Below are 55,989 nucleotides of genomic sequence, written 5' to 3'. Positions count from 1 at the left end.
TACGCCCCTGCTCGGCGTCGACCAGATCGGCAAGATCCAGGCCTCGCGCAACACGCCGCCCTTCGACGTCGTGCTGTTCGACGAGGGACCGCTGATCCCGGCGATCGCGAGCGGCGTGCTGGAGAAGTTTCCTGTCGAGCAGTCGAAGTCATATGCCGGCATCCCCAGCGTGTTCCGCCATCCCGACGGCTACGCGCCTGTCATCACAGTGCAATTGATCGGCATCGCCTACAATCCGAAGAAGATCACGACGCCGCCGACCTCGTGGGAGGATCTCTGGAAACCGGAATACAAGGGGCGCGTCGGCATCACCGGGCTCGGCTCGAGCCTCGGCACCGCCTTCATGGTCGAGATCGCGAAGCTGAACGGCGGCTCCGAGACCAACATCGAGCCGGCCTTCGAGGCCATCAAGAAGCTGCTGCCCAACGTTGGTGCGATCGCGGCCTCGCCCGGCGCGCTGGCTGCGCTGTTCCAGCAGGGCGAGATCGATATCGCCTTCAATTTCTGGAACAACGTGGCGCTGCTCGCCGCCAAGGGCGTCGACATCGCCTTCGCGAAGCCGAAATCCGGCGCCGTCGTGATCCGCACCAGCGCCCAGATCGTCAAGAACAACCAGGATCCGAAGGCGGTGCTGGACTATCTCGACACGGTGATGTCGGTCGAAACGCAGAAAGGCCTCGAGGCGGCGCCCTGGGTGATGATGCCGACCAACAGCAAGGTGGCGCTGACCGGCGCCAATCTCACCGTCGCCAAGAGCGTCGACGACCTCGTTGCCAACAATGTGCTGCTTGACTGGACCAAGTTCCAGCCGCTGCGCGGCGAATGGATCACCCGCTTCAGCAAGGAAGTGAAGATCTAAATGACGCCGGCAAGCACGACTGCATCACGACAAATGCTGCCGGTGATCCCACTGGCGGCGTTGTTTCTGGCCGCATTCGTGTTGCCACTGATTGCGCTTGTCGCGATCAGTCTGTTCCGCACGCCACAATTCGCGGAGCTGTCGCCGGCGCAGTATCTGCGCTTCTTCTCGGACCCGTTCAGCATCAAGGTGCTGACGGACACGATCTGGCTGGGGGCGGAGGTCGCACTGGCGACCCTGATCCTCGCCTATCCGCTCGCACTTGTTTACGCCGCGAGCGGCCAGTTCATGCGTACCTTGATCACGTTCCTGATCATGCTGCCGCTCCTGACCAGCACGGTGGTGCGCACCTTCGCCTGGATCGTCCTGCTCGGCCGCGACGGCATCATCAACACGGCGATGCTGTCGCTCGGGCTCTGGCAGGCCCCAGCCCGCTTGCTGTACACTTGGGAGGGCATGGTTCTGGCGCTGACCCAGATCCAGCTTCCTCTGATGGCGCTGCCTGTCATCAACAGCCTGCTGCGGCTCGACGGCAATCTGACGCGCGCGGCTGAAGGGTTGGGCGCAAGCCGCGCCCGCATCTTCATCACCGTCATCCTGCCACTGACGCTGCCGGGCGCCATCGCCGGCTGGCTGCTCGTCTTCGCTGCCGCTGCAACCGCCTTCATCACGCAGACACTGGTCGGCGGCGGGCGCATTATCCTGATGCCATCCTATATTTACCAACAGGCGGTCGGCGTGCAGGACTGGCCGTTCTCGGCGGCGCTGTCGCTGATTTTCACGCTGGCCGTGACCGGCATCGTCTTTGCCATCGGCGCGCTGTCGCGCCGCTGCGTGCGAGGCGTCGATGCAGCGTAGCCTCATTGATCGCGCCTATTCCGCCATCATTGGTGCCATCACCGCATTCGGGATGCTGCTGCTGCTGGCACCGACGCTGGTCGTGCTGATCATTTCCTTCACCGGCGGCATCACGCTGAAATTCCCACCGCCGAGCTGGTCGCTGCGCTGGTATGTCGAGCTGCTGCAATCGCAGGAAATCGTCGAGCCCGCGTTAACGAGTCTCAAGGTCGCAGTGGCGGCGACGATTCTCTCCGCAGTGCTGGGCGGCGCGGCGGCACTCGGGCTGGCACGGAGCCGGTTGAAGATCGCGCGCGTCCTTGACGCTCTGTTCATGTCGCCGATGGTGCTGCCGGCGATGGCTTTCGGCCTGTCGCTGCTGCTGGTCTTCAACCTGCTCGGCATCCGCCTGTCGGCGGCGACGCTGGTGCTCGGCCACACCATCATCTGCGTACCCTTCGTCATCCGGATGGTCGGCGCCTCGGTGCAGCAGCTCAATCCGGTGCTGATCACCTGCTCGCTGAGCCTGGGTGCCAGCCGCTGGTATACCTTCCGGCGCGTCACGCTGCCGCTGATCCGCCGCGGCATCGTCGCGAGCTGCTTCGTCGCGTTCCTCACTTCGTTCGACAATGTTCCGGTGTCGCTGTTCCTCGCCGACGCGCGCACCGAGGTCCTGCCGATCAAGCTCTGGGCAATCCTCGAAGGCAGCCTCGACGTGCGCGTCGCCGCCGTCTCCGGCGTGATCGTGCTGCTGACGCTGGCGGGCCTCGTCTGCGCCGAAATCTTCGGCGGCGTCAGCCGCCAGATCGGGAGCCGCTGATCATGCCGATCGAACGCGATCTTCGCGGATATGGCCGGGCGCAGCCCGATATCGTCTGGCCCAACGGCGCCCGCGTCGCGGTGTCGCTGGTGGTGAACTTCGAGGAGGGTGCCGAGCTCGCGGTCGAGCAAGGCGATGCGGAGACGGAGCACTATGGCGAGGTCGCCTCGACATCGCCGCCGGGCGTGCGCGATCTCGTGCAGGAGCAGGTGTTCGACTATGGCATGCGCGCCGGCCTTTGGCGATTCCTCGACGCCTTCACCGAGGCCAAGATCCGTTCCACCTTCATGATGTGCGGCCGCGCCGTCGAGCGCGTACCGGACCTTGCCCGCGCCGTGGTCGAGGCCGGGCACGAGCCGGCGGTGCATGGCTGGCGCTGGCTGCCGCACGCGCTCTATGGGCATGCCGAGACGGAACGTCGTGACATTGAGAAGACGCGCGACGTCATCGCCCGCGCGACCGGTCTCACGCCGGTCGGATTCATGTCGCGCGGCAGTCAGAGCGCATGGACGCGCGATATCCTGATCGGGCTCGGCTTCGCCTACGATTCCAACGCGCTCGACGACGATTTGCCCTATTGGAGCCGGTCGCCACAGGGAGCGATGCTGGTCCTGCCCTATGGCTTCGATACCAACGACATGAAGTTCTTCCATCCGAACGGCTTTGTGCAGCCGGAGGATTTTTCAAACTATGTCAGCGCCGCACTCGCCACACTGGTCGAGGAGGCAGAGCGCGGCCGCTCCGCGATGCTGTCGGTCGGATTTCATCTGCGCATTTGCGGCCGGCCCGCGCGCTTCCGCGCGGTGAAGACCATTCTGGCCGAGCTGGCGCGGCTGGAGGGCCGGGTCTGGATCGCAACACGCGCCGACATCGCGGCGCACTTTCGTGAAGTCGCGCGCTAGGTCGCTCGCACGCCCGCAACGAGCGTGCTGACCTCGTCCTGCAGCGATTGCAGCTTCCGCGTCGGCCGGCCGCTCAATTGCAGCACGAAGCCTGGCCGGTCTCCGCGGTGACGCCGCAGATGCCTAGCCCCGCAATTCCGCGGGAGAGCTGCCGGCATGCAGCATCCGAGATACGAATTCTTCCAATCTAGAACACGTCGACATCGCCTCTCCGAGCGTTGACTTGGAGAGGTCTCTGGCGGAACGATCGGCGCAGATCATCCGCACCAGCTCTGCCGTGAGCGTAGCCAAAGGCCAGAAGCCCAATGCATCAACATACTGGACCCCTCGGTCTTCCTGCGTTGAGCGCAGCGGAGCGGCTCTTCATCTGGGGATTTAGGGCGAAGGCACGCAGCGGTGGCGCCGTTCCGACCGCAGCCGATATCAAGGAGGTGTACGACCATTTCCGCGTAGGCGACGCCGTGCCCTCGCTGGAATCCATCATCGAGATCTTCGCCTGCACCGCCCATACGGCCATCGAGGTGCACTGCCCGACTTGTCCGCGCATGTCGGACAGCGAGCGCGAAATTCTGTCCGCCATCGCCGCAGCACAGCAGGATCGCGTCGATCTCGCCCGCGAGCAGTTCGAGCGCTGGCTGCCGCCTGTCGGCGCCGACTGGGCGCTTGCGCCGGTCCAGGGGCTTGCAACGATCTTCCGCATGGCCGGTCTCATCCTGCCCGACCGGCACGTGCGGTCTTTCGACCACGATCGGATGATGGCGATGAAGAGCTGGCTGGTCGGAAGCCCCACGCTGCACTGACGAGAACATTCATGATGCAGGATCCATGCGATTCCGTGGCAGCCCCGGACGCCGTCCGGCCGCAGCTCTGTCCGCTCCGGGCCGCGCTTGCGGCGCCACGAAGCGTCGAAAGCTACGATGACTTCTGCCGCGTCGCGCTGTCGCTGTTCCGGTTCATCGGAGCGGCCTACGCGACCGGCACATCCGATTGCTGGGAAGCAGCCTATCGCTTCGCGGACGAGGCACCCGGCGTTGCCGACAGCCCGCTGCTGGTCGCACGGGCTGCCGCACTCGTCAGGATCCTGCGCAGCGGCCGGCCGTGCGAGCTGTGCTTCATGCCGCCGTCCTGCCGGCGCCTGTCGAAGGACGAAACCGAGTTGATGCGGCTGCTGGCGGCAGCGCGCCGCAAGCAGCCGGGCGAGCTCGAATCCGCCGTCTGCCAATTCGTCGGCAATGAGAACGAGATTGCGACCACGCGGGCAGTCAACGCGCTGGCGTTCTGCTGATGCTTTGACGGGTTCCAATCGCATCAGGAGCGGCCTTGCGCTATCATATCGCCATGGAGGCGCAGTGCTCGATGCCCTCCATGAAACCTCCAGGCGGTCCCCCTCTTGAGAATTGACCGCCGGAAAGGTCTGATGGGGTGCGGGAGAGGACTCCCGCCAACGCAACCCGTGACCTGAGCGGCATGACCATGTCGGTCGAACAAAGGGGTCGCCCGATTTGAGCTGATGCGCGTGCGATCGGTGCGAACCGCGCTACCCGCCCGCAACGCACGCCTCCATGATGCCGTCGAGTTCCGCCTTCGAGAGCACCCCAAGCTCGGCGATGAAGACGATCCGCGTCCGTGCCGCGCCCGCTGCAGGCGCATCGCCCGGTGCAAGCGTGGCGCGACCGCCGGCGAACTGAAACACCATCGGGCGTCCGGGCTGCTCGATGCTCTCGAACAGTCCCTTGGCGCGCGCCAGCTTCGGCGCCAGTCGGTTGATGGCCTGCTGCAAGCGGGGCAGCGAGACCGGCTTGTCCGAGGTCCAGCTCAGCGTCTCGAAGCGCTCCTCTGCCGGTCGCCGCGGGCCCACTTCGCGCGGCACGGGCGGGCGATCGACGTCCGCGGGAAACAGCAGCGCGGCAGGAATCTCGCCATGCTGCGCATCGACCACGACGGCGGGAATACGCAGCGCGCGGATGGCCGCGCGCATGCGCGCTCCCGCGCCTGCGTCGGCCAGATCCACCTTGCTGAGCGCCACGATATCGGCGACCCGCAATTGCGAACGCTGGAGCGCATCGTCGAGGGCCGCGGGCGGTGCCGTCGCATCCATCACGCAGAGCACCGTCTCCAGCCGCGCCTCGCGCAGGATCACCGGATCCATCAGATTGCGGACGATGTCGGCGGGATCGGCGACGCCGCTGGTCTCGATGACGATATACTCAGGCTTGGGATCACGCCGCAGCAGCGTCGAGAGCGTGCGTAACAGATCACCCTCGAGCGAGCAGCAGATGCAGCCATTGGCAAGGCTGACCACGCCGTCGCTGGCGCCCGCGATCAGCTCCGCATCGATGTTGATCGCGCCGAAATCGTTGACCACGGCGGCGATCCGCCGCCCCTCCGCATGCGCCAGCAGATGGTTGACGACCGTGGTCTTGCCCGCCCCCAAAAAGCCCGTCACCAGGAGAAGGGGGACCGGCATGGGTCAGCCCTCGACGACGGGGCGGCGCACCGGCTTACCGGGCCGTGCGGCCACGTCCAGCACGCCGTCGGAGATCAGCGGCTGGCCGCTGACCACGAGATGCCGCACGCCTTCCGACGGTCGGTTCATCGCGGTGAAGGTCGCACGGTCCGAGAGCTTCTCGTAATCGAACACGACGATGTCGGCATCCGCGTCTTTCGCGAGCCGGCCCTTGGCGCGCATCGCGGGCGTGCTCTGCGACAGGATTTCCGCCGGGATCAGCGCGCATTTGCGCACGCCGTCCAGCAGCGACACGGTTTTGCGCTCGCGCACCCATTCGCGGATGAATTTCGTGAAGCAGCCGGCCGAGCGCGGATGCGAGGTGGCATCATCCGGCAGCGGCCAGGCATCGCCGGTGTAGGTGGTGCCGTCGGAGAGCGTCCACGGCATCGCATCGGAGGCGATGGCGCCGCCGGGATACAGTACCGACATGTCGAGCAGGTCGCGATGATGCGCATTGTTCTCGGTGTCGAGGATGTGCCAGAGCACCAGCGACGACGGCTCCTCGGCCTGCGCCTTGAGCAGCTCCTCGCGGTCGTGGAAGCGATAGCCGTCGGTGACACGCTGCACGGAATCATAGCCGGTGCCGTTGCGCTCGACGAACTCGGGATCGCTGAAGAAGGCGGCGGCCAGCACGGTGGAGCCGGTGCCGTAAGGATAGGCCTCGACCGTGATCGGCAGACCCTGCGCCTGCGCCTTCTCGATCAGCACGCGGCAGCGCTCGACGTCGGTCTTGCTCGACGAGTTGAAATGGCAGATGTGCATGTGCGCGCCGGTGGCGCCGGCGTAGCCGATCAGGCGGATATAGGCTTCCGCCGCGCTCTCGGGGTCGATGCGCGACATGAAGGCGACGTGGGTGAAGGTCGGCACGTCCTTGGCGGCAGCCAACTGGCACACCGCGGTCAATTCCTGCACGCCGGCGCCCGGCGCGTAGGCGTTCAAGATGCCGATACCGATGCCGCCTTCGTCGAGGCCGCGGGCGAGGCGCTCGAGAACACCGGCGACCTCCGCATCGGTCGCGACGTTGTCGATCCAGCGGCGATCGCGCATGGCGTTGCCGAATGCCTCCAGCGAGCTCTCCGCATTGGAGCCCGTCATCGCGCCGATGCGGGCAAAGGCCCAGTTGGTGGCGGCGCCGTAGTTCAGCACGCGGCCTTTCCGCGCCTGGCGCTCGTACCACGACCCGACCGGCAGCACGCCGGCCTCGAGATCGAGCGTCGTCGTCACGCCGTCGAACGCCTGCATGCGGTCGGCCGGGATCGATTGGCCGTGGGCGTGCAGATCGATGAAGCCGGGCGCGACCACGAGCCCGGTCGCGTCGATCACCCGCTCGGCTCCGCCGAGGCCCGTGCCGACGGCGGCGATCTTGCCATCCACCACCGCCACATCCCCAACGGCGTCCATCCCGCTCGCGGGATCCACCACCCGGCCGCCGCCGATCACCAAACCGCTCATATTGTCACTCCGAAAAGCTATTGCCAGAGCTTCCAAAGGCCCGGCGGCCGCTTCGGAGGCTCGAGACCGGCCGCATCGCGCACCGTCTCGGCCGGCATAGATGCAGATTTTTCGATGAACGACCACCTCCGTCGATGCCGACGCAGCATGCGTGACAGTCTGAGGCGTCCACGCGTCGGGTCGGCTTATACCGGCATGACGGCCTCTCAGAGACCGTCGAACCAGGACTTCCACTTTGGCACCGCCGTCGCGAACGTGCCGCGATGGCTGGTGCTGCCGGTCGAGACCGCCTCTACAGCCTGGTTGCCGCTGCCGATCGCGCGCTGATAGGTCATGGGCAGCTGGCCGAGGCCGATGCTGATGACTTCGTCGCTCTCGCCATAGTAGTTGCGAACCTTGCTCTTGATGATCCAGCGATACGCCGTGGCCTGCGCAGCGAGCCGCCCGTAGGCTGATGCGGCAAAGAATTGCGGATCGAATAGTCGGCGCGGATCAGCTTGTGCAGATCGGCCGGCACCTGCGTAGGATCATAGGGTTCGCGCAGATAGGCCTTGCGCGAGACGTCGTAATACGCGTCCGAGATCAGCGAGCGGGCAAGCCCGGGGACGCCGTAATAGTTCTCGAACGAGAAGGCCGAGAGGATGAACAGCGACGTCACCCAGCTCGCGTCATTCTTGCGCGGAAAGTTGAGAAAGCCGTTCAGCGCGACGAACACGTCAGCCGGCGCGCTGGCGGTGGCGGCTGCATCGACCTTGACGCCGACCTGCTCGAGCTTCTCGAGCATGGCCATGGTCACGAAGCCGCCTTGCGACCAGCCGGCGAGAAACAGCTTCGTCGTGGTGAGCTTGAGATGATCGAGCACGGCACGGCTCGCGACCAGCATGTCGTAGGTCGCCTGCTGGTGGCTCGCCTTCACCATGTAGCCTTCCGGCTCCGACGACGTTCCCAGCCCGAAATAGTCGGCGCCGACCACGACATATCCCTGTCCCGCGAACTGGGCGATCATCAGTTGGGTTTCGGGTGACTGCTGCGGAAACGAGGGAACCTCCTGCTTCCCATAAACGGTGCCGTGCTGATACGACACCATCGGGAACGAGGTGCCGCTGTCCTCTGGGATCGCGAGCAGACCAGACGCGATCGTCGGCTTGTTGCCGCGCTCGGGCACGACGGACGAATAGGTCACGCGATAGAGGCGGACGGCATTGCGCGCCGGGCTATAGACTGTCGTGATCCCGGTGAAGGCGGGCGTATCGACCTGCAGGATCCTGTTGAGCTGATCGGCATCCCAGCGCGCGATGCGCTGATACGCGATGCTGGCTGATAATTTGACGACTTGGCCCTCCTGCGCCTGGGCGGAAACCCCCACGAGGAGTTGGAGGAGAAGCAGGAGAGAAAAACGCCAAGCCGGCTTCATGCAAGAGACCCGTGGAACGAGAAGGTGACAGGCCTACAGAGGTTCGGTTGAGATTGTGTTGCGCCGGGCCTCGCGCAATTCGGAAACCAGCCTGTCCGTGCGCTATTGTCGCAGCTCGGTCGCGACACGCGTTCGCAATCTCGCGACATGTCTGCCCGAGTTTTGCCTTTCGCCTCACCCTTTCGGAAGAGGGCGCAGGGAAGACCGGGCGCCGGCTGGCACCCATAAGACCCCCGTGCTGAACGAATGCACGCGCAATGCACAGGGGAGACACAGGGCAGCCGAAACCCGGCCTTCCCTGCGCGATGGTTTGACGGCCTATGCCGCGCTCTCCCGGGAGCCGAGTTCCTTCTGGCCTCCCTCGCCTCGACGAAATTCACGGCATCGCGCCGGTTGACGCGAGTGACGCCTTCGCCAGGGCTTGACCGTAGCAACGACGGCCAGGACCACACGGTTTCGCCGTACGCAGGCCATCCGGCTTCGCCAAGAGGCTCCGCCGGACATGGGCGCCGTCCGTCTTCGCGGTCCGCGCCATGCTCACGAGGTTCATCCCGCCCTGCACGCAACAAACCGCCTTTAACGCCGCCCGCGTCCACCGCAACCCAGCCCGCGTTCGTGACGACGTACGACCGCCCCTCTGGTGGGCTGGGATGGCCGGCACATACGACAAATCCGAATTTCGGTAAAGTGGAATATTTTCGAGGAGAGGGGTTGACAGCGGATTGGTGTTTCGCCCGACGCCGCCCGGTGGACGATCGGCGCGTCGCCGATGACGGTGCGACGCGCTGAACTGTCTCGGGGCAGCCAGTTGACAGCCCTTCGCAAATAAAACTAGGGTGACTGCGACGGTTCTCCTTCGGGAGATCAATAGGGAATACGGTGCGGGGATCCCCCAACGCCGTGGCTGCCCCCGCAACTGTAAGCGGTGAGCCTTTCGCCAAACGCCACTGGGCCTGCGAGCTTGGGAAGGCGGCGACAGGCAACGACCCGCGAGCCAGGAGACCTGCCGTCAGTCGTGGTCACACGCGAGCACATTGGGCGGGGTGTCCTGGTGGGTGTTGAGCTGTCTTCCTCTTGAGGCAGCGGCCAAACTGCGTTCGCGGTGACGTGCCACGTTATCGCGAGTCTATTGATGACCTCCCGTACAATCTTCGCGCCACAGCATCGCCGCGCGTTGCTCCGTTCAGTTGCATTCTCCTGCCTCGTATTCTCCTGCCTCGTGTTGTCGACGGATGGCTGGGCACAGTCCGAAAGGCCGGCCCAGACGCTCGATCCTGTGGTGGTGCAACCGCCAGCGAGGCCACCGAATGCTCGCAGCACCCGACGTAGCGATGCAACGCGCCTCGCGCGCTCACGCCAGCAGCGAGGCGTAGCTGCCGACACGCGTGCTCCGACTGCCAACCCGACGGGTCCCGAGTTCGCCGCACCGACGCTCAACCTAACCGGCGCTAGCACGGCCGGTAGCCGACTCGGCTTGACGCGACTGCAGACGCCGGCCAGCGTGGAGGTGATCTCGGCCGAAACCATTTCTGAACGCGGCCAGCAGAACATCCTCGACGCGGTGACGCAAAACGCCACCGGCTTCACGGCGAGCCCGGCACCGGGCAATGGCGGAGTCTCGTTCAATACCCGCGGCTTCACGGGCCTTGGATCCGTCATGACGCTATACGACGGCACCCAGCTCTATATCGGCGCCGGGACGGTGACGTTTCCGTTCGACACGTGGTCGACCGAGCGCATCGAGGTGCTGCGCGGCCCTGCATCGATGATGTATGGCGCGGGTGCGGTCGGCGGCGCCATCAACATTGTTTCGAAACTGCCGCTGTGGATCCCTCGCAACCAGGCCGAGATGTCGCTGGACAGCAACATGACGCGGCGAATCGCGGTGGACAGCGGCGGTCCGGTGAGTAAGGACGTCGCCTATCGTATCACCGCCACCGGCAACATGTCGGACGGCTGGGTCGATCGCGATAATACCTCCAATGCCGCACTTCATGCCGTGGTTCAGGTTAAGCAGAACGAAGACGTCATCTGGACGCTGTCTACAGATTACGGTGACCGCAACCCGTCGCGCTACTTCGGCACGCCGCTGATCAACGGCAGGCTGGATGAATCCCTGCGCTTCAAAAACTACAACGTCAGCGACAGCCACATCCGCTACCAGGATAGCTGGAACCAGGTGAAGACCGATTGGCAGATCACCGATGGAATCTCGGTCCGGAACACTCTTTACTATTTGAACTCCAAGCGACACTGGAAAGACGTCGAAAGCTACGCCTACAATCCTGCCACCGGGCTCATCAACCGAACCAGCTATATCGAGATTTTTCACGATCAGCAGCAGCTCGGCAACCGCATGGACGCGAAGTTCCGTGGGCATGTCCTTGGCATGGCCGATGAGTTCGTGGCGGGCTTCGACGTCAACCGCATCAATTTTACTCACACCAACAATTCACCCTACGGCGGCTCGTCGTCCGTCGATCCATTCGATTTCGTTCCAGGCGTATTCAACAGCCCGAACGCCACAGTTCCCGGTTACGGCAGCGTAACCAACCAGTACGCGCTATTTGCCGAAAACAGGCTGTCGGTCACCGAGCAACTGTCGTTCATTGCCGGTATCCGACAGGATGAACCGACAATCACGCGCACTGACTACGTCACGCCCGCAAACAGCTTCGAAAAATCGTTCTCCTCGACAACTTGGCGCGCCGGCGCGGTCTATACACCCCTCAAGGACCTCGCTTTCTATGGCCAGTATGCCACTGCGGTCGATCCGGTCGGAGGGCTGATCTCACTGTCCTCCGCAAACAAGAACTTCGACCTCGCCACCGGCAAACAGATCGAGATCGGCGTCAAACAATCGTTCTGGGGCGGCCGCGGCGAATGGACCTTGGCCGGTTATGAGATCGTGAAGAACAACCTGCTGGCACGCGATCCCAACATTCCTTCACTGACCGTCCAGGTCGGCCAGCAATCATCACGCGGTGTCGAAGCCTCGGTCGGCTTCCTGCTCGATTATGGTTGGCGAATCGATGCCAACACCGCCTTCCTGCGCGCGAAATATGATGACTTCGTGCAGGCGGTCGGCGGCGGAAGCGTGAACTATGCCGGCAACGTACCTGTCAATGTACCGCAGAACGTCTCCAATATCTGGGCGACCTGGGCGTTTGCACCGAACTGGTCGGCCAATGCGGGCGTCCAGATCGTCGGCAAGACCTACGCCGACAACGCCAACACGGTGACACGCCCGGCCTACAACATCGTCAATGCAGGCGTGCAGTGGAAGCCTGATCTCAACACCACCGTGTCGTTCCGCGTCTACAATCTTTTCGACGAGGTGTATGCGACCTCGGGCGGAACCACTCAGTGGCTACTCGGCATGCCGCGCACGGCGCAGATCGCCGTCAACGTGAAATTCTAACCGTGGCACGCACCATGAGACGCGCGCTCCGGCGGTGGCTGTACATCGGCCATAGGTGGGTCGGCATCGTCACCTGCCTGTTCTTCGCCATGTGGTTCATTTCCGGCGTCGTGATGATGTACGTCGCCTTTCCCGGCCTTTCCGACAAGGAAAGGCTGGCAGCCCTTCCCGACATTCAATGGGAGAAGGTGGCGCTGTCGCCGGACGAGGCGATGAAGGCGGCAGGCGCCACGCGGTATCCGCGCGATCTCCGGCTTTCCATGCTGGCCGACGAGCCGGTGTATCGGATCACCGGCTGGGACGGCAAGCGGCAGGCGATCTCCGCAGCCGACGGCCGCGTCATCACGGACGTTTCCGAACGGCAGGCGCTCGCGGTCGCGCAACATCATCCCGCCAGTAGATCACCGCAACTCGAAGCCATCGTCGATCGCGATCAATGGAGCGTAACGGCCCGATACGATCCGCTGCGACCGCTTTACCTCATCGGGCTAGGCGACAATGCCGGCACCAGGCTCTATATCTCCTCGCGTTCCGGCGAGATCGCGCTCGACACCAATCACACCGAACGCGTCTGGAACTGGCTCGGCTCGATTCCGCACTGGATCTACCCGACCGTATTGCGCAAGGACGGGCCGTTGTGGCGGCTCGTCGTGCTTTGGATCTCCGGTATCTGCCTGATCATCGGCGTCACCGGGATCTGGATCGGCGTCCTTCGCGTGCGGCTGAAGCGGCGCTATGCGAGCGACAGGATCACGCCCTATCGTGGCTGGATGGCGTGGCACCACGTCACGGGCCTGATCGCGGGCATCTTCGTGCTGACCTGGACGTTCTCCGGTTGGCTTTCGCTCAATCCCGGCGAATATTTCGCAAGCCGCAACACGACGCGCGAGGTGCTGCAGCGCTATGCCGGCCATGAGGCGCCGACGATTGCGACGAAGCTGCCAGCGCCGCGATCCGCCGCGGTCGAAGCGCGCTTGATCTGGCTTGATGGCAGCCCGATGATTGTCGCCGCATCGCGGGATGGCACGCAGAGGCCGCTGGATGTGACGTCGGGCCAGACTACGGCAATCCCGCAGGATCGCCTTTGGACTGCCGCAGCGAAACTGCTGCCGCAAGCCCGCGTGGTAGAGCGGATGGTCCTCGAAGTATACGACTCTTACTGGTATGCGCATCATCACGACCGCGAGTTGCCGGTGCTGCGCGCTGTGTTTGATGATGACGCGAAAACATGGTTTCACATCAGCCCTGTCACCGGCGACATCATTGGCCGCGCGGACAGCAGCCGTCGCACATATCGCTGGCTGTTCAACGCGCTGCACAGTTTCGATTTCCGCTTGCTGCTGATGCATCGCCCGGCCTGGGACATAGTGGTGTGGCTGCTGTCGATCCTTGGCACCATCGTCTCGGTGAGCGGCATCGTCGTCGGCTGGCGCTATCTACGCCGTTGAAGCAAACCCACTTCGAACGAGTATGAGAGCGACGCGGTCCGATTGACCGTTCGCCGCAGGTTCCGGACGGCGAACGCCGGCGCCGTGATCATGCAACCGACCGCGATGCTGCTCCGCCGTCTTATCGCCCCCATTGTCATTCAGGGAGGCGTCGGGGCGGCGTTATGGTGGGCAAAGTTCCCAAAGGTTCCATGTGATCGACCGACGTCTCCTGTTATGCGACTCCCGTCGTTCCTTATCTCGCCGCGCTTTGCTCGGCGGTCTTGCGGCGACCGGGAGTGCCCTCGCGCTCGGCGGATGCGCCGGCCTGGGTGCGACCGGCGCACGCTTCGACGCGTCCTCGCTCTCCGCTGACCCAACATTGCTCGTCATCACCACGCGCAAGCCCGTGAGCGGCGGTCGCACCAAACCCTGGTTCGGGCCGGAGCGCGCGACGAGCATGACGGTCGCGCGGGCCAGGCTGGTCGCCCCGGACGAAAGCCGTCTTTCCCTCGCCTCCGTCGGACTCGGGAATTGGCGTCTCGATCGGATCGAACCTGTGTCGGCCGACGCCGGCGATCTCGCTGCGCAGGCCGGCGGAGGAGACGTGCTGATCTATGTGCACGGCTTCAAGCAGACGTTCGAGACCGCGGTGCTGGATGCCGCCCATCTCTCCGACGGGATCAGGTTCCGCGGCCGGACCATGGCGTTCTCCTGGCCCTCCAAGGCAGGATTGTTCGACTATGCCTATGACCGCGACAGCGCGATGTGGTCGCGCGACGATTTCGAGCGCGTGCTCTCGGCGCTCGTGTCGGCGCCGGGCGGCGGCCGCGTGCACATCGTTGCGCACAGCATGGGAACCATGCTGACGCTCGAAAGCCTGCGTCAGCTCTATGGGCGATACGGCGATACGGTCACGAGCAAGATCGGCGCGGTGGTGTTTGCCGCGCCCGACATCGACATGGACGTGTTTTCGTCGGCGATCCAGCGCATCGGCCCGCTGGCCGGCAAGATCACCGTGATCGCCGCGACGAACGATCGCGCTTTGGCGCTGTCGGGACAGATCGCAGGCGGAATGACGAGAGTCGGCGCGGCCGAAAAGGCCGCCATCGCGCGGCTCGGCGTGCGCGTGGTCGATGCCTCACAGGAAGGCTGGGGCATCATCAACCACGACCTGTTCCTGTCGAATGCGGAAGTGCAGCGGGTGATCCGCCGCTCGATCGACGGCACGACGGCGTGAGAGAGCGGCTGTGCCGCATGAGATTGATGCCTTGCAATCGATGACGCCCAAGCGACGTCAATTACGACGGTAATCTTTGCTCGGCGATGATCCGCACGGGTGGAAAGACGACGCAGTCCGCCACGTCGAACAGCACTTCAATGCTGCGATCAAAGGCCCGCGCAAAGGCCATCGCATCATCGCGCCGTTCATCGGCAACGGCAGTGCCGAGCGTGCAATGGGGCGTCCAGGCGCCAGGCCGGTAATGAGGACGACAATGTGCTGGATCGATTGCCGCGCTGATGGCGCCGTGGATGCGAACCAGGGTTTCGTCGACCTCCGGCTCGGCCCAGAGAACGAGCGGAGAGCCTTCGAACCAGCAAATTCGTTTGAACGCGATCCGCAGTTGCGTCTCGCCGGCAATGGCTGCCTGCATCACGTCCCACGCAGCCTTCTCGTCAGCCCGAGGCGAGTCGTAGATGGCAAATGTTAAATGCGGCCGATACCTTAGGGCGCGCATCGAGGGCTCGACCTCGAACGCGGCAACCTGATCCCACAGCCGCTCGATCTCGCCTGCTGAATCGTTATCGGCCCGGATATTGATCGCCAATGCCAAAGGCTCACCCAAGGGGCGGAACAATCACGCTTGCGGTGACAGCTTGCGGTGACAGTGCACTTAATTGCCATTTCCATAAAGAGCTGGCTGCATGGGTTCGCCGATATCGAGTAGCGACGGAATTGAGTGCACTGTCACCGTAATGTCGCCAGGTGCAGCGGCCGCGCTTCGCCCGCGGAGCAGACCGGCCGGCTGATCGATCTGGCCCTGATCTGCAGTTCAGCAGCGACTCGACCTTCGTCCGGGCCTTTCGCCGGAAGTTCGGCCTGACACCGGGCGAGATCCGGGATAAGTCGCAAGCCTGGCAGCGCGACGGCGGCGCTCCGCCCGCGCCAGACGATATCTTCTATAGCCTCTCAAAGCACTGACAGCGACCACGACAGCTAAGCGCGCTGGCGGGGCCACCATACGCGGCAACCTGGCCCGGGCCGCCCGATGAGTTTGCTCGTTGCCCACTCATTATTTGCGAGCGTCACCACGCATACCGAACGGCACCCTTGCCGGCGTAGCTGCGGGTGACGTTGGAGAACTCACCCTCGAAGGTGGCCACCAGCGAAACGCCGTTGAGCCATTTCACCTCGGCGGATGCGGTGGTGAGCGCCGCGTCGGGCGCCTGCGCCGCACCGCTAACCACGAACGACCCGCCCGGTAGCGCCTGGAAGGTCGCCGCGATCGAGCGCTCCGGATTGAAGTCGTGCGCCCACGCCGCGCGTCCCCGCAGCGTCAGAACCGCATCATCGAGCGCGAACGACCTATCGGCGCGCAAGCCGAGCTCCGACCGCGAGGCCGTGACACTCTTGGCACCGTAGCTCAATGCAAAGGTATTGGCGCCCGACAGCGCCTGCTCGGCGTAGGCCGGCAGATCGAAGGTGACGAACTGGCTGGCCGCATAGGGCGTCAGGCCCATCCACGGCATCGCGACGCGATAGCCGCCCTCGACGCGGCCCGAATACGCATTGGCGTTGAAGCGCGCCTGCAACTGATCAATCCCGGCGATGGTGACGGTGCGGCTCGTGGTGACATCCTGCCAGCCATAGGCCAGCGCTGCCGAGAGATAGGCCGCACCCATGGTGTGCCGCACGAACGCGCCGGCCTGGAACAGATCGGACCGCCCGGTGCCGCCATTGGCGACGCTGAAATTGGTGCCGCCGCCGGCGAGTGCGAAGCCCGCAACGGTGTTCGGCGAGAACCGGTAGTCGGCACCGACGGCCGTGCCGAACAGGCGGCTGGTCGCGGTGTTCGATCCCGTCGTGGCGTTGCCGTCGGTGGTCTGCGTACCGCCATAGCCCGCGGCCCACACGCTCCAGCCTTGCGTGAGGGGACCTGCCGTCACCGGGGCCTTGCGAAAGATCGCAGCATAGGCGTCCCGCTCGGAGGTGGAGCTTTTGCCGCCGGTGGAGGCGTAGGCTGCGACCGCGGCCGCATCGGCGAACTGCGCAGCGCCGGTCGACGCCGATACGCCGTCGCTCCGACCGAGCACGAACGGATCGGTCATCGCGCCCATGAATTGAGACATCGCGTTGAAGGTCGTCTGCTGCGACCCGCTGGCGGCCCCGCCGGAGAGCTGGGCGAGCGCGCCGGCGAGCGGAGCGCCGGACAGCCCAAACACCGTGACAAAACCGGGGGGCAGCGTGCCTCCACCATTGAAGAAACCGTTGATGGCATTGGCGACGTTCGACGGATTGGTCGCAAGCTCCTGCCGTGCGCCCAGCGCCGCCTTGAGGCTCAGCAACACATCGGTCGAGCCATAGCTCAGGCTGGCCGTGAAATTGACTGGTAGACCGCTTGTCGTAAGCAGATCGAAGGTGGTGCCGCCGAGCCCACCGGCCGCGGACAGGATCGTATAGTTGCGCGCCATATAGCTGCCGGGGGCGAATACCGCGTTCACCGTGCCGGCGAGCGTGGCCGTTCCGGTGATATTGGTGCGGTCCGCGGCGTTCGGCGAAACCTCGACAGCATAGCTCGCGCCCGTGTCGAAGGTCAGGCTGCCGCTCACCGAAATCGTGCCGATGGAATTGCCGGGCGCCAGCGTGCCGCCACCGGCGATGACTGTCGACGACAAGGTGCCGGTGCCCCCGACAGTCCCTCCTGAATTGACGGTCAGCAGGCTGGACGACGCGATCGAGCCATTCACCGCGAGCGTGCCGCCATTGACCGTCGTCGCGCCGGCATAGGCATTGATGCCGGAGAGGATGGTCGTTCCGGTCCCGATCTGCCGGAACGCACCGCTGCCGGAAATCACGCCGGGAAGCGTCAAAATATCGGAGCGATCGATCGCGAACACGCCGTTGTCGACGACATCGCCGACGAGCGATCCCGTCGTTCCACCATTGCCGAGCCGCAACGTGCCGCTCGCAATGATGGTGCCGCCGCTATAGGTGTTGGTGCCGGTCAGGACGGTCGTGCCGCTCCCATCCTGCCTAAATATGCCGCTGCCGGAAATCACGCTGGCGAGCGTCAGGGTATCGGAGCGACGAATCGCGAACACGCCGTTGTCGACGATATCGCCGACGAGCGATCCCGTCGCGCCGCCATTGCCGAGCTGCAACGTGCCGCTCGAGATGATGGTACCGCCACTATAGGTGTTGGTGCCGGTCAGAACGGTGGCGCCGCTCCCATCCTGCCGAAATGTGCCGCTGCCAGAAATCGCGCCGGCGAACGTCAGGGTATCGGAGCGATCGATCGCGAGCACGCCGTTGTCAACGACATTGCCGACCAGCGATCCCGTCGTCCCGCCATTGCCGAGCTGCAACGTGCCGCTCGATATGATGGTGCCGCCCGTATAGGTGTTGGCGCCTGAGAGCGTGAGCGTGCCGGTCCCGTCATAGGTCAGGCCGCCGGCGCCGATCGCGATCGTGTTGCTGACGAGAATCGCGCCGGCGCCGCCGAACGTCAGGGTTTGGCCGGCGCCGGTGATCGCCCCGGTCAGCGACAACCGGCCGGCATCGGAATCGATGCGCGCGTCGGATCCCAGCGTAATGGCGCCGGCGAAACTGTTGTTGCCGGACATGTTGCGCAGCGCCCCGCCGTTCGCGACGCCGGCGCCTTTGAGCGTCAAAGGCGAATTGCCGATCGACAGGCCACCCTGGAGCTCGAGCGAAGCACCGCTCTCCACGACGGTGCCGCTGAGACCGCCGAGAAGGTTGGCTCCGTTTGAATTGCCAACCAACAGGGCCCCGCCATCGATGGCAAGGGCGCCGCCAGAATTCAAAGTCAGGCTGCTTGGCGCGAACAGCACGGTGCCGGTCGCCGTCGCCGAGCCGAAGGTAAGCGTCGTTCCCGTGCCGCCACCGTAGGCGAAGCTACCGCCGAGTGTCAGCGTGTTGCCCGCGGCGGCACCGATCGTGGCTGAATTACCAACTGCGATATTGATGCCGTTACCGAACGTGCCGCTGAATTGTGCCGCCAGCGTCGAACCGGCGGTCCCGCCGGTAAACTCTATCGTGCCAGTGCCCAGCCCGCCGGCATTATTGATGACCGTCGTTCCGCTAACCAGATTCGTGGTGCCGGTGAAACCACTGTTCGAACCGTTCAGCGTCAGCGTCCGTGCGCCGGCGTCGATCGAGAGGACTCCGGAGCCGACAAGGGCCGTGGTGTAGGGAATACCGAAGGTTGCGTCGACGCCGGCGCTTCTCTGGTCGATGGTCAGGCTGGCGCCCGCTTCGATATTGACATTGCCGTTGATGAAGGAGCCGGACAGCAGTTGCAGAACGTTTGAGCCGCTGAGAAAGTCAATCGCAGGGCGACTGCCGCCATTGCCGGCGGCGATCGTTCCCGCATTCAGGATCGTGAGATTGCTTCCGACGACGGCAGCTCCCGCCAGGGAAGGATCAAAGCCGCTGGTATCGCCGGCGCTGCCGCCGTAAATGACGCCGAAATTGTTGAGAACACCGCCGGCGGTGAAAATGGCGCCGACACCGCCGTCACCGGCGTAACCAACCCGCGCACCATCGGCGGGCCCGCCGGCACCACCGGAACCTCCGGAGATCGTCCCGAAATTGGCGAGCGTGAGAAACGTGGTTTCGACGACGCCATAGCCGCCGCTTCCGCCGCCTCCGCCGCCGCCTCCGCCAAGCCCGGAGGACGTTGCGACCCCGGCCTGCCCCTGGCCGCCCGCGCCGCCACTGATCGTTGATCCCGATGACACGGACGTAATGTTGGTGGCACCATTCGTGCCACCGATGCCTCCGGCGCCGCCGGAGGCCGAACCGCTGCCGTCGAGTCCACCGGCCCCACCCGCGCCGCCGCCGGCGGCACCACCGCCACCGCCGCCGCCGCCGAAATCGCCAGTGCCATTCTGACCGGCATTGCCCGTTTCGCCGCTATGTCCGATGGCGCCTGATCCGCCATCGCCGCCGGTCCCGGTCCCGAGGAAGCTCCCGCTTCCTTCAGCGCCGGCGCCGCCCGCCGCAAGCGCTGGACTGGATGGCCCGAGCGCAAGGACAAAAACCACCGAGGACAACGCGGTGCCGCTCAACAAGCCGATGCCCAGTTTCGAACCTCGCCTGACGCGCGCGCGCAACTTTGCCATGAATCCCAACGCCCCCGCGCCCTGCGCTCTTCATGCGATCGATGTCTTCGCCGAGCACTAGCAGGCCGGCCGACCGGGCAATGTGCCGGGCGTCTCAGGTGCAGATTCCGAAGAGTACTGATGCACGCACGACACATGACTCCAGATTCCGGCCCAACGTCCAACCTCACGTCGGCCGCCAACATCGTCGCGAGGGAAACGCCCGTGCGCGGCTGACGTCGATCATATTGCGATGTGCCATGCTGACGCCGCGGCTAGTTCGGCAGCGACTCCAGTTTCGTCCGTGCGTTCCGCCGCCAGCAGTTCGGCCTAACCCCGGGCGAGATCAGAAAATTGGAAGGATTGGATCCGCGAAACCGGAGCGGAGCCGGCACTCGACAATCTGCTCTACAAAACTGGCCCGACGCTGAACGCCTTCAGCCGCGTGTTCGGCGCCAGCAGCGCGAGAGTGAGCGGGGAGTCGCGAGGCCAACACGTCGAAAACTGGGCATGCTGGATCGTGCACAAGCCTCGACCCTATCCCCGGAAATTACATCAGGGCTTCAACGGCATGCGCGGTCGCCGGCGTGAGAATGGCGCTCCCTAGGGGAATCGAACCCCTGTTTCAGCCTTGAGAGGGCCGCGTCCTAACCGCTAGACGAAGGGAGCGTGAGGGCTAGCCAATAACCTCGAAATTTGTCCGCCGCAAGGACCCCGACGGGCCTTTTAAGGCTCGTTGGCAAATTTCAGCTTTCCGGCCGGCTTGAGGGTGTGGGCGTCGAAGGTGCGGATCTCGGTGATGCCGCCGACGTCGAGCGTGATAACCAGCCGGTCGCCGGCGACGCCGGTCGAAACGATCCTGGCGCCCTTCGGCAGGGTGGCGATGACGTCGCCCACCGGTTCGGGCGCCCTTCCCTCCGACTTGAAAAGGCGGTAGCCCACCGCGATCAGCACGGCGCAGATCGCCAGCGCCGTGGTCAACCCCGCGATCAGCATCATCCGCCGCACCCGCGCGAACAGCGCGGCCTGCTCGGGGGTCGGTTCGGGAACAGCGGTATCAGACGTCGTCATGGAAAGCTCTGGGTCAGCGCAAAGGTTGGAGGTCGTGGTCGCCGGCGACGAGGGCTCGGCCCGGCTCGACCGCGTGCTGGCGGCGCGCCGGCCGGAGCTGTCGCGATCGAGGCTGAAGGCCCTGATCCTGGCGGGCGCAGTGCACCTGAAGGCCGCCGCGGTCCGCGACCCCGCTTATCACGTCAGTCCCGGCGATACGATCATAATCGACGTGCCGGAGGCGGCGCCCGCCGAGCCCAGGGGGGAGGATATCGCCCTCGATATCGTGTTCGAGGACGACGACATCGTCGTCATCAACAAGCCGAAGGGACTGGTGGTACACCCCGCGGCCGGGCACGAGACCGGCACGCTGGTCAACGCGCTGATCGCCCATTGCGGCGCCTCGCTGTCGGGCATCGGCGGGGTGCGCCGGCCCGGCATCGTGCACCGGCTCGACAAGGACACGACAGGGCTGATGGTGGTCGCCAAGAACGACCTCGCGCATGCCTCGCTGTCAGCCCAATTCGCCGACCACGGCCGCACCGGCGCGATGCGCCGCGGCTACATGGCCTTTGCCTGGGGCGTGCCGAACCGGCATCGCGGCACGGTCGATGCGCCGATCGACCGCCATCCGCATGCACGCGAGAAGATGGCGGTGCGCCAGGGCGGCCGCGAGGCGGTGACGCATTGGGAGATCCTGGAGAGCTTTGCCGGGCGCGACGGCAAGCCGGTCGCCGTCTTGCTCGCCTGCGAACTCGAGACCGGCCGCACCCATCAGATCCGCGTCCACCTCGCCCATATCGGCCACCCCTTGATGGGCGATGCCGTCTATGGCCCGCATTTCAAGACCAAGGCCAACCAGCTGGCGCCTCAGTCGCAGGCCGCTTTGGCGGCGCTGGGGCGACAGGCCCTACATGCTTACCTGCTGGTATTAGAGCACCCGAGGACAGGAGAATTACTCCACTGGGAAGCGCCTCTGCCGGAGGATTTGCTTCTCCTCGAACGCGCCCTCAAAGCGGCGCTATGACGCAGGCCGCTTCAGAATGTCTTTACATTACAAAAAGTTATAGCTGTCACACGGGGACGTGACGTCAGCAATCCTTCCCTTTTCGACCCCCGATGGGGTATATTGCGTGTGCGTTGAAATGACCAACGCGGAACATCGCAGCTACGGCCGGCTTTAACACAGCGGTCGTCTGCCTGGCCCGCCGCTATCGGGGGCCTGAACCTTTTTGGAGGGCGCACTATGGCCCGTACCGCTGCTTTGCCGGTCCTCAATGGAGAATCCGGCCTTTCTCGCTACCTCGCCGAGATCCGCAAGTTTCCAATGCTGGAACCCCAGCAGGAATACATGCTCGCCAAGCGTTGGCGCGAGCATGACGATCGCGACGCGGCGCACCAACTCGTTACCAGCCACCTCCGCCTCGTGGCCAAGATCGCCATGGGCTATCGCGGCTACGGCCTGCCGATCTCCGAGGTCGTCTCGGAAGGCAATGTCGGCCTGATGCAGGCGGTGAAGCGTTTCGAACCCGAGAAGGGGTTCCGTCTCGCCACCTACGCCATGTGGTGGATCAAGGCCTCGATTCAAGAGTACATCCTGCGTTCCTGGTCGCTCGTGAAGATGGGCACCACCGCGAACCAGAAAAAGCTGTTCTTCAACCTGCGCAAGGCGAAGAGCAAGATCAACGCGCTGGACGAAGGCGATCTCCGCCCCGACCAGGTGAAGATGATTGCCAAGCGCCTCGGCGTCACCGATCAGGACGTGATCGACATGAACCGCCGCCTCGGTGGCGACGCGTCGCTCAACGCTCCGATCCGCGACGACGGCGAAGCCGGCGAATGGCAGGACTGGCTGGTCGACAACACGCCCAACCAGGAAGCCATGATGGCGGAGCACGAGGAGTATGATCACCGCCGTGACGCGCTGAACGGCGCGATGGGCGTGCTCAACCCGCGCGAACGCCGCATCTTCGAGGCACGCCGCCTCGCCGATGAGCCGATGACGCTGGAAGACCTTGCCGCCGAGTTCGGCGTGTCGCGCGAGCGCGTCCGCCAGATCGAGGTCCGCGCCTTCGAGAAGGTGCAGTCCGCGGTCAAGGGCACGATCGCAAGGCAGGAACAGGCCGCGCTGGAAGCCGCGCATTAAGCGGGGCTTCGCCGCGGAGAGAGATTGGCGGATCGAAAGAGACGAAAAGCCGGCGGCAACGCCGGCTTTTTTGTTGCATGCACGAGGCCTGCCGAGCGATGAGCCTCAGGGCGCAACTCCAAGCTTCGGCGTCATGCCACGGCTTGACCCGGGCGGTGCAGCTGCTCCCGTCATTCCGGGGCGCGCCTCTTGGCGCGAGCCCGGAATGATGCCGTCTCGCTCCCCCCACTCCCTTGCCATCGTCGCAAGCGTGCAGCCTTCGCAATAGCGCGCGTCCTTGTAGTCGATCCAGTTGTGCGCATAGACGCGGTCCAGCGGAATGTCGTAGCGCGCGCGCAGCACCTTCACGAGGATCTTCCACGCCGCGACCTGTGCTTCGGTCGGGCCTGCCGTCACGTCGGGATAGTTGCCGGCGAACTCGACGCCGATCGAATTGTCGCGCACCGCCTGGCGGTAGGTCGAGCTGTTGTCGATGTACTTGTTGTCGTTGCGGTTGGCACCGTCGCCGTGGGTCGGCACCAGGTTTTCGGCGACCGCCCAATAGACCGTGCCGTCGGTCTCGACCCAGACCGTGACGCCGCGCCGTGTCGGGTTCTTCGCCTGCGCTTGCGCGCCGCCGCGCGCCGAGCCCGCAGGTCCCTCGGTCTGGTGCACGATGATGTTGCGCCAGGGCTTTGCGTTGCGGACGTCGCCCCATGGCGCCAGCCAGACGATCTTCAAGCCGGGGATGTCGGGCGTGCCGGAGGCGCGCGCGAGCTTTGCGAGCTCGGCATCCGTGGCGGCGGCGGGGACGATCAGAAGGAGAGCGGCGAAAACGGCCGCGGGCAGGCGAAACATCATCATGCGAGGTCCAATGCGACCCAAGCCTGGAGCATGATCCGGAAAAGTGTGCAGCGGTTTTCCGAAAAAATCATGCTCAAATAATAACCTAAAGCGCGATGACGATTCAGCTTAATCGCGTCGCGCTTTGGCAGGCCTTACGCGAATTCCCTCAACGCCTTGACCGACTCGGGCGAAAGCGGCGGAGCGGGATCGTAGATCGCGAAATCGTTCTTGCCGTTCTTCTTGGCGGCATAGAGGGCATGGTCGGCATTGGCCATCAGACGATCCGGGAACTCCCCAACGTCGCGGTCCCACTGCGCAACCCCGATCGAGATCGCGATCGGAATGTCGCTGCCGGTGCAGGTGGCTGCATCCTGACGGCACACGTCGATCACGCGGCGGGCGATCGCGGAAGCCTCGCGCAAGGACGAGGACGGCAGCAAGACGCAGAACTCGTCGCCGCCGGTGCGGGCGAGCATGTCGCCGGGCCGGAGGCGCGTCTGCGCCATCAGGGTGAAGTGCTTCAGGCAGGCATCGCCGGCGGCATGGCCATGGGTGTCGTTGACGGTCTTGAAGCCGTCGAGATCGATCAGCAGCAGCGAGAACGGCGCGCCGCTGCGCTCGGAGCGGGCGCATTCCTCGGTCAGGCGCTGCAGCAGATGCCGCCGGTTGGCGACGCCGGTGAGATCGTCGAGCAGCGCAAGATCGGCAACCTCGTTGCGCAACCGCTCGATCGCCATCAACAGACAGGCAAAATTCCAACCCATGGCCAGGAACACCAGGAGCAGGATCATCACGGACTGCAAGCCATTGAAGTTGATCGCGGTGATGGCGCCGCCGTAGCCGAGCAGCGCCGCGCCGGAGCGGACGACGTGAATGGACAGGAGCAGCAATCCCACGATCGCAGCGAGGCGAGCGCCGGGATTTTCCCGCCCGTTCTGCTTGGCGAGGAGCAGCGGCAGCGTCAGCAGGATCGGCGTCGATTGCGCCAGCGAGTAGATCACGACCCGCATCGGCATGCTGTCGGCAACCACCAGGAAGAACGCGAGGCCGGCGCTGCAGAGCAGCGAACTGGCGATCGCTGCCGGCCAGGACACCGGCCGGTGATAGAACCGGACCACTCCCATGCAGGCGAGCCACGACGAAAAGATCATCAGGCCGCCGCCGCCGATCAGCGGAAAGCGCGGATCCATCACATCACGCAGCATCGAGATCGCCGCGCCTGCTGCGGCCAGCACCGCCGCCGCCGTCCAGTACCGCGCCGCCTCGAACTTGGGATAGGCGCGCGCCACATAGGCCCAGACCAGGCCCAGCGCCAGGAAGTTGATGACGATGACGGTCCAGAGTGTCGGCACGCTCAGCATGGCGACTGCGGGACACGCATGGTCCCGCCCTTTTCGTTTGGCAACTGCCCGTTCATACCCCGTCCCCGTGTTCTTGCGGGCGACCATGTGCGCGGCGCGCTTAATGGAGTCTCACCGCAATCGCGTAAACTCGGGCGTTGGTTTTGGATTGATGAATCCGCGAATGCATTCCGGCATCGTTAATCAAGCCTTGCTGCGGACGGGCGGGCGCCGCGAGAGCGCGGCGAAGCGGATTCGCGGACAAAAATCACCGAAATTGCATCTGAGCTGTGGATAACGCGATGACGGAGATATGACGGCGCGGGGCAGCCGGCCCCGAATCTGCTGAGTTTGTCATCGAGGATGTTGCGAGGCTGGCCCTCCGCCGAGCATCCCTCGTGTCGCGTTCCACCATTAACCCTTGAGAGGATACTATGGCTAAGAAAGCGAAGAAGGCGACGAAGAAGAAGGCGAAAAAGGCCAAGAAGGCGAAGAAGAAGTAACGAGGCTTCTGTTTCTTTGCCCGGGTGGAGTCTCGCTCCGCCCGGGCGTCGGGTAGGGACCGATCGGGTTCGAAGATGGCGGGCGCAAGGCCCGCTTTTTTATTGGGTGAGTGTTCGAGGCGTACCCGCTCCGACAGCGTCATAGCGGGGTCTGTCCCGGCCATCCACGCATGACCGCACAGTACGAAGAACTTGGCTGCCCGGGCCTTCGCCTCGCCGAAGCGGCTTCGGCCGCGCAGGCGGGACAAGCCCCGGGCATGACGACTTTTCGAGAGGTGACGAAGAACCTACCGCTCCGCAAACGCAAGCTTGGCGCCGAGCGCGGCGAAGCCGGCCGCAAAGCTCCGCCGCAGCCAGGCCATGACGCGGGGGCGGGAGATGACGCGCTCGCGCACCGAGGCGGCGCAGAGGCCGTAGAGCACGAACACCGCGAACGTCATCGCCATGAAGGCGCCGCTCAATTCCAGCATGCGCGCCAGCACATGGGCCTCGTCCGCCGCGATGAACTGCGGCAGGAAGGCGAGGAAGAAGATCGACAGCTTTGGATTGAGGATGTTGATCAGGAAGCCGGTGACGATGACACGGCCGCTCGACCGCTCCTTGATCTCGCCGTCAACCGCGAGCGTCCCCGTCTCGCGTAGCGCCTGCCAGGACATGTAGAGCAGATAAGCGACGCCGCACCATTTCAGCACGGCGAAGGCGAGAGCGCTGGTGTGGAGCACGGCGGCAAGGCCGAGCATCGCCGCCACCATGTGCGGCACGATGCCGAGCGTGCAGCCGAAGGCGGCCGCTATACTCGCGCGCGAGCCGCGGGTCAGCGCCGAGGCGAGCGTGTAGAGCACGCCGGTGCCTGGCGATGCGACGACGATGAGCGAGGTGAGCAGGAAGGACAGGGTCATGGACGGACCTTATCACCGCGGCTCGCGGCGAGAAAGCGCGCCCGCAGGATAGCGGTCAGGACAGCTGAGCGAGCTCAGCCTCGCGCAGCACGTCGAGCGGCGCCCAGGGTTTGGCCCAGAACTTGGCGCCATCGGGCAAGGGCTGCTTCAAGGGGCGGCCGGAAGTGACGACGACGTCGAGCTTCGGATTGCGATGCTTGGCGACATGCGCGAGCTCGACGCCGTTCATGTGGCCGGCAAGCTGGACGTCGGTCAGCATCAGACAGAGCGCGCCGGCGCTCTTGTCGAGGACGCGCTCGGCGGCCTCGGCGCTTTCGCACTGGATGACCTGGTAGCCGCTCTCTTCCAGGAGAACGCAAAGCATCTCCCGCTGCATGACGTCGTCTTCAACGATCAGCGCTGTCGCGCGAAACGGCTTTGCTTGTCCCATCGGCGGCTCCCAATGCATGCCTCACGCATGTTAAAAACCGAGGCCGGCAACGGTTCGGTTTCATTCCAAAAAAAGTAACTCATAGTTCCACGATCGGGGACTTGACGGGGGGGGAATTCATGACGACGATTCGGGGCGCGGCCGCCATCACGGGAGCGGCGAGCGGCATCGGCCGGGCGCTGGCCATCGAGTTGGCGCAGCGCGGCTGCGATCTCGCGCTGGCCGATCGCGACGAGGCCGGATTGAAGGCGCTCGCGGCGGAGATCGGAACAACGCGCAAGGTCAGCGTGCATCGCGTCGACGTCGGCGAGCCCGCCGACATTGTGCGGTTCGCGAGCGAGGCGACCATCGCGCATCCCACCCTCGGCATCGTCGTCAACAATGCCGGCGTGGCTCTCATGGGCTCGTTCGAGGAGATCGACCAGGCGCAGATGGACTGGTTGTTCGACATCAATTTCTGGGGCGTGGTGCACGGCACACGCGCCTTCCTGCCGCATCTGAAGACGAGGCCAGAGGCGCACATCGTCAACCTCTCCTCGATCTTCGGCATCATCGCGCCGCCGGGGCAATCGGCCTATGCGGCGGCGAAGTTCGCGGTGCGCGGCTTCTCTGAGAGCGTGCGGCACGAGCTGGCGGTGGCGGGAAGCCAGGTGAAGCTGTCGCTCGTCCATCCCGGCGGCGTCGCCACCGCGATCGCGCGCAACGCGCGCACCGGGATCGGCGTCACCGACAATGCCCGCCGCGCGCAATCGATCGACCGGTTCGAGAACGCAGCGAAGACCACGCCAAAGGATGCCGCGCTTCGCATCATCAGGGGCATCGAGAAGAACGAGCCGCGCATCCTGATCGGCAACGACGCCCGCTTCATGGACCTGTTGCAGCGCTTCCGCCCGGGAACGTACTGGGCGCCGCTGCAGCGCAAGCTGGAGAAGATGGCGAAGGGGACGTGAACGTCGCCTCCTTTCCCCCTCCCCTGGAAGGGGAAGTCACTGCCCCGCCAGCCGATCCGCGAAATACCCGATCGTCTTGCGATAGACCACCGCCCTGTTCCACTCGCGCATCGCCTCGAAATTCGGCGTGCCTTCATCATAGGGCTGGCTCATCTTGAAGCCATTGGTGTGCAGGAGGTTCGCGGTCGAGGCGAGCACGTCGGGGACGCTGCGGCGGAGATCGACATGGCCGTCGCCGTCGAAATCGACGCCGTACTTGATGTAGGACGATGGCAGGAACTGGGTCTGGCCGATCTCGCCGGCATAGGCGCCGATGAGGTCGCGCAGCGGCAGGTCGCCGCGCTGCACGATCTTGAGCGCGGCGAGCAACTCGCCCTGGAACAGATCGGTGCGGCGGCAATCATGCGCGAGCGTCGCCAGCGTGCGGATCACCGGCAGCTTGCCGGTGTCGCCCTTGCCGAAATCGCTCTCAAGGCCCCAGATCGCGACCAGGATATAGCGCGGTACGCCGAATTGCTGCTCGATGCGGGAGAGCAGCGCGGCGTGACGCTGGAGCATCGCGCGGCCGCCATTGATGCGGCCGGGTCCGACACGGGTCGAGACGTACTGCTCGAAGCTCTTCTTGAAGGTGTAGCGCTGGCGCCGGTCGAAGGCGAGCACAGCACCATCCTGGGTCACGCCGCTAAGTGCCGCATTGGTCACGCTCGCCGAGACGCCGGCGGCCTGCGCTTCCTGCGCCATGCTGGCGACAAAACTGTCGAAATCGCCGCCGCAGCGGGCGGCCTGCGCCGACCCGCCGGCCAGACAAACGACGAAGGCGGCGGCGAGAAGCCGTCTCAGCATGTGGAGCAATCCTCAAAATCCTGGCGCGAAGCAGCGCGCGATCATGCCCGGGAACGCAGCGAGCGTCAAAGCGGCAGGCTTGATCCGCATCAAACCGTCTCACGCGGTGCTTTCTAGATTGAGGCAAACAGGAGAACCGCACATGACCGGAATCACCTTGACCGCTGAGCAGATCCGCAATGCCCCCGCCCCGGTGCGGCAATGGATCGAGCAGGAGGTGATCGCCACACTCGGGCTTGCGCCACGGACACCGGAGGCCGCGCCGCCACCAGAGGCGGCCCATCTCGTCGCCTGCAGCGTGGAAGAGATGGCCGGCGTGCTCGAGCACATCCGCGGCGTGCTTCCTGCGGTGAACGTGCTGTTCGAGCTCGGCCGCCCCGGCATCAGCTTCGGCCGCCCCGCGGTGATGACGTTCCGCCTGATGGACATCCTGCATCACACGCGCCTGCAGGACGTCGGCCAGGTGATGACGTGCCTGGAGATGATCAACCAGGCGCTGACCGAGGTGAAGAAGGATCCGACAGTGCGGTTCTGCGGCTTCGACAATGAGGGCCACTGCCTGGTCGCGCCGCAGACGCAAGAGAGCATCGCAACGCTGTGGCAGACCATGATGGAACGCCAGCAGGCGGCGCAGGAGCCCGGCAACCGGGTGGCGCCGGCGGCGTGATGGCGGCAGGTGGTGGGTTTCCGAACGATTGAGTTCCAGAGGTCGCGACGCAGCCGTATGAGATGAGTGGTCGCGCCACACCCTCCTCCTGTCATTCCGGGGCGCGCGTAGCGCGAACCCGGAATCTATCGGGCGGCAGAGACGGTCGATGAATGGATTCTCAGGTGCGCAATTGCGTACCATAGCTCGCGCTTTGCGCGCCCGGGAATGACGGATGAGAGAGTTGGCATTATGGTGTTGTTACTTGCGCCGCGCAGTCAGTCGGTGCGTTGAGCCCGCACGAGGTCATCAGCTATGCCGACACCCGCCCTCCTCCGCATCCCCCTCTTCCGCCTGCTCGCGATCAACCTCGCGATCGGCGCCTGCGCCGCCGCGCTGCTGGTCGGCGGCCTGCTCTGGCTCAACCCCGGACATCTGCGCGAGCTGATCTTCGCCGACCGCGCGCCCGGCGTGGCACTTCTCCTGCTGCTCGCCTCCTTCCTCATCACCTTCGGCTCGGCCGCGATGGGCAGCGCGATCATGGCGCAGGGGCGCAAGGACGACAGCGGCAAAAGCGGCGGACATGGATCGCGGCTCGCCGTGCAGGAATTGACGCAGCGCACGCGTCCACATTGAGAAACGCGCCGGGACGATGGCACCGGCTTTGCATCTGCGAACGCACCGTCTGCACGCAGGCGGGAAGACGTGCAGGCCAACGCACCTTCCTACAGAACACGTCGCTCTTGCTGCGTCGCAAGAGCGAGAAAATTGAACAAAGTGATTTGGCAACCCAGACAACTGTCTCGATGTAAGGCTACATGACCTATCGCAACCAACGCATATCTGATGCGCTCGCTGCGAGATCGACGCACCCCGATTTGCCTTGCCATTGCAGGGCACCTTCTATAACCTTCCACTTTAGATTGTCGCCCTCCCAGCCCCGGGCGACGCTGAAGACCAAGACAAGCGGCGGGCTTCGGCCCGCCGTTTGTTGTCAGGCGTAAGTTCTCCTCGAAGGGCTCAGCGGATCTCTGGCTCTTCTCCGCATCAGATACCGTCACTCAGCTGCATCAAGCCCTGCCGCGTTCGGACGCGGCGGAGGTCGATCACCCGAAGTCATTTGACTGCGGCGCGGCTATCGACGAAAAGCCGCCATGGCCAAGAAACCCGGTACCAATCCCAAAGGCGAATTCGCCTTCTTCAACGTCGTCTATGAAGACGATTCCCAACGCTCCAACCGCCGCGTGCCCGCCGAACTCCTCGGCGGCCTCGACGGCGACGAACCCGCGCGCGGCTTCATCATGGAGCAGGACCGCGAGATCGCCGAAAAGAGCGGCCGCCCGCCGCTGGAGATCAAGCGGCTCGAGCGGGTCGGGGTGAAGAAGAAGTAGCGCGTTGGACGCGTGATACTCGAAGCTCCAACATAAACAAAAACGGCGGGCTTTCGGCCCGCCGTTTTCGTCTGGATGGATGCCCGGGTCAGGCCCGGGCATGACAATCCGAATTAGTTGTCCAGGAACGACCGCAGCTTCCGCGACCGCGACGGATGCTTCAGCTTGCGCAACGCCTTGGCCTCGATCTGGCGAATACGCTCGCGCGTCACGCTGAACTGCTGGCCGACCTCTTCCAGCGTGTGGTCGGTGTTCATGCCGATGCCGAAGCGCATGCGCAGGACGCGTTCTTCGCGCGGGGTGAGCGAGGCGAGGACGCGCGTCGTGGTCTCGCGCAGGTTGGACTGGATCGCGGCGTCGATCGGCAGGATCGCGTTCTTGTCCTCGATGAAATCGCCGAGATGCGAATCCTCTTCGTCACCGACGGGCGTCTCCAGCGACAGCGGCTCCTTGGCGATCTTGAGGACCTTGCGGACCTTCTCCAAGGGCATGCCGAGCTTCTCGGCGAGCTCTTCTGGCGTCGGCTCGCGGCCGATCTCGTTGAGCATCTGGCGGGACGTGCGCACGATCTTGTTGATCGTCTCGATCATGTGCACGGGGATGCGGATGGTACGGGCCTGGTCGGCGATGCTGCGGGTGATCGCCTGCCGGATCCACCACGTCGCGTAGGTGGAGAACTTGTAGCCGCGGCGGTACTCGAACTTGTCGACCGCCTTCATCAGGCCGATGTTGCCTTCCTGGATCAGGTCGAGGAACTGCAGGCCGCGGTTGGTGTACTTCTTGGCGATCGAGATCACCAGACGGAGGTTGGCTTCCACCATCTCCTTCTTGGCCTGGCGTGCCTCGCGCTCGCCCTTCTGCACGGAGTGCACGATCTTGCGGAACTCGACGATCTCGAGGCCGGTCAGCGCGGCGAGCTGGTGCACCTCGTGGCGAAGGTCCTTGATGCGGTCCTTCTCGTGGTGGACGAAGTTCTTCCAGCCTTTTGCGGAAAGTTTCGAGACGCGGTTGAGCCAGCGCGGATCGAGCTCCGAGCCGGTGTAGTTGCGCAAAAAGTCCTCGCGCGCGACGCCGTGGCTGTCGGCAAGGCGCATCAGGCGCCCCTCGTGCGAAACGAGGCGCTTGTTGATGTCGTAGAGCTGCTCGACGAGGCTGTCGATACGCGCCTGGTTGAGGCGCAGCGACTTCACCTCGACGATGATCTCGTCCTTTAGCTTCTTGTACTTGCGCTCCTGGTGCGGCGAGAGCGACTCGTTCTGGAGCTGGTTCTGGATGTCCTGCTCCTGAAGCTTGCGCAGCTTCTTGTAGCTGTCGGCGATCTTGTCGAAGATCTCGACCACTTTCGGCTTGAGCTCGGCCTCGATCGCCGCGAGCGACATCTGGTTCTCGAACTCGTCGTCGTCCATGTCGGACTCGGCCGCGGCTTCGGCCGGATCCTTCTCCTCGCCGGCCTCGGCACCAGCGGCTGCAGGCGCGGCACGGAACGGGGTCGGCGCCGGCGGCGCCGCAGGCGGCGCCACATGCGCGGGCGCAGCGGTGGAGGCGGCGGCCTCGCCGCCCTCGGCCGAAGCTTCACCGGTCTCGCCGCTGGGACCTGCGATCATCGCGGTGTTCATGCCGCCCTTGGCGTCCGGGCCGGCATAAGTTGCTTCGAGATCGATGATGTCGCGGAGGAAGATCTTGCCCTCGTTGAGCTCGTCGCGCCAGATGATGATGGCCTGGAAGGTCAGCGGGCTTTCGCACAGCCCTGCGATCATCGCCTCGCGGCCGGCCTCGATGCGCTTGGCGATCGCGATTTCGCCTTCGCGGGAGAGCAGCTCGACCGTGCCCATCTCGCGCAGATACATGCGCACGGGATCGTCGGTGCGCTCGCCCGGCTCGCTCTTCTTGACCTCGGTGACGGCCTTCTGGGTGACCTCGACGAGTTCGTTATCGGTCTCGTCGTCGCCCTCGTCCTTCTCCTCCTCGCCTTCGGTGTCGTCGGCTTCGGTGACGTTGATGCCCATGTCCGAGAGCATCGACATGATGTCCTCGATCTGTTCGGGCGAGGTCTGGTCGGACGGCAAGACTTCATTGAGCTGATCGAAGGTCACGAAGCCGCGCTTCTTGGCCTGCTTGATCATCTTCTTCACGGCGGCGTCGGACAGGTCGAGCAACGGCGAGGGCGCGTCCTGGGAGTCCTTCTCCGGCGCGTCCGCTGCCTTGTCGTCTTTTTCCTTGTCCTTCGCCTGCAGCGTCTTTGCCTTGGTGGCCATCCATTGCTCCTAAACGCGCTTCATGCGAGACGCCCGCCGCGCCTGCCTGAATTCACTTGAACCTGTTGCTCGACGCTCTCGCTTCGGCAGCTCTCGACACGGAAAGGGCGGCGCACAAACCTCTCGCCACCCCCAACTTTCTCTCGCCGGAATTGCCTAACGCTTCGTCAGCCTCTTTGTCGCGGCGGATGCAGGTGTAGTGCCAACAGCGATTGCGCGGATTCATTCCTGACGCGTCTGTTCTGCCTGCGGCCGCCTCTGGGCCAAAGTGCTACAAGACCGTTAAGCCTCGATTAACCCTGTTTGTGCCGCCAAACCTTGGATTTGGCGAGTCTTTTAGCGGTTCCGGCACTGGCCGTCCGCATGATTCTTTCATCACACGCTCTTCTGAAGCCGGCCCGACAGCTCGCCAAAACCCTCGATCAGGGCCTCGGTGCCGTCGACCTCGGCCATCCGGGCCTTGACGTCACGCAGCCATGCCAAATTGGCCTCGCTGGGATCCTCCCCCAAGGCCAGCTCGGCGTCCTTCAGCTCCCTAAGTAGTGAATGCCATTGCCGATGCAAGACAACGAGCTGGTGCCAGGTCGCAAGAACGTCGTCCTGCGCCGCGCCTTCGCGGGCACCCCACACCGCCTGGGTCGTAATGCCATTCTCAACCCTTTGAAGAACTTGGGAAAATCCGCCCCGATCGAGATCGCCACGCATCTTTTCGGCCTGCTCGCCGGGCTCCGGCAAGTGGTGGTGGTCGTTGGCGAAGGCGGCGATGATGCCGGCCCGGAGCTTATGGGCCTCGGGATGGGCCAGCTCCAGGGCGGCGACCTCCTCGAGGTGGTCGTGCAGCAGCCAGGGGTGATTGATCAGGCATTGCAGGATCAGGGCCTCCCGGCGGGAGATCGCGCTGCGCTGGCCCCGCATGATCGGGCTTGCCGCCAGCTGGGGGCTCGCCGCCTGGTAGGGGCCGGACGGGAGCGGGGTCGGACCGGGGGGGCCGCGGCGGCCGCCGCCAAATCCCTGTCCACCAAACCCCTGGCCGCCGAATCGATTCGCAGTTCCCCCTGCCCTCGGCTGGAACGGCCGGCCACCGCCGGGACGAAAATTGCCCCGGCCGCCAAAGCCGCGCCCACCTTCGGGCGCGAAGGTGCGTTGAAGCCGCTCGATGAATTCGTCGCGATAATAGCGCCGCACCACCTCGTCGCGAATTCCGTTGGTGAGCTCCTTGATGCGCGCCTCCAGCGCGGCGCGGCGCTCGGGCGTGACGAAGTTGCCGCCTTCGAGCTCGCGCGACCAGATCATGTCGGCAAGCGGCCGCGCCGCGCCGATCACCTCCTCGATCGCTCCGCGCCCGCCGGAGCGCACGAGATCGTCGGGGTCCTGGCCTTCCGGCAGCAGGGCGAAGCGCAGGCTCTTGCCCGGTGCGAGGAAGGGTAGCGCGAGGTCCGCGGCACGATAGGCCGCCTTCTGTCCGGCGCGGTCGCCGTCGAAGCAGAGGATCGGCTCGTCCGCCATCTTCCAGAGCAGCGCGAGCTGGCTTTCGGTGAGCGCGGTGCCGAGCGGCGCCACGCTACCCGCAAAGCCCGCGGTGACCATGGCGATGACGTCGACATAGCCTTCGACCACGATCAGAGCGCTGCCGTCATGCGTGGCTTTGCGCGCGGTCTGGTGATTGTAGAGATTGTCGCCCTTGTGGAAGAGCGGCGTCTCCGGCGAGTTCAGGTATTTTGCCGGAACGTCCTTCTCCAGCGCGCGCCCGCCGAAGGCGATGACGCGGCCGCGCAGATCCGTGATCGGAAACATCACGCGATCGCGGAAGCGGTCGTACGGCACGGGGATGTCGTCACCGCCAATCAACAGGCCGGTCTCGACCATGTCGTCGACGGAAACGCCGAGCTTGCCGAGATGCTCTTTCAGCGCGAAGCGGTCGGGCGGGGCGTAGCCGAGGCGAAACTGCAATTGCGTCGCCGGCGAGATGGCGCGGTCGGCAAGGTAGCCGCGCGCCTTGGCGCCGAGACGCGAGGCCAGCGTCTCCGCGAAGAATTTTGCTGCGAGATCCATGACGTCATGCAGCGACTTGCGCCGCTGCTCGTGCCGCGCCGCATCCGGCGTCACCGCCGGCAGCGGCAGGCCCGCCATGTTGGCGAGCCGCTCCACGGCTTCCGCGAACGGCAGGCCATCGGTCTCCATCATGAAGGTGATGATGTCGCCGTGCTTGCCGGAGGAGAAGTCGTGGTAAAAACCCTTCTGGTCGTTGACGTAGAAGGACGGCGTCTTCTCCTGCTGGAACGGCGACAGCCCCTTCCACTCCCGCCCCGCCTTCTTCAGCTTGACGCGCTTACCCACGACTTCGGAGACCGAAAGCCGGGCACGAAGCTCGTCGAGGAACTGGGGCGTGAAGCGCATGGGTTGTGTCTAGCGCGAAACCGGGTGAGTCGGGCGAAAGATCAGGGATATAGGTGCGGGCCGGCCAAAGGCCAGGTTTGTCAGGCTTATCCGGGTTATTCGACCTATGCACAGGCCTTGGTCCGTCATTCGGGGGCGCCTATCCCCGTCCCCCTTGAGCGCCCGTCTCTTCGGCGGGCCTCGACGGATGACGGAACGGGCGCCCGGAATGACAGAAAGCTTGAACCGCGCCCGGTTCCACGCTTCCATAGGCCATGTTCAAGACCTTTCGAGGCGGCCAGAGCGGGGGCTGGCGTGTGACCTCGCTTTCGCCCGTGACGGGCGAGCCCCTGCCCTTCGTGCCGGCGCTGTCGGTGACCGACAGCGATGCCGTTTCGTTGCCGCTGGTGCCCTCGCGCAATGCGTGGCGGCTGGTGGGTGTCGAGAGCAGCTTGCGCTACACCGAGCGGCCCGAGAAGCAGCAGCTCGTGGCCGCGCAGGCCGGTCTCGGCCGGATCGAGGCAACCAGCGCGGCGCTGATTCCGATCCGCAAGTCGCAAGCCTGGTGGGAGCTGACCCAGGAAGAGCGCCGCAGGATCTTCGAGGACAAGTCGCACCACATCGCCAGCAGCCTGCGCTTCCTGCCTGCGATTGCGCGCCAGCTCTATCACTGCCGCGACCTCGGCGGGCCTTTCGACTTTCTCACCTGGTTCGAATTCACCCCCGCGGACGCCGCGCTGTTCGAGGAGCTGGTGGCGATGCTCCGGCAGACCGAGGAGTGGACCTATGTCGAGCGCGAGGTCGACGTGCGCATGGTGAAGGAAGTGCTGTCGGCCTAATGCTCGAGAAAGCGGCCCGACTCGATGCGCGGCAGATCGGTGACGGGCCAGTTGTAGACGTAGGTCCAGGCCTTCTCGGTGGCGCCGTCGGCGCGCGTCACATCGACCAACTGGCGCAAATATTCGGTCGGCTCTGGAAATCCCTCGCCGCAGGCCTCGTACATGTCGAGCTCGTGCAGGAGCTCCTCGGGCACACGCAGGCGGAAGAGCTCGCCATGGACGATGTCCGCCGACGCGTCGGAGAGCAGCAATCCCGGATAGTGCTTCACCAGAACGAGCCGGCCACGGCAGGTCGCCTCGCCCAGAAACTCCGCATGGCCCGCGAGCAGCCGCGCCATCGGATGGTCGAAGCCGCGCATCAGGGTGCCGTAGACGAAGAGACGATCGGAGGTCATGGTGTTCTGATGTTGCGGCGTCGGTGCGACGCCGTTACTCCGTTTACACAGGTTATTCTTCCATAGGCAATCAGGATGGCTTTCGACACGGTCGAGGTAACCGATCAACTGCTCGGCGAGGGCGACATTCCGCCCGTGCATGAGGTGAATGCGGCAGGGGCATCGCCCTTCCTGCTCACCGCGGATCATTACGGACGGGTGCTGCCGCGCGCGCTCGGAGATCTCGGCATCGCGGAAGGCGAGCTCGTCAGGCACATCGCCTGGGACATCGGCATCGCCGGCGTCGCCGAGCCGCTCGCCAAGATGATCGACGCGCACCTGATCGCGCAGCGCTATTCGCGCCTGGTGATCGACTGCAATCGCCCGCCGGGAGTCGCGAGCTCGATCCCTGTGATCTCCGAGGAGACCGCCATCCCCGGCAACGAGAACCTATCGGCGGCGGCCAAGGAGATGCGCCGGCGCGAGATCTTCGATCCCTATCACGGCCGGATCGGCGCGGCGATTGATGCGCGCGTGCGGTCGGGCAAGCCGACCGTGCTGGTCGCGTTGCACAGTTTCACGCCCGTCTACTACGGCGATCCGCGGCCCTGGCACATCGGCACGCTCTATCACCGCGACACGGTGCTGCCGCGGCTGATGCTGCAACACCTGCGGGGCGAGAGCGACCTCGTCGTCGGCGACAACCAGCCTTATGCGGTGAGCGACATCACCGACTACACCATCCCCGTGCACGGCGAGGCGCGCGGGCTGATCAACACCGGCATCGAGATCCGCCAGGACCTGATCACCGACGAGACCGGCCAGCAGCGATGGGCCGAGCGGCTGGCGCGGATCCTGCGCGAGATCGCAGCAACGCTGCACAAGGACGGAATGGCGTGATGCTCACTTCGCCCGTGTCAGCGCCAGCCAGATGCCGCCGCCGATCATGAAGCCGCCGGAGATGCGCGACATCATCCGCGTGCGGCGCGCAGAGAAGAATTTTCGGGCGCGCCCGGCGGCGATGGCGTAGAGCGCATCCGTCATCACCGCGGTGACCATGAAGGTGGCGCCCAGCAGCGCGACTTGCGGAAAGTGCGGCTGGTTCATGTCCATGAACTGCGGAATGAAGGCGCCGAAGAACACCAGCACCTTCGGGTTCGACAGCAGCACCAGGAATCCCTGCAGGAAGAAGCCGCCGCGCGGCGGCGGTGGCGGCGCCTCGAGATCGACGCCCTCGACCGGCGCCCAGATCAGCTTGATGCCGAGCCAGACCAGATAGGCGGCGCCGGCAAAACGCACCCAGTCGAACCAATAGCCCATGGTCGCCATCAGCGAGGTCAGGCCGACCGCGACGATGCCGATCACGATGGCAAGGCCCGCTTGCGCGCCGGCAACGTTGGTGAGCGCCGCACGCGTGCCGTGGCGCAGGCCGTTGGCGATGACGAGGGTGACGATCGGCCCCGGCAGCAGCGCCAGCGCAATACAGGCGGCGACGAAGGCGAGATAGGCTTGCATGGACATCATGGGGAGGACTCGCTGCGGTTTGTGCGCATTAATGCATGGCCGAGGCGGGAACGGAAGACGGATGAACGCAAGGCGCGCGCCTCGCCATTGCTGTCCTGCCCCGTGAAGGCGGATATCCGCTACGCCTCTCCGTTTCCTGCATCCGTTTCTGGACTCCTGGTTCCACCGCCTTCGCGGGGATGACAGCGGAGAACCAGGCATCGCCCCGCAAGGACGTCGTGCTTGACAGGCAACCTTTTGGTTGCCTATTATCGTTGCCATGGATGAGGTCTTCAAAGCGCTCGCCGATGCGTCGCGACGCTCGCTCTTGGACAGGCTTCACGCCAGGAACGGCCAGACGCTGAACGAGCTCTGCGAGGGGCTCGCGATGACACGGCAGGCCGTGACCAAGCACCTTGTCATTCTCGAAGACGCCAACCTGGTCACCACGATCAGGCATGGGCGCGAGAAGCTGCACTACCTCAACCCGGTGCCGATCCATCAGATCGGCGAACGCTGGATCAGGAAATTCGAGCACGGCAAGCTCGCCGCACTCAGCGAGTTGAAACGCCAGTTGGAGAAGCGCGACGAGTAGGCCCGCTCAACAAAGGATTTGATGCGCGATGAACTTCGACCAATTCAAGCCACTCACCGTCTACACCATCTACATCGCGTCTACGCCGGAGAAGATATGGGAGGCGCTGACCTCGGCTGAGTTCAGCCGCAGATACTTTTCCGGCTTCGCGGTGGAGATGGAGCCGAAGCTCGGCGGCACCTTCATCGTGCGTGCCCCGGACGGTTCGGAGCACATCTCCGGCGAGGTGTTCGAATACGATCCGCCCAGGAAGCTGACGGTGACGTGGAACGTGAACTGGCCTGATCTTGTCGAAAAGCTCGGCTCCACCCTCGTCACCTATGAGATCGAGCCCGCCGGCGAAGCCGTCCGCCTCACCATGAGTGAACGCCACGATCGCCCGCTCAGCGACGACATCCTCGAAGGCGGCCGCACCGGCTGGCCGGCGATCCTGTCGGGGCTGAAGAGCCTGCTCGAAACGGGCAACGCACCGCAGATCAAGATGTCGCCGCCGGCGAAGATGCTGGACGCGCTGAAGGCAATGGGAATCAAGACCCCGTAGGCTCACGAGTCATCCCAGGGCACTTGTAGCGCGAGCCCGGAAACGATCGAGCGGCAGAAAGTTGGTGGATGAATGGATTCCGGGGCTCGCCCTTCGGACATCCCGGAATGGCGACTAGGCGGCCACCGGAGCCACCAGACGCCGATAGAGATGCCAGGTCGCATGCCCAAGCACCGGCAGCGTCACGATCAGCCCGAGAAAGTAAGGCAGCGCCGAGACGATCAGCAGCATCACGATCACGGCGGCCCACGAGATCATCGGCACCGGGCTCGCGACGACGGCGCGCACGCTCGTCACCATGGCCGTGACGAAATCGACGTCGCGATCGAGCAGCAGCGGGAATGACACCACGGTCAGGGAGAACAGGATCAGCGACAGCACGGCACCGACCGCATTGCCGATGCCAAGGAACAGCAGGCCCTCGTTGGTCGTCAGCACCACCGTCATGAATTCCTGCAAGCTCGAGAACGAGGCATTGAGGCCGAGCAGCAGCGCGATCAGGAGCCGCACCTGGTACATCCAGACCACGAACACGAACAGCGTCACGAAAGCCATCCAGCCGATCTCGCTGCGCGAACGAATCGCCGACCAGATCGCACCGAATGAGACCGGCTCGCCGCGCTCGCGGCGGCGGCTGATTTCGTAGAGACCGATCGCCACGAACGGCCCGATCAGCGCAAAACCGGCAGCCAGGGGATAGACCAGATAGACCATGCCGAAGGCGGTGAGACAGAGCATGATGGCGATGCCGCCGGCAGCGTAGAGCGCGCCGAAGCAGAGACCGTAAAGAGGCAGCGCCTGAAAATCGCGCAGGCCTTCGACCAGCGCCTCGGCGATGTCGGTCGCCGCCACGGGACGCACCACCGGATCGACCTTGCCCGAGATGGACATCAGCTTCCTCCCTCACGCGGTCTACGCCGCGCCCTGTTGGGCCGATGTTAGCTCGCTCTGCCAATCCTTGCACCAGGAGTCGAGCGGTCAGAGGATACCGCCATTGCGCCGCCTGGCGCATCGCGCTCGTCAGGCACGCGATACCAAAAGGAGCGCCACACCGAGATTGGCCGCGAACAGGGCCGCGTCGATGACGAAGATCCGGAGCATCGGGCCCTTCAACACGGGCCAGTAAGCCACGCCGACGCGGCCTCCACGCATCAGCACCGGAACGTTATAGGCGAACTGGCTGAAATGGCAGGCGGCGAAGAACAGGAACAGCGCGAGCTGCGCTTCGATCGGCTCGAAGAAGGGCGGACGGGCGGCCAGAAGATAGAGCGACAGCAGCCCGATCGGCAGATTCATCCCGCCCAGGAACGCCACGCTGGCCGCCAGGGTCGGCGCAATCGGATTGCTGCGCTCCTCCCGCGGCAGCAGGATCTTCAACGTGTTGGCTTGCGCGATGCTGAACTGGATGAAGGCGCCGACGAACCAGAGCGTGTTGAGAAGCAGAACGAAATCAGAAATGTGCATCGTCATTTTCCGTAGAAGGCTTCGCTGCGCACCACGCGGCCCGCATCGTCGAAGTCCATGAATTCGCTGGCGCGCGTGTCGCCCAGCTGCCACCACACGGTGAGGCGCGCGATGGTGTCGTCCCAGCTCCAGCTCAGGATCCTCAGGTCGGCGCTTTCGACGTGGCCATAGGCTTGCCGCCAGTAGGCGCGGATGTTCTCGGCGCCGGTGATGGTCGGAGAACCCGTCAGTGTGAGAGCAAGAGGGCTGCGCATCTGCGCATCGTCGGCGAAATGCGCGACGACCGCGTCGATATCGACCCTGCACCAATTCACGCACCATGCCGCGACAAAGCGTTCGGCGGTCGCGCGGCTCATTGCCTGTCCGCTCATGACACGGATCCTCCCTGGCAGGGAAAGTGGCAAAGCCCGCGCCTCATGTCAACCATATTGACTTGAAGATTCCGTCAGTTGTTGTCGGCGATCGCCTCCATCACGCCCATCCACCCGGCCGCACCCGACGCCCCGACGCGATCGAACGCCTCGCGCAGCACCTTGCGCTCGTGATCCGAGGCCCGCTGCTCGATGCGCCGCCCCGCTTCCGTCAGGCGCAGCAATTTCGAGCGGTGCTGCTCGGGCGAACGCTTCGACGTCACGAGCTTGCGCTCCACCAGCAGATTGAGCGGCCGGTTGAGGGCTTGCTTGGAAATACCGAGGATCTCGATCAGCGCGCCGATCGCGATGTCGGGCCGGCGCGCCACCACGTAGAGGATACGATGGTGCGGACGCGACAGGCCCTGCTTCGCAAGATATGCGTCGGCCTCCAGCGTCATCCCGCGCCAGCCGTAATACATGAGCTCCAGCGCCGCATCCAGATCATGAAGCTTGTCGAGTGAAGCGCGGTGGAGTCCCGCGGCTTGAGGCGCCTTTGCCATTGCAGGAAGCTAGCCTCTCGCCCGCAGCTCGCGCCGCAGCACCTTTCCCGTCGCCGTCATCGGCAGCGTCTCGGCGAATTCGACGAAGCGCGGATATTCGTGCGCGGCGAGCTGCACCTTGACGAACTCCTGGATCTCGCGCGCGAGCGCATCGCTGCCGGTAAAGCCCGGACGCAGCACGATCCATGCCTTGATCGATTCGGTACGGATCGGATCGGGGATGCCGACGACGGCTGCCATCGCCACCGACGGATGCTTCATCAGCGTGTGCTCGATCTCGGAGGGACCGACGCGATAGCCGGCGGTGGTGATGACGTCGTCCTCGCGGCTGACGTACCAGAAATAGCCGTCCTCGTCCTGCACGCCGAGATCGCCGGTCAGCAGGAACTCGCCGGCATATTTCTTCGCCGTCGCGTCCGGATTGCGCCAATATTCGAGCATGGTGACGGGGCATGGCTGGCGCACGCCGATGATGCCGCGCTGTCCCCGCGGCAATTCCTCGCCCTTGTCGTTGACGATGCGGACATCGAAGCCCGGCGTCGCCTTGCCCATCGAACCGGGCCGGATCGGAAACAGGTTCGAGTTGCTGCCGATCACGAGGTTGCACTCGGTCTGGCCAAACACTTCGTGCGCGTCGATGCCGAAGGTTTCGCGCACCCAGCCGAGCAGTTCGCCGCCCAGCGACTCGCCGCCGGTGAAGATGCTGCGCAGCTTGACGCCGGAATGCTTCACCCCGGCCTGCCGCATCAGCTTCAGCGCGGTCGGCGGCAGGAAGACGTTGCGCACGGAAAGATCGGCCATCATCTGCATCGCCGCCTGCGGCTCGAATTTGCGCGCGCGGTGTCCGACCAGGGGAATGCCGTGATACCAGAACGCGAACAGGCCGTTGATGAGCCCGCCGATCCAGGCCCAGTCCGCCGGCGTCCACATGAGATCGCCGGGGCGCGGCAGGAAGTTGTGACACATCTCGACATTGGGGAGATGACCGAGCACGACGCGGTGCGCATGCAGCGCCCCCTTCGGATTGCCCGTCGTGCCCGAGGTGTAGATGATCAGCGCGGGATCATCGCACGAGGTGTCGATCCGCGCGAAGTCGGCCGATGCGGCCTTCACCGCATCCCAGAACGACGTCGTCCCCGCCGGCGCGCGCCCGCCGACCACATAGACAGTCTTCAGGTCGGGCAGACGATCGCGAATCTTTGCGAGCTTCTCCCAGCCACCCTCGTCGGTGACGATGGCCTTCGCCTCGGAATTCGACAGGCGGAATTCCAGCGCGTCCTCTCCGAACAGCGCAAACAACGGGATCGAGATCATGCCGGAGCGGAACGCCGCCATATGCGCGATCGGCAATTCCCGGGACTGCGACAGAAACACCGCGACGCGGTCGCCACCGGAAAGCCCGTCCGCCTTCAGCACATTGGCGAAGCGGCGCGACATCTCGGCGATCTCGTCGAAGGAGGTGCGGCTGGTCGCGCCGGTCTCGTCGACATAGATCAGCGCAAGCCGCCCCGTCCCGTCGGCATGGCGATCGCAGCACGCTTCCGCGATGTTGAAGCGCGCGGGGATGTCCCAGCGAAAATTGCGATAGAGCTCGTCATAGGTCTTTGCTTCGGTGAGCATGGGCTTGAATCGTTTCCCGGTATCTTGTTGTTCTCGTCAGTCTAGGGCTGCGAACGCACGGGACAAGCCCCGCGACGTCATTCCGGGCTCGACGCTGGCGCGTCGCCCCGGAATGACAGCGAGAGAGCTATCGCACCGTCGCGAAGAACTTCCTGACATCGCGCACAAACAGCTCCGGCTGCTCGAAGGCGGCGAAATGACCGCCTTTCTCCATTTCGCTCCAGTGGGTGATGTTAGGGAAGTTCGGCTCCATCCAGCGCCGCACCGGCGTGATGATCTCCTTAGGAAACACCGCGACTCCCGTCGGCACCTTCACTACGGGCTTGGTGCGGCGATGGCCAAAACTCTCCCAATAGAGCCGCGCCGAGGAGGTCGCCGTCTCCGTTACCCAATAGAGCATGACGTTGTCGAGCAGCTCATCCTTGCTGAAGATGTTCTCAGGGCGCCCGTTGCAATCGGTCCAGGCCCAGAATTTTTCCAGGATCCAGGCCGCCTGCCCGCTCGGTGAATCCGTCAGGCCATAGCCGAGCGTCTGCGGGCGCGTCGACTGCTGCTTGGAGTAGCCGGAATCGAGATCGACGTAATGCTTGAGGCCTGCGAGCGCGCGCTTCTCCTCCGCCGTCGGCTCGCCCTCGATGCGCGGCGGCGAGCTGAAGGACAGCGTGATGTGGATGCCGGCGCAATGCTCGGCATCCTGCACGCCGAGCGAGGTCGTCACCGCCGAGCCCCAGTCGCCGCCTTGCGCGCCGTAGCGCGCATAGCCGAGCCGGTCCATCAGCTTCGCCCAGGTCGCGGCGATGCGATCGACGCCCCAGCCGGTGGTCTTCGGCTTGGCCGAGAGGCCGAAGCCCGGCAGCGAGGGACAGATCACGTGGAAGGCATCGGCAGGATTGCCGCCATGCGCGACGGGATCGGTGAGCGGCGCGATCACCTTCTGAAACTCGACGGTCGAGCCCGGCCAGCCATGGGTAATGATCAGCGGCAGCGCGGAAGGCTCCTTCGAGCGCACATGGATGAAATGGATGTCGAGCCCGTCGATCTCGGTGGTGAATTGCTCGAAGCGATTGAGTTTTGCCTCGCGGGCCCGCCAGTCGTAATCGTTGGCCCAGTAGGTGCAGATCTCCTGGATCCATCGCAGCGGCACGCCCTGGCTCCAGTCGTCGACGAGCTCGGCATCCGGCCAGCGCGTGCGAGCGAGGCGTGACTTGAGATCGATAAGGGTGTCGTCGCTGATGGCGATGCGGAACGGTTTGATGGCGGTCATCGGTTGCCTCCCTTGTTCTTCTTGTCATTCCGGGGCGCCGTAGCGCGAGCCCGGAATCCATTAAGCAACGGACTCAGCAGCGCGATGGATTCCGGGTTCACGCTACGCGTGCCCCGGAAGAACGACTTAGCCCGACAGCGCGGTCTTGACCAAGCCGCTGGCCTTCCCGAAATCCATCTGTCCCGCGTACTTCGCGCGCAGCACGGCGATCACCTTGCCCATGTCCTTCATGCCGGCGGCGCCGGTCTCGGCGATCGCATCCGCGATCGCCTTCTTCACGTCATCCTCCGACATCTGCTTCGGCAGATAGGCCGAGATCACCGCGATCTCCTCACGCTCCTGCGCGGCAAGCTCGGCGCGGCCGCCCTTGTCGTAGAGCTCGACCGCCTCCTGGCGCTGCTTGATCATCTTCTGGAGCACGGCAAGGATGTCGGCGTCCGACAGCGGCGGCTTGCCGCTGCCGCGGGCGTCGATGTCGGCGTTCTTGATGGTCGAGTTGACCATGCGCAGCGTGGACAGCGTGCGCTCGTTCTTGGCCTTCATGGCCTCCTTGACCGCATTGTTGATGTCGTCGCGCAGCATGATCGTGATCCCTTCGAATATCCGACGCCTGATCTAGGCCGTTCGCGCCCCTGAGACAACCTCGGTTCCGAGCCATTCGGTGAGCGCCCGCACTGTCGCTTCCGGTTGTTCGGCTTGCGGCAGGTGCCCGCAGCGATCAAGGATCACGAGCCTGGCGCCGGCGATGCCTTCGGACATCTCCTTGGAGAGCGCATTCGGGATGGTGTTGTCGGTATCACCCGTCAGCACCAGCGTCGGGCACTTGATGGCTGAAAGCGTCGGGCGCGAATCCACCCGTGCGATGATCGCGGTCTGCTGCCGCAGATAGCCTTCGACGCCGACGTCCTCATCCTGCGCATGCACGAGCTTGAGTATATCGGCGTCATCGCGCCGCGACGGATGCACGAGCTCCGGAAAGCTCTCCTCGCGGACGGCGCGGAGCTCGCCGCGCCGGGCGCGCTCCATCTGGGCACGTCGGCGCGCGGTCGCCTCCGGCGTGTCGGGCCGCGCCTGCGTGTTGATCAGCGCGAGCTTTGTCACGCGCTCGCCCGCCTGGCGGATGATCTCGAAGGCGATGTAGCCGCCCATGGAATGGCCGGCGAGGGCGAAGCGCGGCGGCGCCTCGGCAAGGATATGGCGGGCGATCGCCGCGATGCTGTCGTCGCGGATGTGGTTGGCAATCATCACGGGGCCAAACCGCCATAGCGCCGGGATCACCGGGGCGTAGATCCGGGCCGAGGAGGCCAGCCCCGGAACCAGCAGAATCGGGGTGGTCTGGTCCATTATTGCCTCGCAAGCCCAGGAAATTGCCGGAAATTGTGCGCCTGAGCTTAAGTGCCCGAGACGGGCTGTCAAATATGCAAAAACGCATGTGAATCGGCGCTTCTCCGCTTTGACGTCGGCGCCTGCGGGGACTATGAAGCGGGCTCATGACACAACATGACAACGATCCCGCCTGGCCGGACCACAAACCGACCGCGCTCCTCGTGCTTGCCGACGGCACGGTGCTCGAGGGCTTCGGTCTCGGCGCCGAGGGCCACGCCGTCGGTGAAGTCTGCTTCAACACCGCGATGACCGGCTATGAAGAGATCCTCACCGATCCTTCCTATGCCGGACAGCTCATCACTTTCACCTTCCCGCATATCGGCAATGTCGGCACCAACGAAGACGACATCGAGACGGTGAACATGGCGGCGACGCCGGGCGCGCGCGGCGTGATCCTGCGCACCGCGATCACCGCCCCCTCGAACTATCGCGCCACCAAGCATCTCGACGCCTGGCTGAAGGCGCGCGGCATCATCGGCCTCTCCGGCATCGACACCCGCGCGCTGACCGCGCTGATCCGCTCCAAGGGCATGCCCAACGCCGTGATCGCGCATTCCAGGACCGGCGAGTTCGATCTGCATGGCCTGACGGAAGAAGCGCGCGAATGGCCGGGCCTCGAGGGCATGGACCTCGTGCCGATGGTCACCTCCGGCCAGCGCTTCACCTGGGACGAGACGCCGTGGCTGTGGGGCAAGGGTTTTGGCCGCCAGGAGAACCCGGAATTCAACGTCGTCGCCATCGACTACGGCATCAAGCGCAACATTTTGCGCCTGCTCGCCGGCGTCGGCTGCAAGGTGACGGTGGTGCCGGCAACGACCTCAGCCGAGGACATTCTGGCGATGAAGCCGGATGGCGTGTTCCTGTCCAACGGCCCTGGCGATCCGGCTGCGACCGGAAAATATGCCGTTCCCGTGATCCGGGACGTGATCAAGTCGGGCACGCCGACCTTCGGGATTTGCCTTGGCCACCAGATGCTGGGCCTCGCCGTCGGCGCCAAGACGAAGAAGATGCACCAGGGGCATCACGGCGCCAATCATCCCGTCAAGGACGAGACCACCGGCAAGGTCGAGATCACCTCGATGAACCACGGCTTTGCCGTCGACGAGACGACGCTGCCGAAAGGCGCGACGCAGACCCACATCTCGCTGTTCGACGGCTCCAATTGCGGCATCCAGCTCGATGGCAAGCCGGTGTTCTCGGTGCAGTACCATCCCGAGGCCTCACCAGGCCCGCGCGACTCGCACTATCTGTTCAAGCGCTTCACCGACCTGATGCGGCAGAGGAAGAGCGCGTAAGGCGACTAAAGCGCGGTGAGATTTGAATGAATCGTCATCGCGCTTTACGTCTTTGTTTGAGCATGATCTTTTCGGAAAACCGTTTCACACTTTTCCGGATCATGCTCTGGACCACCCGGCGGATGAGTCCGCCGGGGCCCGGCTCCGTCAAGGACGCATGAACATGAAGTCGGTGTCGGGATCGCAGTTCTCGGCGATGAAGCGCAGCTCCGCCTGGATGTCGGCGACCGACCTCGTTTCCAGATATTTCGAAACCACCAGATTGAGCAATGCCCGGCAGACGGCTTCGTGCCCGAGGCCGGCTGTCTCCGCCTCGTCGACGGCCGCCGAGAAATGACGCTGCGCAACGTCGGATGCGTACATGGCGTTCCCTCTCCTTCGCTTTGATCTGCGTGCCCGCCAATGGCCGCGAGCGCCTTGATCTCGGTCAAGCCGGAGTGTCGTGAGGAACAAGAGGGCTTGCGCCTTCTTGATTCCAGTCCGTTGCCAGTGGGAGTCTCCATGTCCGTCGTCCGCGACAATGCCGAGCCGCTCGCCATCGTCTTCGAAGACGATGGCCTCGTGCCGAACAACATCCTCCCGTTCCTGGTCTACCAGGGCGCGGTGAAGCTCGATCCGAAGCATCCGGAACAGACCATCGAAGACCTGTTCGAGGGCAACGGCTGGGGCGGGACATGGCGCAACGGCGTCTACGACTATCTGCATTATCACGCGACGGTGCATGAGGTGCTCGGCGTCGCGCACGGCGATGCCCGCGTTCGCTTCGGCGGCGACCATGGCCAGGAGCTTCAGATCAAGGCCGGCGACGTTGCGATCCTGCCGGCCGGCACCGGGCATCAGTGCATCCAGGCAAGCGAGGATTTCTGCATCATCGGCGCCTACCCGCCCGGCGCGAAGATGGAGATCACGCGGGCGACGCCGGAGAATCATGCCAGGGCGCTGAAGACGATTCCGCAAGTCGCGCTGCCGCCGGCCGATCCGGTGACGGGCAAGGATGGCGCGCTGATGCGGCTGTGGCGGTAGCCGCAAACGCGGTGCCGTAGGGTGGATTGGCAAAGCGCAATCCACCTCTTCCGTTTCGCCGAGACAGACGTGGTGGGTTACGCCTTCGGCTAACCCACCCTAGGCATCCCTGCTACGCCTCGTTGGCACCTTCCTGCCGGGTCGCCTCGAACAGGAACCAGGTGCGGCGCTCGGTCTCGTCGATGAAGTTTTCGAGGATGCTGGCGCTGGCGACGTCACCGGCCTCGTCGCAGACCTCGTGCGCCTTGCGCATCGCGGCGGCGACGTGCTTGTTATCCTGCATCAGCTCGCGCAGCATCTCGCGCGGCGGGACGTAGTCCTCGTTGTTGTCCTTGATGGTCTGGAGCTTTGCGACCTGGCCGATCGACTTCAGCGTGGTGCCGCCGATCTTGCGGACGCGCTCGGCGAGCTGGTCGGTGGTGGCGAAGATCTGGTCGGACTGCTCGTCGAGCAGCAGATGGTAGTCGCGGAAATGCCGGCCGCTGATGTGCCAGTGGAAATTCTTGGTTTTGAGGTAAAGCGCGAACGCGTCGGCCAGAAGCACGTTGAGCGCCTCCGAGACCTTCTTGACCCCATCGGACGACAGGTCAGTGGGGGTATCGAGATCGGGCGAGACCTTGCTGGTTTTGCTCACGGGAGACCTTCCTGTTAGGACGCGGACATTGACGGCGCGCCGTCGCACCCCTAACGCAAGGCGGGCAGCGCCGGTTCCTCCATCGGAACCGCTTGGCCGGGATCTTCGAATAGCATGGACGATTGGATCGATTATTACGACTCGACGCATACGATCTATGTCAGCAAGCTGCATCGCGACCTGCACTTCCAGATCATTGCGCGGGACATCATCGGCTACATCCCCTCGCCCGATGCGACGGTGCTGGACTATGCCTGTGGGGAAGCCCTGTCGGCGAGCGAGGTCGCGGCCGCCTGCGGCAAGCTGATCCTGGCCGAGCCCGCGCCGGGCGTGCGTGGCCGGCTGATCGCGCGGTTTGCCCCGAACACCAAGATTCGCGTCCGCTCGCTCGATGAGATCCGCAAGATGCAGGACCAATCGATCGACCTCGTCGTGATGAACTCGGTCGCGCAATACATGACGCCGGAGGAGCTCGATGCCGCCCTCCTCAACATCCGCCGTATCCTGAAGCCCTCCGGCAAGCTGGTGCTGGGCGACATTCTCCAGCCCAATGTCGGCATGGCCAGAGACGTGATGGCGCTGCTCAGCTTCGGCCTGCGCCACGGCTTCCTGAAAGACGCGCTGATCGGGCTGATCAGCACCGCACTGTCGGATTATCGCCAGCTGCGCTCGCGCATCGGGCTCCAGCGCTACAGCGAGGACGAGATCACCGCCAAGCTGAAGGCGGCCGGATTTGCGGTCCAGCGAGCCCACTGCAATATCGGCCATAATCGCTGGCGCATGACCTTCATCGCCCGGCCGCCTCTGGTCCGTTAAGGATAAAAACCAGCCGTGGTAGCTTGTCGCACGCCGATCGGGAATAATCCGGATGGCCCGGTGGCGGAAGTGTCTACGCGGGGGCGGTGCATCGCTCTTCATCCTGGTTCAAATCCAGGCCGGGTCTCCACGCTTCGCCCCTGCGGGGCTACGCGTGGCGCAGCCACGCGTAGCCCCGCAGGGGCGAAGCGTGTCCGGCGTAGCTGGAGCGAAGCCGAGGCGTAGACGGACTGTATCCGCGGCTCAATCTACCTCAACCACTTCACACCCGGACAACAGCTGAAGCCGGTCCGCATCCCTGGCCGCGGAGCTGATCACGGCGTCAAGCAGGCCGGGGAAACGCGCGTCCAGATCCTCGCGGCGCAGGCGCATGAACCGGTTGGTTCCGGCCAGGCGCGTCTGCATCAGCCCGCATTCGCGCAGCTTGGCGAAGTGATAGGCGAGGTTGGACTTGCCACCCAGCCCGCTGAAATCGCCACAACAGAGCTCGCTGCTGACACGTTCTTGCTGGGCGAGCTGGTAAACGATGGCGAGCCGGATCGGATCGCTCAGGCAATCCAGCACCATCGGCAGCTCGATCTGCTCCCGGGTCGGATGAAGGGGTGTACGGCTCATGTCCCGATCATAGCGAAGCGGCCGTTATGTTCAATAGTTCTTGAACCAATTGACTCCTGGACCACGACGTCGAATAGTTCAATAAACATTGAACATGAGACTTTCCCAATGAGCGTGTTCTGGCTGGCCCTCGCAGCCTTTGCGATCGGCACTGAAGGCTTTGTCATTGCGGGACTTTTGCCGGCAATCGCGACCGACCTTTCGATTTCGGTCTCGGCCGCGGGCCAATTGGTCACCGCCTACGCCCTCACCTATGCCGTGGGCTCGCCGATTCTCGCGGTGGCGCTGAACAACATCGACCGCCGCACCGTGCTGGCCCTGGCGCTGGCGACGTTCATCGCCGGCAACCTCGCGGCGATGGTCGCATCCAACTACGTCCTGCTGCTGGCCTCGCGGATGCTGATGGCATTGGGGTCGGGGCTTTGCATGCCGACGGCAATGGCTGTGTCCGTGGCGGTCGCCGCGCCCGAGCGCCGCGGCCGCGCGGTGGCGCTGGTCACCTCGGGTATGACGATCGCGACCGTGATCGGCGTTCCCCTCGGCAATCTCGTCGGCAGCCTGCTCGGGTGGCGCGCGACCTTTGCCATGGTCGCCCTGATCGGCGCGGTCGCGCTCGCCGGCCTGCTGCTCGGCCTGCCCAAGGGCTTGCCCCGCAATACGGCCTCGCTCAGCGAACGGCTGGCGGTGGCGCGCCACAGCCACGTTCTGGTCGCGCTCCTGATCACCATGTTGTGGGCGCTGGGCGGCTTCACTGTGTTCACCTATTTCGCGGTCCCGCTGCGTGGGCTCGGCTTCGATGCCTCGCAAGTCAGCCTCGCTCTGCTGGTGTTCGGCAGCGCGGCGGCGATCGGGAACATGCTTGGCGGCGTCCTGGCCGACCGGCTCGGCACGCTCGCCACCGCAGGCCTCGGGCTCGCCGGCATGGCGGGTGCCCTGATCCTGCATTCGCTGATCCTGAAGCTGATGCCGGGACAGGCGCATTACGCGGTGCTGGGCGCGATCTTCCTCTGGGGCCTCTCGGGATGGGCGTTCTATCCAGCCCAGCTCGCGAGCATCATCCGGATCGAGCCGCAGGCTTCGATGATTGCGCTCTCGCTCAACGCCTCGTCGATGTATCTCGGCTTCGCCATCGGCGGAGCGCTGGGCGGCGCGGTGCTGGCGACCCTCGCATCGACCGACCTCGGCTGGATCGGCGGAACGAGCGTTGCGGCCGCGCTCCTGGTGCACCTCGCCCGTGGCTGGCAGGCCCGGCCAAAACCCGTCAAAATTGCCGGTTGATGGGCGTTTTTCGGGGTTTCGCCGCCTCTAAAACTGGTCTAAGACCCACCCGCGCGCGAGGGAGACCACCGCGCTCTCGGCCAAAGGGACGCGCAGCAGCGCGCCCTTTTTTTGTGCCAAAATTCCACTTCGGCGAGAGTTGATGCCCAAACGTACAGACATCACCACCATCCTGATCATCGGCGCCGGTCCCATCGTGATCGGCCAGGCCTGCGAGTTCGACTATTCGGGCACGCAGGCGGTGAAGACGCTGAAGGAAGAGGGCTACCGCATCGTCCTCGTCAATTCCAACCCGGCCACCATCATGACCGATCCGGAATTGGCCGATGCGACCTATATCGAGCCGATCACGCCCGAGATCGTCGCCAAGATCATCGAGAAGGAACGTCACGTTATTCCCGGCGGCTTCGCGCTGCTGCCGACCATGGGCGGACAGACCGCGCTGAACTGCGCACTGTCGCTTCGCCGGCAAGGCACGCTGGAGAAGTTCGACGTCGAGATGATCGGCGCCACCGCCGATGCGATCGACAAGGCCGAAGACCGCCAGCTGTTCCGCAATGCCATGGAGAAGATCGGGCTGCAGACGCCGAAGTCGCGGCTCGCCAACGCGTCCGAGCTGAAGAAGTCGTTCCGCGACAAATACCAGGCCGAACGCGAGAAGCTGTCGGGCGCGGCGCTCGAAGAGCTCGAGCGGCAATGGACTCTCGGCGAAGGCGACCGCCGCAAGCGCTATCAGGAATATGCGCTCGGACAGGCGATGATGGCGCTGTCCGAGATCGGCCTGCCCGCGATCATCCGCCCCTCCTTCACCATGGGCGGCACCGGCGGCGGCATCGCCTACAACAAGGAAGAGTTCCTCGACATCATCGAGCGCGGCCTCGATGCGTCTCCCACCAATGAAGTGCTGATCGAAGAATCCGTGCTCGGCTGGAAGGAGTACGAGATGGAGGTGGTGCGCGACAAGAAAGACAATTGCATCATCGTCTGCTCGATCGAGAACCTCGATCCGATGGGCGTGCACACCGGCGATTCCATCACGGTGGCGCCGGCGCTGACGCTGACCGACAAGGAATACCAGATCATGCGCGACGCCTCGCTGGCGGTGCTGCGCGAGATCGGCGTCGAGACCGGCGGCTCCAACGTGCAGTTCGGCGTCAATCCCGAAGACGGCCGCATGGTCGTCATCGAGATGAATCCGCGCGTGTCGCGCTCCTCCGCGCTGGCCTCGAAGGCCACTGGTTTTCCGATCGCCAAGGTCGCCGCCAAGCTCGCTGTCGGCTACACCCTGGATGAGATCGCCAACGACATCACCGGCGGCGCCACGCCGGCCTCGTTCGAGCCGACCATCGACTACGTCGTTACCAAGGTGCCGCGTTTTGCCTTCGAGAAATTTCCGGGCGCCTCGACCACGCTGACCACGTCGATGAAGTCGGTCGGCGAAGTCATGGCGATCGGCCGCACCTTCCAGGAAAGCCTGCAAAAGGCGCTGCGCGGGCTCGAGACCGGATTGACCGGCCTCGACGAGATCGAGATCGAGGGCCTCGGCCGCGACGACGACAAGAACGCGATCCGCGCCGCGCTCGGCACGCCGACACCCAACCGGCTGCTCCAGGTCGCCCAGGCCATGCGGCTCGGCTGGTCGAACGAGGACATCTTCAACTCCTGCAAGATCGATCCATGGTTCCTCGGCGAGATGCGCGGCATCGTCGACATGGAGGAGAGGGTCAGGAAGAACGGCCTGCCCGGCAACGCCTTCGGCATGCGCACGCTCAAGGCCATGGGCTTCTCCGACGCGCGGCTCGCCGTGCTGGCCGAGACGACGGAGGCCGAGGTGACGGCGAAGCGGCACGCGCTCGGCGTTCGCCCCGTCTACAAGCGGATCGACACCTGCGCGGCCGAGTTCGCCTCGCCGACCGCCTACATGTATTCGACCTACGAGGCGCCGTTTGCGGGCGCCCCGGCGGACGAGAGCATGCCGTCCGACAAGAAGAAGGTCATTATCCTCGGCGGCGGCCCCAACCGCATCGGCCAGGGCATCGAGTTCGACTATTGCTGCTGTCATGCCTGCTTCGCCCTGCACGATGCCGGCTACGAATCGATCATGGTCAACTGCAATCCGGAGACGGTGTCGACCGATTACGACACCGCCGACCGGCTCTATTTCGAGCCGCTCACCGCCGAGGACGTGCTCGAGATCATCGCGAAGGAGCGCAGCAAGGGCACGCTGCACGGCGTGATCGTGCAATTCGGCGGCCAGACGCCGCTGAAGCTGGCGCGCGCGCTGGAAGCCGCCGAAGTGCCGATTCTCGGCACCTCGCCGGACGCCATCGACCTTGCGGAGGACCGCGACCGCTTCAAGCGCGTGCTCGACAAGCTTCGGCTCAAGCAGCCGAAGAACGGCATCGCCTATTCGGTCGAACAGGCCCGCCTCGTCTCCGCCGATCTCGGTCTGCCGCTGGTGGTCCGCCCGTCCTACGTGCTCGGCGGCCGCGCGATGCAGATCATCCGCGAGGAGAATCAGCTCAACGACTATCTGCTCGGCACGTTGCCGGAGCTGGTGCCGGCCGACGTCAAGGCGCGCTATCCGAACGACAAGACCGGGCAGATCAACACCGTGCTCGGCAAGAACCCGCTGCTGTTCGATCGCTATCTGTCGGACGCGACCGAGATCGACGTCGACTGCCTCTGCGACGGCAAGGACACTTTCATCGTCGGCATCATGGAGCACATCGAGGAAGCCGGCATCCATTCCGGCGACAGCGCCTGCTCGCTGCCGCCGCACTCGCTCGATGCGAAGATGATCGAGGAGCTGGAGCGGCAGACCCGCGAGCTCGCGCTCGGCCTCGACGTCATCGGCCTGATGAACGTGCAATACGCCATCAAGGACGGCGAGATCTACGTGCTCGAGGTCAATCCGCGCGCTTCGCGCACGGTGCCGTTCGTCGCCAAGGTGGTCGGCACACCGGTCGCCAAGATCGCCGCGCGCATCATGGCGGGCGAGAAGCTCGCCGATTTCAAGCTGAAGAAGGCCAGGCTCAAGCACGTTGGCGTCAAGGAATCGGTCTTCCCGTTCGCGCGCTTCCCCGGCGTCGACACCGTGCTCGGTCCCGAGATGCGCTCGACCGGCGAGGTCATGGGCATCGACCGCTCGTTCGCGGTGGCGTTCGCCAAGAGCCAGCTCGGCGGCGGCACGCGGGTGCCGCGCAAGGGCACGGTGTTCGTCTCGGTCCGCGAAAGCGACAAGACGCGCATCGCCGAGGCCGTTCGCGAATTGCATTCGCTCGGCTTCAAGGTGCTGGCGACGTCGGGAACTCAGCGCTTCCTGACCGACCAGGGCATCCCGACCGAGAAGGTGAACAAGGTGCTGGAGGGGCGGCCGCACATCGTCGACGCCATCACCAACGGGGACGTCCAGCTCGTCTTCAACACCACCGAAGGCCCCCAAGCGCTGGCGGATAGCCGTTCGCTGCGGCGCGCGGCCCTCTTGCATAAAGTGCCGTATTACACCACTCTTTCCGGGGCCGTGGCGGCCGCGCAGGGCATCCGCGCCTATTTGGGTGGGGATCTTGAGGTTCGTACCCTGCAGAGCTACTTTTCGGAAACCTGATCGCTGGCTCCGGCGAAGCCGCTGCTAAGTGATTGGCGATGAAGCCACAATGGCCGGAGGAACTGTCCGGCCAGGTGGTGGTTCTGTTCCGGCGCTAAAAGCCCATATCTGTCAACGTCCGGCAGCCCTCGCGTTGGGCTCCGGAAACACTGACGAATCAAGGTTGCGGCGCCCATGCGCGTTTGGGGCGCACGATCGAAGGACGAGAGAGACGATGGAAAAGGTTCCGATGACCCAGGCCGGCTTTGTCGCGCTCGGGGAAGAATTGAAGCAGCGCCAGTCCGTGGATCGTCCGCGGATCATCGAGCATATCGCGGAGGCGCGCTCGCACGGAGACCTGTCGGAAAACGCGGAATATCATGCCGCGAAGGAAGAGCAGTCCCACAATGAAGGCCGCATTGCCGAGCTCGAGGACAAGCTCGCGCGCGCCGACATCATCGACATCTCCAAGCTCTCCGGCGACACCATCAAGTTCGGCGCTACCGTGACGCTGGTCGACGAGGACACCGAGAAGAAGACGGTGTGGCAGATCGTCGGCGAGGTCGAGGCCGACGCCAAGAAGGGCCGCATCTCCATCACCTC

At 64.7% G+C, this 55,989-nt stretch carries 49 protein-coding genes, 1 tRNA gene, 2 pseudogenes and 1 riboswitch (2 of these 53 only partly in view); of the genes and pseudogenes, 25 read left to right on the top strand and 27 right to left on the bottom strand.

Going from position 1 to position 55,989, the window contains the following annotated elements; all coding sequences use genetic code 11:
• The 6 genes from ACSHT2_RS25950 to ACSHT2_RS25925 form a co-directional block, all read left to right on the top strand.
• On the top strand, positions 1-859 hold the 3' portion of the coding sequence (locus ACSHT2_RS25950) for an extracellular solute-binding protein (RefSeq protein ID WP_440637372.1). It extends 191 nt beyond the left edge of the window; only the last 859 of its 1,050 coding nucleotides appear in the window; the start codon falls outside the window, past its left edge; the stop codon is at positions 857-859.
• The gene (locus ACSHT2_RS25945; RefSeq protein ID WP_440637371.1) at positions 860-1,717 is read left to right on the top strand and encodes an ABC transporter permease; all 858 of its coding nucleotides are present in this window, start codon (positions 860-862) and stop codon (positions 1,715-1,717) included.
• Positions 1,707-2,516, top strand: a complete 810-nt coding sequence (locus tag ACSHT2_RS25940) for an ABC transporter permease (RefSeq protein ID WP_440637370.1) — start codon at positions 1,707-1,709, stop codon at positions 2,514-2,516. The genes ACSHT2_RS25945 and ACSHT2_RS25940 overlap by 11 nt, the downstream gene beginning before the upstream one ends.
• A 2-nt stretch (positions 2,517-2,518) precedes the next feature.
• Positions 2,519-3,418, top strand: a complete 900-nt coding sequence (locus ACSHT2_RS25935; RefSeq protein ID WP_440637368.1) for a polysaccharide deacetylase family protein — start codon at positions 2,519-2,521, stop codon at positions 3,416-3,418.
• 305 nt (positions 3,419-3,723) lie between these two features.
• Positions 3,724-4,218 (top strand): hypothetical protein, encoded by a 495-nt coding sequence (locus tag ACSHT2_RS25930; RefSeq protein ID WP_440637366.1) that lies wholly within the window; start codon positions 3,724-3,726, stop codon positions 4,216-4,218.
• 11 nt (positions 4,219-4,229) lie between these two features.
• On the top strand, positions 4,230-4,703 hold the full coding sequence (locus ACSHT2_RS25925) for a hypothetical protein (protein WP_440637364.1): 474 nt from the start codon (positions 4,230-4,232) through the stop codon (positions 4,701-4,703).
• A gap of 252 nt (positions 4,704-4,955) precedes the next feature.
• Here the strand turns inward: ACSHT2_RS25925 and ACSHT2_RS25920 are convergent, their stop codons facing one another.
• From ACSHT2_RS25920 to ACSHT2_RS25910, 3 genes and pseudogenes are all read right to left on the bottom strand, one after another.
• Positions 4,956-5,885, bottom strand: coding sequence for a CobW family GTP-binding protein (locus tag ACSHT2_RS25920; RefSeq protein ID WP_440637362.1), 930 nt, complete (start codon positions 5,883-5,885; stop codon positions 4,956-4,958).
• Between the two features lie 3 nt (positions 5,886-5,888).
• Entirely contained in the window at positions 5,889-7,379 is a 1,491-nt protein-coding gene (locus tag ACSHT2_RS25915) for an amidohydrolase family protein (protein ID WP_440637360.1), read from the bottom strand.
• 206 nt (positions 7,380-7,585) lie between these two features.
• Positions 7,586-8,793: pseudogene (locus ACSHT2_RS25910) on the bottom strand (alpha/beta hydrolase family protein).
• 829 nt (positions 8,794-9,622) lie between these two features.
• Positions 9,623-9,818, top strand: a riboswitch (cobalamin riboswitch).
• 107 nt (positions 9,819-9,925) lie between these two features.
• Here ACSHT2_RS25910 and ACSHT2_RS25905 point away from each other — a divergent pair.
• The 3 genes from ACSHT2_RS25905 (at position 9,926) to ACSHT2_RS25895 (ending at position 14,881) form a co-directional block, all read left to right on the top strand.
• Positions 9,926-12,214, top strand: a complete 2,289-nt coding sequence (locus ACSHT2_RS25905) for a TonB-dependent receptor (protein ID WP_440637358.1) — start codon at positions 9,926-9,928, stop codon at positions 12,212-12,214.
• 14 nt (positions 12,215-12,228) lie between these two features.
• Positions 12,229-13,662: a PepSY domain-containing protein gene (locus ACSHT2_RS25900; protein WP_440637356.1), complete on the top strand. Its 1,434-nt coding sequence runs from the start codon at positions 12,229-12,231 to the stop codon at positions 13,660-13,662.
• Positions 13,663-13,855: 193 nt separating this feature from the next.
• Positions 13,856-14,881 (top strand): alpha/beta hydrolase, encoded by a 1,026-nt coding sequence (locus ACSHT2_RS25895; RefSeq protein WP_440637355.1) that lies wholly within the window; start codon positions 13,856-13,858, stop codon positions 14,879-14,881.
• A 61-nt stretch (positions 14,882-14,942) separates the two neighbouring features.
• On the opposite strand, the gene ACSHT2_RS25890 is transcribed toward ACSHT2_RS25895, so the two are convergent.
• The 4 genes from ACSHT2_RS25890 to ACSHT2_RS25875 form a co-directional block, all read right to left on the bottom strand.
• Positions 14,943-15,470, bottom strand: coding sequence for a 2'-5' RNA ligase family protein (locus ACSHT2_RS25890; protein WP_440637354.1), 528 nt, complete (start codon positions 15,468-15,470; stop codon positions 14,943-14,945).
• 478 nt (positions 15,471-15,948) lie between these two features.
• Entirely contained in the window at positions 15,949-20,007 is a 4,059-nt protein-coding gene (locus ACSHT2_RS25885; RefSeq protein WP_440637353.1) for an autotransporter domain-containing protein, read from the bottom strand.
• A gap of 573 nt (positions 20,008-20,580) precedes the next feature.
• Positions 20,581-20,655 (bottom strand) — tRNA-Glu (locus tag ACSHT2_RS25880).
• Positions 20,656-20,712: 57 nt separating this feature from the next.
• Positions 20,713-21,057 (bottom strand): hypothetical protein, encoded by a 345-nt coding sequence (locus ACSHT2_RS25875; protein ID WP_440637351.1) that lies wholly within the window; start codon positions 21,055-21,057, stop codon positions 20,713-20,715.
• Here ACSHT2_RS25875 and ACSHT2_RS25870 point away from each other — a divergent pair.
• Complete coding sequence (locus tag ACSHT2_RS25870) at positions 21,056-22,063, top strand: RluA family pseudouridine synthase (RefSeq protein ID WP_440637350.1); 1,008 nt, start codon at positions 21,056-21,058, stop codon at positions 22,061-22,063. The two genes, ACSHT2_RS25875 and ACSHT2_RS25870, sit on opposite strands and share 2 nt — an antisense overlap.
• A gap of 219 nt (positions 22,064-22,282) precedes the next feature.
• Positions 22,283-23,182 carry an RNA polymerase sigma factor RpoH gene (rpoH, locus tag ACSHT2_RS25865; RefSeq protein ID WP_061880464.1) on the top strand — a complete coding sequence of 300 codons (900 nt, stop codon included), beginning with the start codon at positions 22,283-22,285 and terminating at the stop codon, positions 23,180-23,182.
• A 219-nt stretch (positions 23,183-23,401) separates the two neighbouring features.
• Here rpoH and ACSHT2_RS25860 read toward each other — a convergent pair.
• From ACSHT2_RS25860 to ACSHT2_RS25845, 4 genes and pseudogenes are all read right to left on the bottom strand, one after another.
• Positions 23,402-24,025: pseudogene (locus ACSHT2_RS25860) on the bottom strand (peptidoglycan recognition protein family protein); the annotation flags it as partial.
• Between the two features lie 134 nt (positions 24,026-24,159).
• A complete protein-coding gene (locus ACSHT2_RS25855; protein ID WP_440637349.1) occupies positions 24,160-25,368 on the bottom strand; it encodes a GGDEF domain-containing protein in 1,209 nt (402 codons plus the stop codon).
• Positions 25,369-26,137: 769 nt separating this feature from the next.
• A complete protein-coding gene (locus ACSHT2_RS25850) occupies positions 26,138-26,749 on the bottom strand; it encodes a LysE family translocator (protein WP_440637347.1) in 612 nt (203 codons plus the stop codon).
• A 55-nt stretch (positions 26,750-26,804) separates the two neighbouring features.
• On the bottom strand, positions 26,805-27,179 hold the full coding sequence (locus tag ACSHT2_RS25845) for a response regulator (protein ID WP_440637346.1): 375 nt from the start codon (positions 27,177-27,179) through the stop codon (positions 26,805-26,807).
• Between the two features lie 119 nt (positions 27,180-27,298).
• On the opposite strand from ACSHT2_RS25845, the gene ACSHT2_RS25840 reads away from it, so the two are divergent.
• Positions 27,299-28,129 carry an SDR family NAD(P)-dependent oxidoreductase gene (locus ACSHT2_RS25840; RefSeq protein WP_440637344.1) on the top strand — a complete coding sequence of 277 codons (831 nt, stop codon included), beginning with the start codon at positions 27,299-27,301 and terminating at the stop codon, positions 28,127-28,129.
• A 36-nt stretch (positions 28,130-28,165) separates the two neighbouring features.
• Here the strand turns inward: ACSHT2_RS25840 and ACSHT2_RS25835 are convergent, their stop codons facing one another.
• Positions 28,166-28,972 (bottom strand): lytic murein transglycosylase, encoded by an 807-nt coding sequence (locus ACSHT2_RS25835; protein WP_440637342.1) that lies wholly within the window; start codon positions 28,970-28,972, stop codon positions 28,166-28,168.
• Between the two features lie 142 nt (positions 28,973-29,114).
• Between ACSHT2_RS25835 and ACSHT2_RS25830 the strand changes: the two genes are divergently transcribed.
• From ACSHT2_RS25830 to ACSHT2_RS25820, 3 genes are all read left to right on the top strand, one after another.
• The gene (locus tag ACSHT2_RS25830; RefSeq protein ID WP_440637341.1) at positions 29,115-29,639 is read left to right on the top strand and encodes a hypothetical protein; all 525 of its coding nucleotides are present in this window, start codon (positions 29,115-29,117) and stop codon (positions 29,637-29,639) included.
• A gap of 294 nt (positions 29,640-29,933) precedes the next feature.
• On the top strand, positions 29,934-30,254 hold the full coding sequence (locus tag ACSHT2_RS25825) for a hypothetical protein (protein ID WP_440637340.1): 321 nt from the start codon (positions 29,934-29,936) through the stop codon (positions 30,252-30,254).
• A 518-nt stretch (positions 30,255-30,772) separates the two neighbouring features.
• Positions 30,773-31,009 (top strand): hypothetical protein, encoded by a 237-nt coding sequence (locus tag ACSHT2_RS25820; protein ID WP_028178714.1) that lies wholly within the window; start codon positions 30,773-30,775, stop codon positions 31,007-31,009.
• Between the two features lie 113 nt (positions 31,010-31,122).
• Here the strand turns inward: ACSHT2_RS25820 and rpoD are convergent, their stop codons facing one another.
• The gene (rpoD, locus tag ACSHT2_RS25815; RefSeq protein WP_440637339.1) at positions 31,123-33,264 is read right to left on the bottom strand and encodes an RNA polymerase sigma factor RpoD; all 2,142 of its coding nucleotides are present in this window, start codon (positions 33,262-33,264) and stop codon (positions 31,123-31,125) included.
• A 375-nt stretch (positions 33,265-33,639) separates the two neighbouring features.
• The gene (gene dnaG / locus ACSHT2_RS25810; protein WP_440637338.1) at positions 33,640-35,661 is read right to left on the bottom strand and encodes a DNA primase; all 2,022 of its coding nucleotides are present in this window, start codon (positions 35,659-35,661) and stop codon (positions 33,640-33,642) included.
• 254 nt (positions 35,662-35,915) lie between these two features.
• Between dnaG and ACSHT2_RS25805 the strand changes: the two genes are divergently transcribed.
• Positions 35,916-36,479 (top strand): chlorite dismutase family protein, encoded by a 564-nt coding sequence (locus ACSHT2_RS25805; RefSeq protein WP_440637336.1) that lies wholly within the window; start codon positions 35,916-35,918, stop codon positions 36,477-36,479.
• On the opposite strand, the gene ACSHT2_RS25800 is transcribed toward ACSHT2_RS25805, so the two are convergent.
• Entirely contained in the window at positions 36,476-36,874 is a 399-nt protein-coding gene (locus ACSHT2_RS25800; protein ID WP_440637335.1) for a gamma-glutamylcyclotransferase family protein, read from the bottom strand. The two genes, ACSHT2_RS25805 and ACSHT2_RS25800, sit on opposite strands and share 4 nt — an antisense overlap.
• Positions 36,875-36,949: 75 nt before the next feature.
• Here ACSHT2_RS25800 and ACSHT2_RS25795 point away from each other — a divergent pair, with 75 nt between their 5' ends.
• Positions 36,950-37,753, top strand: a complete 804-nt coding sequence (locus ACSHT2_RS25795; RefSeq protein WP_440637333.1) for an N-formylglutamate amidohydrolase — start codon at positions 36,950-36,952, stop codon at positions 37,751-37,753.
• 3 nt (positions 37,754-37,756) lie between these two features.
• On the opposite strand, the gene ACSHT2_RS25790 is transcribed toward ACSHT2_RS25795, so the two are convergent.
• Positions 37,757-38,377: a LysE family translocator gene (locus ACSHT2_RS25790; RefSeq protein ID WP_440637331.1), complete on the bottom strand. Its 621-nt coding sequence runs from the start codon at positions 38,375-38,377 to the stop codon at positions 37,757-37,759.
• Positions 38,378-38,636: 259 nt separating this feature from the next.
• On the opposite strand from ACSHT2_RS25790, the gene ACSHT2_RS25785 reads away from it, so the two are divergent.
• Together ACSHT2_RS25785 and ACSHT2_RS25780 are read left to right on the top strand one after the other, a co-directional pair.
• Positions 38,637-38,951: an ArsR/SmtB family transcription factor gene (locus ACSHT2_RS25785; RefSeq protein ID WP_440642930.1), complete on the top strand. Its 315-nt coding sequence runs from the start codon at positions 38,637-38,639 to the stop codon at positions 38,949-38,951.
• A gap of 28 nt (positions 38,952-38,979) precedes the next feature.
• Positions 38,980-39,492, top strand: coding sequence for an SRPBCC family protein (locus tag ACSHT2_RS25780; protein WP_440637329.1), 513 nt, complete (start codon positions 38,980-38,982; stop codon positions 39,490-39,492).
• 114 nt (positions 39,493-39,606) lie between these two features.
• Here the strand turns inward: ACSHT2_RS25780 and ACSHT2_RS25775 are convergent, their stop codons facing one another.
• The 8 genes from ACSHT2_RS25775 to ACSHT2_RS25740 all read right to left on the bottom strand — a co-directional run bounded on the left by ACSHT2_RS25775 (position 39,607) and on the right by ACSHT2_RS25740 (position 46,097).
• Positions 39,607-40,383 carry a DUF2189 domain-containing protein gene (locus ACSHT2_RS25775; RefSeq protein ID WP_440637327.1) on the bottom strand — a complete coding sequence of 259 codons (777 nt, stop codon included), beginning with the start codon at positions 40,381-40,383 and terminating at the stop codon, positions 39,607-39,609.
• A 129-nt stretch (positions 40,384-40,512) separates the two neighbouring features.
• On the bottom strand, positions 40,513-40,956 hold the full coding sequence (locus tag ACSHT2_RS25770; RefSeq protein ID WP_440637325.1) for a hypothetical protein: 444 nt from the start codon (positions 40,954-40,956) through the stop codon (positions 40,513-40,515).
• Between the two features lie 2 nt (positions 40,957-40,958).
• On the bottom strand, positions 40,959-41,312 hold the full coding sequence (locus ACSHT2_RS25765) for a nuclear transport factor 2 family protein (RefSeq protein ID WP_440637324.1): 354 nt from the start codon (positions 41,310-41,312) through the stop codon (positions 40,959-40,961).
• Between the two features lie 89 nt (positions 41,313-41,401).
• Positions 41,402-41,869: a MarR family winged helix-turn-helix transcriptional regulator gene (locus ACSHT2_RS25760; RefSeq protein ID WP_440637322.1), complete on the bottom strand. Its 468-nt coding sequence runs from the start codon at positions 41,867-41,869 to the stop codon at positions 41,402-41,404.
• A 9-nt stretch (positions 41,870-41,878) separates the two neighbouring features.
• A complete protein-coding gene (locus ACSHT2_RS25755) occupies positions 41,879-43,489 on the bottom strand; it encodes an AMP-binding protein (RefSeq protein ID WP_440637320.1) in 1,611 nt (536 codons plus the stop codon).
• Positions 43,490-43,616: 127 nt separating this feature from the next.
• A complete protein-coding gene (locus ACSHT2_RS25750; RefSeq protein ID WP_440637318.1) occupies positions 43,617-44,753 on the bottom strand; it encodes an epoxide hydrolase family protein in 1,137 nt (378 codons plus the stop codon).
• A gap of 126 nt (positions 44,754-44,879) precedes the next feature.
• Entirely contained in the window at positions 44,880-45,335 is a 456-nt protein-coding gene (locus ACSHT2_RS25745; protein ID WP_440637316.1) for a GatB/YqeY domain-containing protein, read from the bottom strand.
• A gap of 33 nt (positions 45,336-45,368) precedes the next feature.
• On the bottom strand, positions 45,369-46,097 hold the full coding sequence (locus ACSHT2_RS25740) for an alpha/beta fold hydrolase (protein WP_440637315.1): 729 nt from the start codon (positions 46,095-46,097) through the stop codon (positions 45,369-45,371).
• A 146-nt stretch (positions 46,098-46,243) separates the two neighbouring features.
• On the opposite strand from ACSHT2_RS25740, the gene carA reads away from it, so the two are divergent.
• On the top strand, positions 46,244-47,434 hold the full coding sequence (carA, locus tag ACSHT2_RS25735) for a glutamine-hydrolyzing carbamoyl-phosphate synthase small subunit (RefSeq protein ID WP_440637313.1): 1,191 nt from the start codon (positions 46,244-46,246) through the stop codon (positions 47,432-47,434).
• Positions 47,435-47,581: 147 nt separating this feature from the next.
• On the opposite strand, the gene ACSHT2_RS25730 is transcribed toward carA, so the two are convergent.
• Positions 47,582-47,797, bottom strand: a complete 216-nt coding sequence (locus ACSHT2_RS25730; RefSeq protein ID WP_124160452.1) for a hypothetical protein — start codon at positions 47,795-47,797, stop codon at positions 47,582-47,584.
• A 138-nt stretch (positions 47,798-47,935) separates the two neighbouring features.
• Between ACSHT2_RS25730 and ACSHT2_RS25725 the strand changes: the two genes are divergently transcribed.
• Entirely contained in the window at positions 47,936-48,457 is a 522-nt protein-coding gene (locus tag ACSHT2_RS25725; protein WP_440637311.1) for a hypothetical protein, read from the top strand.
• Positions 48,458-48,569: 112 nt separating this feature from the next.
• On the opposite strand, the gene ACSHT2_RS25720 is transcribed toward ACSHT2_RS25725, so the two are convergent.
• Positions 48,570-49,091, bottom strand: a complete 522-nt coding sequence (locus ACSHT2_RS25720; protein ID WP_028178735.1) for a Dps family protein — start codon at positions 49,089-49,091, stop codon at positions 48,570-48,572.
• A 114-nt stretch (positions 49,092-49,205) separates the two neighbouring features.
• Here ACSHT2_RS25720 and ACSHT2_RS25715 point away from each other — a divergent pair, with 114 nt between their 5' ends.
• The gene (locus tag ACSHT2_RS25715; RefSeq protein WP_440637309.1) at positions 49,206-49,907 is read left to right on the top strand and encodes a class I SAM-dependent methyltransferase; all 702 of its coding nucleotides are present in this window, start codon (positions 49,206-49,208) and stop codon (positions 49,905-49,907) included.
• A gap of 243 nt (positions 49,908-50,150) precedes the next feature.
• Here ACSHT2_RS25715 and ACSHT2_RS25710 read toward each other — a convergent pair whose 3' ends face one another.
• The gene (locus tag ACSHT2_RS25710) at positions 50,151-50,522 is read right to left on the bottom strand and encodes an ArsR/SmtB family transcription factor (protein ID WP_440637307.1); all 372 of its coding nucleotides are present in this window, start codon (positions 50,520-50,522) and stop codon (positions 50,151-50,153) included.
• A 108-nt stretch (positions 50,523-50,630) separates the two neighbouring features.
• On the opposite strand from ACSHT2_RS25710, the gene ACSHT2_RS25705 reads away from it, so the two are divergent.
• The 3 genes from ACSHT2_RS25705 to greA all read left to right on the top strand — a co-directional run.
• Positions 50,631-51,800, top strand: coding sequence for an MFS transporter (locus tag ACSHT2_RS25705; RefSeq protein ID WP_440637305.1), 1,170 nt, complete (start codon positions 50,631-50,633; stop codon positions 51,798-51,800).
• Between the two features lie 142 nt (positions 51,801-51,942).
• Complete coding sequence (gene carB, locus ACSHT2_RS25700) at positions 51,943-55,407, top strand: carbamoyl-phosphate synthase large subunit (protein ID WP_440637303.1); 3,465 nt, start codon at positions 51,943-51,945, stop codon at positions 55,405-55,407.
• Positions 55,408-55,621: 214 nt separating this feature from the next.
• Positions 55,622-55,989 carry the 5' portion of a transcription elongation factor GreA gene (gene greA / locus ACSHT2_RS25695; protein ID WP_027563740.1) on the top strand. It continues 106 nt past the right edge of the window, so only the first 368 of its 474 coding nucleotides appear in the window; its start codon is at positions 55,622-55,624; its stop codon lies beyond the right edge, outside the window.

It is taken from the genome of Bradyrhizobium sp. PUT101, from assembly GCF_052043945.1.
Taxonomy (GTDB): Bacteria; Pseudomonadota; Alphaproteobacteria; order Rhizobiales; family Xanthobacteraceae; genus Bradyrhizobium.
The sequence above is the reverse complement of the archived record's forward strand: the minus strand, read 5'-3'. Positions and strand labels throughout refer to the sequence as shown.

What these genes read in the sequence shown, in the direction of transcription:
- ACSHT2_RS25945 (WP_440637371.1), top strand. Translation starts at nt 860, where the DNA reads ATGACGCCGGCAAGCACGACTGCATCACGACAAATGCTGCCGGTGATC.
- ACSHT2_RS25940 (WP_440637370.1), top strand. Translation starts at nt 1,707, where the DNA reads ATGCAGCGTAGCCTCATTGATCGCGCCTATTCCGCCATCATTGGTGCC.
- ACSHT2_RS25935 (WP_440637368.1), top strand. Translation starts at nt 2,519, where the DNA reads ATGCCGATCGAACGCGATCTTCGCGGATATGGCCGGGCGCAGCCCGAT.
- ACSHT2_RS25930 (WP_440637366.1), top strand. Translation starts at nt 3,724, where the DNA reads ATGCATCAACATACTGGACCCCTCGGTCTTCCTGCGTTGAGCGCAGCG.
- ACSHT2_RS25925 (WP_440637364.1), top strand. Translation starts at nt 4,230, where the DNA reads ATGATGCAGGATCCATGCGATTCCGTGGCAGCCCCGGACGCCGTCCGG.
- ACSHT2_RS25920 (WP_440637362.1), bottom strand. Translation starts at nt 5,885, where the DNA reads ATGCCGGTCCCCCTTCTCCTGGTGACGGGCTTTTTGGGGGCGGGCAAG.
- ACSHT2_RS25915 (WP_440637360.1), bottom strand. Translation starts at nt 7,379, where the DNA reads ATGAGCGGTTTGGTGATCGGCGGCGGCCGGGTGGTGGATCCCGCGAGC.
- ACSHT2_RS25905 (WP_440637358.1), top strand. Translation starts at nt 9,926, where the DNA reads ATGACCTCCCGTACAATCTTCGCGCCACAGCATCGCCGCGCGTTGCTC.
- ACSHT2_RS25900 (WP_440637356.1), top strand. Translation starts at nt 12,229, where the DNA reads ATGAGACGCGCGCTCCGGCGGTGGCTGTACATCGGCCATAGGTGGGTC.
- ACSHT2_RS25885 (WP_440637353.1), bottom strand. Translation starts at nt 20,007, where the DNA reads ATGGCAAAGTTGCGCGCGCGCGTCAGGCGAGGTTCGAAACTGGGCATC.
- ACSHT2_RS25870 (WP_440637350.1), top strand. Translation starts at nt 21,056, where the DNA reads ATGGAAAGCTCTGGGTCAGCGCAAAGGTTGGAGGTCGTGGTCGCCGGC.
- ACSHT2_RS25875 (WP_440637351.1), bottom strand. Translation starts at nt 21,057, where the DNA reads ATGACGACGTCTGATACCGCTGTTCCCGAACCGACCCCCGAGCAGGCC.
- rpoH (WP_061880464.1), top strand. Translation starts at nt 22,283, where the DNA reads ATGGCCCGTACCGCTGCTTTGCCGGTCCTCAATGGAGAATCCGGCCTT.
- ACSHT2_RS25855 (WP_440637349.1), bottom strand. Translation starts at nt 25,368, where the DNA reads ATGCTGAGCGTGCCGACACTCTGGACCGTCATCGTCATCAACTTCCTG.
- ACSHT2_RS25850 (WP_440637347.1), bottom strand. Translation starts at nt 26,749, where the DNA reads ATGACCCTGTCCTTCCTGCTCACCTCGCTCATCGTCGTCGCATCGCCA.
- ACSHT2_RS25845 (WP_440637346.1), bottom strand. Translation starts at nt 27,179, where the DNA reads ATGGGACAAGCAAAGCCGTTTCGCGCGACAGCGCTGATCGTTGAAGAC.
- ACSHT2_RS25840 (WP_440637344.1), top strand. Translation starts at nt 27,299, where the DNA reads ATGACGACGATTCGGGGCGCGGCCGCCATCACGGGAGCGGCGAGCGGC.
- ACSHT2_RS25835 (WP_440637342.1), bottom strand. Translation starts at nt 28,972, where the DNA reads ATGCTGAGACGGCTTCTCGCCGCCGCCTTCGTCGTTTGTCTGGCCGGC.
- ACSHT2_RS25830 (WP_440637341.1), top strand. Translation starts at nt 29,115, where the DNA reads ATGACCGGAATCACCTTGACCGCTGAGCAGATCCGCAATGCCCCCGCC.
- ACSHT2_RS25825 (WP_440637340.1), top strand. Translation starts at nt 29,934, where the DNA reads ATGCCGACACCCGCCCTCCTCCGCATCCCCCTCTTCCGCCTGCTCGCG.
- ACSHT2_RS25820 (WP_028178714.1), top strand. Translation starts at nt 30,773, where the DNA reads ATGGCCAAGAAACCCGGTACCAATCCCAAAGGCGAATTCGCCTTCTTC.
- rpoD (WP_440637339.1), bottom strand. Translation starts at nt 33,264, where the DNA reads ATGGCCACCAAGGCAAAGACGCTGCAGGCGAAGGACAAGGAAAAAGAC.
- dnaG (WP_440637338.1), bottom strand. Translation starts at nt 35,661, where the DNA reads ATGCGCTTCACGCCCCAGTTCCTCGACGAGCTTCGTGCCCGGCTTTCG.
- ACSHT2_RS25805 (WP_440637336.1), top strand. Translation starts at nt 35,916, where the DNA reads ATGTTCAAGACCTTTCGAGGCGGCCAGAGCGGGGGCTGGCGTGTGACC.
- ACSHT2_RS25800 (WP_440637335.1), bottom strand. Translation starts at nt 36,874, where the DNA reads ATGACCTCCGATCGTCTCTTCGTCTACGGCACCCTGATGCGCGGCTTC.
- ACSHT2_RS25795 (WP_440637333.1), top strand. Translation starts at nt 36,950, where the DNA reads ATGGCTTTCGACACGGTCGAGGTAACCGATCAACTGCTCGGCGAGGGC.
- ACSHT2_RS25790 (WP_440637331.1), bottom strand. Translation starts at nt 38,377, where the DNA reads ATGATGTCCATGCAAGCCTATCTCGCCTTCGTCGCCGCCTGTATTGCG.
- ACSHT2_RS25785 (WP_440642930.1), top strand. Translation starts at nt 38,637, where the DNA reads ATGGATGAGGTCTTCAAAGCGCTCGCCGATGCGTCGCGACGCTCGCTC.
- ACSHT2_RS25780 (WP_440637329.1), top strand. Translation starts at nt 38,980, where the DNA reads ATGAACTTCGACCAATTCAAGCCACTCACCGTCTACACCATCTACATC.
- ACSHT2_RS25775 (WP_440637327.1), bottom strand. Translation starts at nt 40,383, where the DNA reads ATGTCCATCTCGGGCAAGGTCGATCCGGTGGTGCGTCCCGTGGCGGCG.
- ACSHT2_RS25770 (WP_440637325.1), bottom strand. Translation starts at nt 40,956, where the DNA reads ATGCACATTTCTGATTTCGTTCTGCTTCTCAACACGCTCTGGTTCGTC.
- ACSHT2_RS25765 (WP_440637324.1), bottom strand. Translation starts at nt 41,312, where the DNA reads ATGAGCCGCGCGACCGCCGAACGCTTTGTCGCGGCATGGTGCGTGAAT.
- ACSHT2_RS25760 (WP_440637322.1), bottom strand. Translation starts at nt 41,869, where the DNA reads ATGGCAAAGGCGCCTCAAGCCGCGGGACTCCACCGCGCTTCACTCGAC.
- ACSHT2_RS25755 (WP_440637320.1), bottom strand. Translation starts at nt 43,489, where the DNA reads ATGCTCACCGAAGCAAAGACCTATGACGAGCTCTATCGCAATTTTCGC.
- ACSHT2_RS25750 (WP_440637318.1), bottom strand. Translation starts at nt 44,753, where the DNA reads ATGACCGCCATCAAACCGTTCCGCATCGCCATCAGCGACGACACCCTT.
- ACSHT2_RS25745 (WP_440637316.1), bottom strand. Translation starts at nt 45,335, where the DNA reads ATGCTGCGCGACGACATCAACAATGCGGTCAAGGAGGCCATGAAGGCC.
- ACSHT2_RS25740 (WP_440637315.1), bottom strand. Translation starts at nt 46,097, where the DNA reads ATGGACCAGACCACCCCGATTCTGCTGGTTCCGGGGCTGGCCTCCTCG.
- carA (WP_440637313.1), top strand. Translation starts at nt 46,244, where the DNA reads ATGACACAACATGACAACGATCCCGCCTGGCCGGACCACAAACCGACC.
- ACSHT2_RS25730 (WP_124160452.1), bottom strand. Translation starts at nt 47,797, where the DNA reads ATGTACGCATCCGACGTTGCGCAGCGTCATTTCTCGGCGGCCGTCGAC.
- ACSHT2_RS25725 (WP_440637311.1), top strand. Translation starts at nt 47,936, where the DNA reads ATGTCCGTCGTCCGCGACAATGCCGAGCCGCTCGCCATCGTCTTCGAA.
- ACSHT2_RS25715 (WP_440637309.1), top strand. Translation starts at nt 49,206, where the DNA reads ATGGACGATTGGATCGATTATTACGACTCGACGCATACGATCTATGTC.
- ACSHT2_RS25710 (WP_440637307.1), bottom strand. Translation starts at nt 50,522, where the DNA reads ATGAGCCGTACACCCCTTCATCCGACCCGGGAGCAGATCGAGCTGCCG.
- ACSHT2_RS25705 (WP_440637305.1), top strand. Translation starts at nt 50,631, where the DNA reads ATGAGCGTGTTCTGGCTGGCCCTCGCAGCCTTTGCGATCGGCACTGAA.
- carB (WP_440637303.1), top strand. Translation starts at nt 51,943, where the DNA reads ATGCCCAAACGTACAGACATCACCACCATCCTGATCATCGGCGCCGGT.